Here is a 57,671-nt window from a genome sequence, read left to right as displayed (position 1 = left end):
AAAATTTATCAAAATTTCAGTCCCTGCTTGACCAGAATGAACAACAGGCAGGAAAATTATGTAAGTTGACTCAAATTCCTACAGAACTTAACAACTTTCTCGAAAAAGCTCTTAGGTATCTTATAGGAAGAAAGTATAACTTAACCATAGAAATTTTCTTGCCCTGCCATTTAATGTGTATGGAGATAGATCGTTGGAAAATTACTGACCCAATTGTAGATGACATTACTTTAGGAATTAAGTATCCAGTTCGACTGAGATTGCTAGAACGTCTCAACCTTAAGTATTTGTATTCTTATTTGTCTCAATGGTATCAATCTTGGGATAAGGTTAGGGAGATTTTACAGAATGAGCCTACCCAAGAAAATTTTGAACATCTTCAAGAAATAGAAAGTTTTAACTGCAAGTTATTGAGCAGGAAGTTAAAAGAAAAAATTGGACTGAAAGTTACTTGTACTCATTCTAAATCTATCAGAAAAGATTTATTTAATGCTATCTTAATAGCAACAACGCCTATTGCTATTTGGACAAGAGCTGATATTGCTAATTTGGATCAAGTAACAGCGATCAATGACATCTTAACTTTTAAACCATTATGTAATTTAAGTGAATCAGTTAGACATCATAGGGAAGAGGCTGATAATGCTCAAACAGATGAACATTTAGGGCATCATTTAGCTCTTCTTTGGGAAAATCCTTATCGTTTAACTCCTGATATAATGGTTGAGTTGAACTCGCCCGGACAATAACAATAGATTGGAAATTCAAACATATGACAGACTGGAAAATTTTAAAAGGCAATAACGAACCCCATGATGATATTAATCGTCTTCCTGAACCTCCTAATTGGCGTAATTTTGTCGGGGCAGATGATGCAATAGTTCAAGAAATTGAACAACGCTGGCAAGACTATTGTCAAGGTTTAGATGAAAATACCAGGAATAAGGAAAGAGGGCAAAGTTTTAGAATTCATACCGATAATAGCAACGATCGCAATAGTGTGATTAATATGGTCAATGCTGCCCTGTATTTAAGACGACCTTTGTTAGTGACAGGAAAGCCAGGAACGGGGAAAACTTCTTTAGCTTATGCAGTTGCTTACGAATTGAAGTTGGGGGCTGTATTGCCTTGGTATATTACCGCTCGTTCTACTTTACAGGAAGGATTGTATCGTTATGATGCGATCGCACGTCTGCAAGATGTGCAAATGAAGGATGAAAGTAAAGATATTGGTCGCTACATTCAGCTTAGGGCTTTGGGCACAGCCCTGCTTCCTTCCCGCCGTCCCCGTGTTTTGTTAATTGATGAAATAGATAAAAGTGATATTAATTTACCCAATGACTTACTCAATTTATTTGAAGAAGGGGAGTTTGAAATACCAGAATTATCTCGGATTGCTAAAGAAGTAAACCGGGTAGAAGTTCGCACCTATGATGGCATAGATGTTCCCATTATTAACGGGCGAGTGGGCTGTCAGAATTTTCCCTTGATTATCTTGACTAACAACGGTGAACGAGATTTTCCACCTGCTTTTCTCAGGCGTTGCCTGCGGTTGAATATGCCCTATGACCCTGATGCCAAGGCGTTGAAGGATATTGTCAAAGCACATTTGGGTAATGATGTGTTGACACAGGATGAGGGTAAAATAGAGAAATTAATCGAGAAATTTATACACTTGCGAGAGGGAGGTGATATTGCCACAGATCAACTGCTGAATGCGATTTATATGGTTACTCGTGAGTTTAAACCAGAAGAAGCAGATGAAAAAAACTTGGTTGATGTGTTGATGAAATATTTAACCAGTTCGGAGGACAGATGATTGATACTTTAATTACTGCACTTAGTAAGGAACTGGAATTGTCAGCCGAAGAGATTGCTGATACGATTTGGCTGGCACTGCAAATACAAGAATCTCAATCTGAGTCAACTGCTACCCAGAAGTTAAAAAACGATTTCTCCCAGCCCTCCTTAAAAAACGAGGAGTTAGAGGGGGAAACATTGCCAGAGACAAAAACTAAAACTTCAGACTCAGGGGAAACCGCATCAAAACAGTCACCAGACGAACAGAAAGCGGGGATTTATCCTCGAAATCAACAGGAAACTCTTTTCAAATCAGAATTGTCTTTTAAAGTCGGTGATGCCCGTTCTTTGCGCGAACCTCTAACTTTAGCACGGGCATTAAAACCTTTGATGCGTCGTATTCCCTCTGGCACAACCTTGGTGTTAGATGAATCTGCTACTACTCAACGAATTGCCAATGAAGGGCTTTGGCTACCTGTATTAAAGCCAACTCTAGAACCTTGGTTAGACCTGGAATTGGTGGTAGATGAAGGAATCTCGATGCAGATTTGGCGACATACCATCAGGGAATTGGAACGGTTACTGAAAAACTATGGAATTTTCCGAGATGTGCGGGTTTGGGGATTGATTGCGGATAATCTCGAACAAGTGCAGATTCGTCGAGGTATCGGGGCAACCGCTAAAAATCAATCGCCTCGTAGCCCAGCCGAATTAATTGACCCCAGTGGTCGTCGTTTAGTGTTGGTGGTGAGTGATTGTGTCTCATCCCTATGGCGCGATGGGAAGATGACAACTACGTTAGAAATCTGGGCAAAACAAGGTTCTATGGCAATTGTGCAGATGCTTCCTAACTGGTTGTGGAAGAGAACGGCTTTAGGACGGGCTTCAGAAGTACGGTTACAAGGGTTGAATCCTGGGGAGTTTAACCAGAAATTAATTGCTAAAGAAGTGTCATTGTGGGATGAATTGGAGGAGACGCGGGGGGTTAAAGTTCCTGTATTTACTTTAGAACCGGATAAGGTGGCGAATTGGGCGCAAATGTTGTCAGGAAAGGGCGGTATTTGGACATCGGGATATGTGTTTAAGTTAGATCCAATTCCTGTTAATAAAGGAAGAGAGTTATTTAATCTGAATTATGGTCAACAGAGTGCGGAACAGCGCGTTCAGGCGTTTCGGGTGACGGCTTCACCAATGGCGCGTAAATTGGCGGGATTGTTGGCTGCTGCACCTGCGATTAGTTTACCGATTGTGCGATTAATTCAGAGGACGTTGTTAAAAGAGTCTCAACAGGTTCATGTGGCTGAGGTGTTTTTAGGCGGATTGTTAAAGCCATTATCTGAGATTAATGCGGAGACGAATCCTGATTATGTCCAGTACGAGTTTATGGATGGGGTGCGGGAGTTATTGGTTGATTCTGTTCCTTCAGGATATGTGCTGAATGTGGTGGATGAGGTATCGAAAGATGTGGCGAAGAATTTGGGATTATCGTTGGAGGATTTTGCTGCTGTTTTGAGAAATCCGCAACAGGTTAGGGATAGTGAGATTGCTGGAAGTGTTGGCTATTTTGCAACTGTTACGGCTCAGGTTTTGAGGCGTTTGGGTGGCGAGTATGTGAAAGTTGCAGAGGAATTGGAGTTAAATGATTCTGTAAAGGCTAAAAATTTATCTACAAATATTTCAACAAGCGAAACTTTTCACCACGGTTATGCTTTATTAATTGGAGTCGGAGAATGTTCATATACGCCCTTCTCTCTTCCTGTTACAGTCAAAGATACTCAAGCAATTTATACTACTCTTGTTGATCCTGAGTTATGCTCTTATCCTGATAATCAAGAGCATATTCGAGTGCTAAATAATGAAAAAGCAACACGGTTCGATATTTTAGAGGGTTTGCTGTGGCTTAAACAAAGGGCTGAAGAAGATTCAGAAGCGACGGTATTTGTTTATTATTCTGGACATGGGTGGGTCGATAAAGCCGATGAGCGTTACTATCTCTTACCGCATGATATTGAACCGTTTAAATGGGCGGTTTCAGCATTATCAGCAGATGAGTTTACGGAAGGGATACGACAAATTGAATCTGAACGTTTGTTAGTAATAATCGACGCTGCTCATTCTGGAAATATGGCAACTTTCAGACATTCAGAAGAAGTCGGTGAAGAATTCTTAAATGACTTGGGTAATTCACCGAATTCTTCACCTTTTAAGACGTTTATTTCGTCATTAAAACAAGGGAAAGGAAGAATGATTTTTACTTCTTCTCAAGGCGATCAAAAATCTTGGCTTAAAGATGATTCCATTAGTCTTTATACATTTCATTTTCTAGAAGCTTTAAGGGGTGTAGCTAATCAACCAGGGGATACAGAGATCAAGATTTCTAATTTAGTAAGTTATTTGAGTGAGACAGTCCCCCAAACCGCAAAAAAATTACATAATGCCAATCAAACGCCTTGCTTTGATGTAGATGGTAGTGATTTTATTATTGCTAAGTTAAGAGGGGGTAACGGACTACCTAATGTACCACTACTGTCTGAAAAACAAATTGATTATACTAAACTTCGTAAATTGCTAATAGCCCAGAATTGGAAAGAAGCTGATAAAGAAACAGCAATGGTAATACTTCAACTATCTAGTCAAGAAAAGAGAGGCTGGCTTGATGAGGAGGATATGGAAAAAGTTCCCTCTACAGATTTACAAACTATTGACCAGCTTTGGTTAAAATATAGCAATGGGCGATTTGGATATAGTGTACAAAAGCAAGTATGGTTAAGCGTTGGTGGTCAACTTGAATACTATGATGATGAAATTTATAAGAGATTCGGTGAAACAGTTGGCTGGTATATAAAAAATCAAGATAAATGGAGGCTTTGGGATAAACATATTTTTACTTTAGATGCTCCTCAAGGACATCTACCAAGTCAACAAAAAGAGATATTGAGCGCTATCATAGATTGCCTTGCTACTGGTAAGGAGACTGAAGCCGATATTGCTTTCTTGCGTCAGGTGTTGAGTGTGGGCGATCCCCAAATTGCCACCCAACTAGGTAAATACAATGTCAATATTGGGGAAGGAAAGGATATTCATATAGGCGATCGCATCTACATGGAGCTGAATGACGAGGCATTCCAAGCATTGCTAGAATCCATCAAAAAGCAACAACTTCCTAAAGAACTTCCTCCAGACGAGTACATTCGTTTAAAATATTTGCTAGCAGCAGGAGAATGGCGACAAGCAAATGATACAACTAGAAGGATCGTTCTGAAGGCAGTCAATGCAGAAAAAGAAGGCTGGCTTAGCAATGAGCAAATCCAAAACTTCCCTTGCCAAGTTCTACAAATCATCGATAATTTATGGTTGCAGTACAGCGAGAGACGTTTTGGGTTCAGCGTTCAAAAGCGGATCTTCAACGAATGTGAAAAAAATCCGCAAGTATTTGGAGATCGTGTAGGGTGGTGCATCCAAAACACTTGGATTTCTGCTAGCCAAGTTATTCATACTCCTGCCAATGCACCAGACGGTCATCTTCCTTGGGGTATCGTGCAGGTTGTCACAATGGATAATGCAGCTTTAGATGCTTTTGTATTTGGTTTACGAACTGTCACTAAAACAACAGTACAACACGATTGGCAGAAACAACTTCTTGCAGATTTTATGGCATTTGGTGGCTCTTTTATTGGTGACAGAGTTGACAAGGAAGAGTTTAAGAGAAGTTTGGAGTATGAACTATCTCATGATGAGGCTTGGTGGAAAGGAAAAAGACTAGAAGAGTTGAAGGTTCGTAAGCTCTTTTCGTTACTGGCTGCTTGTCCAAACCTGAACGACAAACCAATAGAATCTCTCATCGGCGCTATCCAAATACCCCGTCAGTTTCAATCGCTGATTCAAGATAAAACAGAAGGCTTCGTTGGACGCGAATATGTGTTTGATGCCATCCAAACCTTCATACAAGAAAACAAAAAAGGCTACTTCACTATTATGGGCGACCCCGGACAGGGAAAAAGCGCAATTCTTGCTAAGTACGTGCAGGATACGGAGTGCATCGCTCATTTCAACGTCCAAATGCAAGGGCCAAATCGAGCAGACCAATTCTTGGAAAGCGTCTGCAACCAACTGATTGCCCGCTACCAAATGCCTTATGATTCCTTACCATCCAATGCGACGCAAGATGGAGAGTTTCTGGGGCATTTGTTGGATGAAGTAGCCCAAAGAAGGAATGGTCAACCTGTAGTCATAGCTGTTGATGCTTTGGATGAGGTAGACTCAGGCAGTTACAGGGATGCAAATATCTTATACCTGCCACCTCACTTACCTGATGGGGTGTATTTCATCATGACTAGGCGACGGGGTGTCGAAGTGCCATTGACAACCTACGCACCCGAACAAATTATGAATTTGTTGGACTATCAGATTGATAGTCAGCGTGATGTGCGCCTATACATCCAGAACCGGGTTAATGACAGTGAGAAGCTGTGGCAGCAGATTGATGAACACCCATACATCCAGAATCGAGTTGATGACAGCGAGAATCTGTCACAACAGATTGACGAACACCCATACATCCAGAATCGAGTTGATGACAGCGAGAATCTGTCACAGCAGATTGACGAACGCCAAGAAAAAATTAGTATATTCACTGACAAAATAGCCGATAAAAGTGAAAACAATTTCATGTACTTGCGCTACGTGCTGCTGGATATTGAAAATGGATTATATAAGGATTTGAGTCTTGAAAGATTCCCTCAAGGTCTGCAAGGTTACTATGATTTTCACTGGCGGCGCATGGGAATGACAGCGAATCCATTGCCTGATGCCAAAATTAAAATTATCTACATTCTAGGAGAGGTGAAGCAGCCTGTTTCTCGCCAGCAAATTTGTGATTTTTCTGGGGAAGATACTGTCATAGTGCAGACTGTATTGAATGAGTGGAAGCCGTTTTTACATGAAGTAATTATGAATGGGGAGAAACGCTATAGAATTTATAATAATAGCTTCCGGAATTTTCTCCATCGTAAGTACATTTTGGATCAAGACTGACAATTCCAGGGGTTCATCCACTTATTGCTAAAGACGAATTGAATAAGTGGAAGAATCGTCGCCGTCAGTGAATTTGATAATCGTTTATTGGTCATTGCTATTGGGTGCGGGCGGTCGGTCGGTCGCGATTACAATTGAGCATAACCCGCTTGTTACAATCAAGGGAATTCCCATACTCACATCAGCACCAATGCAAATTATCCCAGAAGTCCCAGATCGCCCCGGCGAAAAACTGCACGCATTGGGTGATCGCCTCCCCGAAGCCCTGGAACTCACCCCCGCAGAAACCATCTTCTATCAAGACGATCGCCAAATCGTCCAACTGCTTGCCAGTCAACCAAGTCCAGAAGCAATCCTCGCCATCCGCCCCACGCCTGTATTGCAAGCCCGCATGAACAAACTACTAGATCGCAACAAATCCCGCATCCTCTCCACAAGAGAGGAAGTCGAACTCGATCACCACTTACTCTTAGAACATTGGGTGCATTTAGCCCGCATCCCACGCCTACAAACGTTTACAGACAGCAGCATGAGTTATGTACCAGCCACTCTGCGTATCTTCCTCCAACGGTGAATCCAGAAAAATGTCGATCGCGATCGCTCTTTCGATATGCTGATTTCTTAATTTAGCGATCGCCGCGTTACTTATTCTCTACAATAAAGATAATTCCCAACCATCAACCCCCATCCCTATAACGAGAACACAGTTTCAGCTAACCCCTATCCCTATAGCACACAGTTTCAGCAGATTGCTTTCCTGTATGAAGAGGGCGAAGATGTAAGGTAATTTCTGTATCGAGTCAGTTTAAAAAAATGAGTAGTTTGCCCTGACTGAACCGTTATCGATTTGTCTATTGCTATGGAACAAGCACGGAGAGCCTGAAAGATGACCAACTCTGAAGAGCTAAGTAGCATTATCGACCGCATTGCTGGTGGTAAGCACACTGAAACAGATATTGCGGTTTTGCGTCAGGTATTGAGTGCGGGCGATAATCGTCAAGCTAGCACCCAACTCGGCAAGTATAACGTCAACATCGGACAGGGGCAAGGAATACAGATCGGCGATCGTACTTACCTAGAACTGAACGAAGAAGCAATACAAGCCCTCATCCGCGCCATCCAAAAACCATCAACCGTTCTCAGTCAATTTCAGTCGCTGATTCAAGATAAAACAGAAGGCTTCGTTGGACGCGAGTACGTGTTTGACGCCATCCAAACCTTCATACAAGAAAACAAAAAGGGCTACTTAACTATTATTGGCGACCCCGGACAAGGCAAAAGCGCAAGCCTAGCAAAGTACGTGCAGGATACGGAGTGCATCGCTCATTTCAACGTGCAATTGCAAGGCCCAAATCGGGCAGACCAATTCTTGGAAAGTGTCTGCAAGCAACTGATTGCCCGCTACCAAATGCCTTATGACCCTTTACCTTCCCATGCGACGCAAGATGGAGATTTTCTGGGGCATTTGTTGGATGAAGTAGCCCAAAGAAGAAATGGTCAACCTATAGTAATAGCTGTTGATGCTTTGGATGAGGTAGATTCAGGCAGTTACAGGGATGCAAATATCTTATACCTGCCGCCTTACTTACCTGACGGGGTGTATTTCATCATGACTAGGCGACGGGGTGTGGAAGTGCCTTTTACAACCTACGCATCCCAACAGATTATCAGTTTGCTGGACTATGAGATTGATAGCCAACGAGATGTGCGCCTGTATATCCAAAACCGAGTTGATGGCAGTAAGAATCTGCGGCAGCAGATTGACGAACGTCAAGAAACAACTATTGTATTCACTGATAAAATAGCAGATAAAAGTGAAAACAATTTCATGTACTTGCGCTACGTGCTGCTGGATATTGAAAAGGGATTATATAAGGATTTGAGCCTTGAAAGATTCCCTCAAGGTCTGCAAGGCTACTATGATTTTCACTGGCGGCGCATGGGAATGACAGCGAATCCCTTGCCCGATGCTAAAATTAAAATTGTTTACATTCTAGGAGTGCTGAAGCAGCCTGTTTCTCGCCAGCTAATTTGTGATTTTTCTGGAGAGGATACTCGAACAGTGCAGAGTGTATTGAATGAGTGGGAACAGTTTTTACACGAGTTGCTTAAGGATAATTCAAGACGCTATAGTGTCTACCATGCCAGTTTTCGAGATTTTCTCCATCGTAAGGATATTTTGGAGAAAACTGGGCTGACCATTCCAGGGATTCATCTACTAATTGCTAAAGACCAGTTGAATAAGTGGAAAAATCGTCGTCGCCATGAGTGAGTTTGATAATCGTTCGCCTGAAGATGCTGAATATGTTTTAAGTTTGGCTTATCACCTCGCAGCAGCGGGGATGGTAGATGAATTATATGAATTATTAACTGAATGCGATTTTCTTGAACATAAGGTTTCGTCTTTAACGGCACAGTCACTAATAGAAGATTACGAGTTAGCTATAGCAGCAGATATCCAGATTGATGAACACAAAAAGGAAACACTAAGATTAATTCAAGCGGCATTGCAGCTATCAGCAAATATTCTTGAAGAAAACAAAAGACAAATAATAACGCAACTATACGGTCGATTGATATCGTTTGAATTACCACAATTTAAATGTTTCGGAGAACAGATGGAACAGAGAAAAAACATCTGGTTACGACCTTTAAATTCTAGCTTGACTCAAGCTGGTGGTAGGTTAATACGCACTTTCAGTGGTCATAATGGTGCAGTAAATACCGTAGCAATAACGCCCGACGATCGACTAATTATTTCGGGTTCTGGTTCATCCGACAAAAATCTGATAGTTTGGGATTTAGCGACAGGTGCCATAATTCGTACTCTCGCCGGACATAACAGCGCAGTAAATGCTGTTGCAGTCACACCCGATGGTCAACGAATTATTTCTGGTTCATCCGACAAAAATCTTATAGTTTGGGATTTAGAAACAGGTGCCATAATTCATACACTCGTCGGACATAACAGCGCAGTAAATGCTGTCGCAGTCACACCCGATGGTAAATGGGCAATTTCTAGTTCCTCCGACAATAATGTCAAAATATGGAATTTAGAGACGGGAGAAGAAAATATTTTTGGAAGAGCGCTATTTAATTTATCGAGTCATAGTGACAGCATTAATGCTTTGGCAGTTACACCAAATTATGATAAACGAATGAAACAGGTAATTTCTGGTTCAGCAGATAACACTCTCAAAGTCTGGAATTTGGAGCCTACTGGAGACTTAAATTACGAGATTTTGACCCTCAGCGGTCATGCCAATGGAGTAAAATCTGTAGCTGTTACCCCAGAAGGCAATCAAATAATTTCTGGCTCAGATGACAAGACTATAAAAGTTTGGAATTTGGAAACAGGAGAAGAAAAATTTACCTTGACTGGTCATGAAAAAACTGTAAATGCTGTAGTAGTTACTCCAGATGGTAAACGAGTTATTTCTGGCTCATCTGATAAAAGTCTAAAAATCTGGAATTTAAAAACAAAAAAGGAAATGTTCTCCCTTAATGGTCATGCTAACGATGTAAAAGCTATTGCGGTAAAGCAACAGGGCGATCTAGCTGTTTCTGGTTCGGTTGACGGTACTCTGAAACTTTGGAATATAAAAACCGAAGTTAAAATCAGTAATTTATTTAGTAGTTTTAACAGAAAAAATCCAGCAGCTCTAGGCCATAATGATTCGATAGAAATTATATTTGTTACTCCTGATAGCCAAAAAGTAATTGCAGGTTCAGTTGACGGTACTCTCAAGGTTTGGCATTTGGAAAGTGGCGAAGAAATTTTCACTCTGAAAGGTCACGGCAACATAGTCACATATTTAGCCGTGACATCTGATAGCAAGCGATTAATTTCTAGTTCAGAAAATGAAGCTATAAAAGTCTGGGATTTAGAAACAGGCGAGGAGCTTTTTAGCATCATAAATCATAAAAATAGCAAGAACTGTTTAGATGTAACACTAGAGGGCGACTACCTCATTTCTATTTCACTAGATAATACTCTCAATGTTTGGAATTTAAGAAATGGAGAAATTGTTGCTACGTTCACCGGAGATAGTACGTTAAATAGCTGTGCATTTGCACCAGACGGAGTAACTATTGTAGCTGGTGAAGCATCGGGAAAAGTACATTTTATCCGCTTGGAAGGTAGGGAAAAAGTTAGGAGCAAGCACCACGAACGACCATATGAATAATTTCAACAATCTGTCGTCTGAAGACTCCGAATATGTCTTGAATTTACCCTACCACTTAGCTGAGGCTAAAATGACAGAAGACCTATGTGGATTATTAAGCGAATTTGATTTTATGGAATATAAAGTTTCTAACCAGGAACCACAGTTACTAATTGAAGATTATGACTTAGCTTTACAAGATGACATCCTGATTACTGATGAAAGAAAATACAGCTTAGGACTAATTCAAGGCGCAATACAACTGTCTGCAAATATTTTAACTGAAGATAAAACGCAACTAGCAGGGCAATTACTGGGGCGTTTATTAGGTTATGATACACCAGAAATTCACACGATAATTAACCAAGCTCAAAACTACAATACGTTCCCCTGGTTGCGTCCTTTAACTCCCACCCTTGCACAACCCGGAAAGTCGTTGCGACGAACTTTAAATGGTCATAGTGACACAGTTAATGCAGTTGCAATTACACCAAATGGGCAAAAGGTTATCTCAGCTTCAGATGATTGCACACTGAAAGTCTGGCAGCTAAACAATGGTACAGAGTTACTTATGCTACGGGGACATACTGAACCTGTTAATGCAGTGACAGTCACTTCTGATGGACAAAAGGCTATCTCGGCTTCAGATGACGGGACGCTGAAAGTCTGGGATTTGGAGCAGGGCATCGAAATAATTACCTTTGAAAATCATACTGACCGCGTTTTTAATGTAGCAATCACATCCAACGGCAGGCAGGCGATTTCAGCTTCTGCCGATCGCACAATTAAACTTTGGGATGTCGCTACTACCACAGAATTATACAGCTTTGAAGAAGGGCATACCAAAGGTGTCAGAACTTTAGCTATCACACCGGATGGTAAAAAATTTATCTCGGCTTCGACTCAAGGGTTTCTGAAGCTTTGGGATTTAGAAAACAAAAAGGAAATCTGTACCCTAGCAGATAACATCGGTTGGATTAGGTCAATTGCCATCACACCAGATGGAAGGTATGCTGTTTGTGCAGTAGCCAGCCAGTTTCTTATTAGGGTTTGGGATTTAAAGACTAAAACTGAATTGCCTACCCTAAAGGGCCATATGGGTTCAGTGTTAGCAGTGGCGATCACCCCGAACGGACTGATGATTTCTGGTTCAGCGGACTCCACTATCAAAATTTGGAATTTAGAGAGTAAAAAAGTTCTCCACACCCTTGAGGGACACACTGGCTCAGTGAATGCTGTAGCGATTACCCCAAATGGAAAACAAATTGTCTCAGCTTCCAGCGATGGCACAATAAAAATTTGGGATTTACAAAATTACGGGGAATTAACTAATCCACTAGGAAAGAAATCTAGCCCAGTCAATGCAGTGGCAATAACTCCAAACGGACAACAAACGATTTCGTCTGACTTCCGTAAGCTGAAAATTTGGAGCTTAGAAAATGCTACAGTTCTCAACATCTTGGAAGATAGCCATATCGATGCAATCAGTGCTTTGGCAATAACCCCAGACAAACGTTGGGTTATTTCAGCTTCAGCAGACTGCACGCTCAAAATCTGGGATATCCACACCGGAGCCATCGTCCGTACTATAGGTGACTATAATACTTCACCCGTTACTGCCCTAGCAGTCCTCCCTGACAGAGAACGTGTCATTTCTGGCTGCTATGACGGCACTTTAAAGTTTTGGGGGCTAAAGAATGGTAAAGAATTGCAGACAATACAAGGACATCAAGGTTTTGTCACCGCGGTGAAAATCACACCCAACGGTAAAGCTGTTATTTCGGCAGCAACAGACCATACTCTGAAGCTTTGGCATTTAGACAGTGGTATTAATTTACATACATTTAAGGGACATACGGATACAGTCTGGGCAGTGGAAATAACACCTGATGGGAAAAGAGCAGTTTCTGCGTCGGCTGACCGCACACTGAAATTATGGGATTTAGAAAGTGGTATCCATATTAACACCTTCAAAGGACATACGGATGAAGTTTGGGCAATAACAGTAACCCGAGACGCGAAGCAACTAATTTCCGCATCCGCAGACCACACCTTCAAACTTTGGGATTTAGAGAATGGAACTGAACTGGAGAGTTGGAAAGGTGATACAGAAAGTGTCCGCATGGTGTCACTAAGGCTAGATAAGGAGCAAACACTCTTCGCGGCTGAAGATGGCACGCTAAAAATTTGGGACAAAACAAGTAAAACTATAGTGAAAACCTTAACGGCTGGTCATACCCAACCTATTAATTCAGTAACTATAACACCTGACAATCAAACAGCTATTACCACTTCCCGAGACAATACGCTCAAACTTTGGAATTTAGAAACAGGAGCAGTTTTACAGACACTAATAGGGCATAGTTACGGTAAATTTAGTTCACCAATCCTAGATGAAAATGGTAGTGAAATACACCCTCAAGGAGTCAATGCAGCGATAATTACCCCAGACGGGCACAAAGCAATTTCTGCTGGAGTTGATAGCACCCTCAAAGTTTGGGATTTGAAAACAGGTGACATTGTTCGGACTTTAGTTGGACATACTGACGAAGTAACTGCTGTAGCAGTCACACCAGACGGTCAATGGGTTATCTCTGGTTCCCGTGATTGCACTGTAAAAGTGTGGAATCTGGAGCGTGAATGCGAACCTTACACCCTTGGCAGCCATACTGGCTGGATCAATGCAATAGTAATAACACCGGATGGTCAAGTTGCTATTTCTGCTTCAGATGATACAACGTTGAAACTCTGGCATCTCCATAAGAAAGTAGAACTGCAAACCTTGAGGGGTCATATTGACCAGATTACTAATGTAGCAATCACATCCAATGGAAAGTTAGCAATTTCTGTTGCACGCGATCGCAGTATGAAAGTTTGGGATTTGCATAGTGGTTCAACTATAGCTGGTTTTAGCGGAGATGCAGAATTGCTATCTTGTGCTGTTGCACCCGATGACATGACAGCTATAGTAGGCGAAGCATCAGGACAAGTGCATTTCCTGCGATTGGAGACTATGGATAAATTTAAAAAGAGTGATCGCACTTATGAATCATTTCAACAACCTTTCACCTGAAGATGCGGAATATGTGTTAAATTTGCCTTACCACTTAGCGAAAGCTGCTAAGGAAGAAACAGCTATAACTGATGATTTATCCGGCTTATTGACTGACTACGAATTTATCGAATATAAAAATTTTTCTCTCCTACCACAACCACTGATTGATGATTACGACTTAGCTTTGCATCCAGACATCCAAATTCATCAAGAAACAAAAGAAAGTCTGAAATTAATTCAAAGTGCTATTAGATTAGCTGCAAATGTCTTGGCTGATGATCCAGCACAACTGGCAGGGCAACTTTGGGGTCGTTTGCTGTTCTTTAAAAAGCCTGAAATTCAAGCTATGCTTGCCCAAACACAGGAGTTAAAGGGATATACATGGCTGCGTCCCTTGACATCTAATCTGACACCACCAGAAAGAGTATTGCTGCGTACTCTTCAAGGTCACACTGAGGGAGTCACAGATGTTGTCGTAACACCCGATAGTCAAAAGGCTGTTTCGGCTTCACAAGATTGCACCCTCAAAATTTGGGATTTGCAGCAAGGAGTAGAGTTACATACACTCAAGGGTCACACCGATGGGATTAGTGGGGTAGTAGTCACACCCGATGGGAAATGTTGTATTTCAAGCTCTTGGGACGGTACGCTCAGGTTATGGGACTTAGAGCTTGGGACTGCATTGCGTACTCTTGAAAGTCATACAAAAGGAATCAGCGCAGTGGCAATAACGCCAGACGGGCGACTGGCTATCTCTGCTTCACAAGATTACACACGTAAAGTATGGGAGCTTAGAAGCGGACAATTGCTTGCTAGTTATTCCATTGCTTACAGACAACCTAGTGAATTCCCAATACTGATTGACGGGCAACTACATAAATTACAAATTAAAAAGACCCCTGTAAGCGAAGAATTAGCGATAACACTAGATGGCCAAAAAGTTATCTCTGCATCAAACCACTGCGGACCCAACAACACTACTCTAACAGTTTGGCATCTGACAAATGGCGACGAGGTATTTTCTTTTTCGCATATGAGTGGCATCCATAAATTAGTGCTAATGCCTGATGGTAAACGGGTTATTTCTGCTTCAGACGATCACACTATCAAAGTGTGGGATTTAGAGAATGGAGCCGAAGTATTTACTTTTAACTCTAATATGTCTGTTGAATCACTTGCATTAACTCCCAATGGTCAATCTCTCCTCTCGACATCAGGCAATAAAATTACACTGTGGGATATAAATAGTCGGAAAGAAATTGGTACTTTAGGCAATCATAATCAAGTTCACGCAATCACCGTGACACCGAATGGAAAACAAGCTATCTCTGGTTCACTTGAGGGTTCTCTCAAGCTTTGGAACCTTGATAACAGGTTAGAGCAACTTCCTCAATCACCCCACAGCAACTCGGTAAAAGTGGTCTTAGTAGTGCCAGATGGTCAACGTGCTATTTCTGGTTCGCAAGATGGAACCCTCAAAATTTGGAATTTGCAGAATTGTGAAGAGCTACTGACCCTTAACTATCACCGAGCCATTCAAGCAGTAGCATTGATGCCAGATGGCCAACGTGCCATTTCTGGTTCACAGGATGGCACTTTAAAAATCTGGAACCTACAGAGTGGAACAGAGTTAGATAGTTTAGCTGGGGAAATAATGCCTCCGATCGAATGCTCTACCTCAAGGGGCATTACTATAGATATCCCAAGTAAAATCGCTACCCCTGTACAGGCGTTAGTAGTAACACCTGATGGACAACAGGTCATCGGCGGTTTAGGAGATGGCAACCTTCAAATTTGGAATCTAAAAAAGAAGCTCAAGCAGTTCAGATTAAACGGTCATACCCAACAAATTAGCGGATTGGCAATAACATCCGACGGACGACAAGTTATCTCTAGTTCATTTGACGGTACGCTTATAGTCTGGGATGTAGAGAGAAAAACCCAGTTATGTGTTATACATAGCCATAACGAGCCTATTAATTCAATTGCCCTAATGCCAGATAACCAACACGTTATTTCAGCGTCGCATGATGGGACTCTCAAGATGTGGCATTTACGAAGTAAAACAGAACAGTTTATGATTAAAGCTCATAACGATATTGTCTGGGCAGTAGCAGTTATACCAGACAAACAATTGGCTGTTTCAGTGTCAAAAGACTATACTCTCAAAGTTTGGAATATGATTAATCGAAAGCTCATTGCCACTTTTAGTGCAGAGAGTCCATTAAAGTGTTGTGCAGTAGATGCCTCTCCATTGACAATTGTTGCAGGTGAAGAGTTGGGCAAAGTGCATTTTTTGCGATTACAAGGTTTAGAAGAGTTTAAAGGGCGATCGCATCCATGAATAATTACGATAATCTATTACCTGGAGATGATGCGAAATACAGCAGATTTCATATAAATATAGCAAATAGGAACATACAGCAGATTGCAGGTTTATGAAGTACACCGTAGAAACTATGCTTCTTCAAGAAACCGGGTTTCTCTGTGCCTCACTTACCTAAAAACTGTTGTATGATTTCGTTTCATCACATATAAAACTTAAAATTACTCAGAGGTTCTCTATCAGCCGGAATTTCTCGCATAATATCTCCGACAAGCCGAGAAAATCGGATCGTGATGGGTAACAAACCACCTAAGCGCGATGAGTTCCAATTCATCTTAGTGAGAATGAGGATTTCTTTTAGTAATGTTTCTCGTGGAGTATCATAACCGATATGGTCGGCAATCTGAATGGGTGAGGGAACGTGCATTCCATGAAATTGGTTCAACTCTGCAATAAAGCCAGTTGTGTACAGATAATCTATATCTTCAACAGTGAAACGAGTCCCCCGTAAAGGCGGATATTTATTAGCTATAAGCAACCTTACTTTATTCTGAGGGATTAAGGCAAGTAGGTCATATTGACTCACATACTTTTGCAAAGCCTGTTCAAATCCACTTTTCTCAGCCGGCCAATAGCGCGATGTCTTGTGAACGACTACACGTTTCGGTCGCTGTCCCATTTCTTCTTGGTATCGAGCGAGAACCATATCTACAAGTCTAATTGCTTGCTCTTCAGTCAGATGGGGTGATTTTGTGCCTTCTTTTTTTGAATCCCAGGTAAACTCGTGTCCTCTGAGTACCAGTCCGTCACCATGTTCGTCGAAAGCCTGAACAAGACTTGTCTGCATCGTTGAGAAAGTAGAACCCAAAGGACGATAGAAACTGATACCAATATAACAACTTCCCGGTTGTAGACCAACAGGCCCCCAAGGGAAACCACCAGCCTTGAAATACAAACCTGTGAAAAAATTCCAGGCAATCTTTGATGGGTGATCCTTATCGCGACCATTTACTGTTTCCATGTTCAGGAGCTGCGTAGGTATGCGATATTTCATTGCCATAGACTTAAACGCTCGCCGTAAATCCATGTGGATATCTCCAAGCTCAGTGTCCTTGTAATCAGCTACCCGGCATTTTTTACTTAGTTGCTCAGGCAGTGCGACAACAACATATTCAGGTGGTTGGTCTTTTCTTGATAAAAGATTTAACTTGCTTTCCAGAAGCTTAACAGCAGCTTCAAAGCGCTCGCGTTCCGATTTAATTTTCAATACATCTTCAATTTCCGAGCGATTAAGTTGCCCAATCCAAGCATCATCAAACACTAATTCTGAGAAAAAACCGCGTTCTTTTTGGAAACCAGGGAAAGCCGGATGCTTGTCATCTCCTAAAACTCCTTGTGCGGTCTTTTCCATCCACTGCTTGGCAATTTCTATTGTCTCAGCAGAACCAATGAATCCAACCCGCACAAGAGATGGGTGTCGCTTTATTGGACTGTACGACTTGGGGCCAAAATTTAAGACGCCAAATTTGGGATCGATATGTTGCTTGCCATCGGCAAAGCATAGCAGAGGCTCCCCTAGATACTGACAACTTATTTTGGGAATGTCATGCTCATCATTCATCTGCGTTCCTCCTGCTATTCGTCCTCGTAACTATCCCAATCATCCCAGCTATCGCTCTCTTCATTAGGCTCATTTTCAATGCCTGCTAATGCAGCCCAACTAAAGAGGTTTTCTGGATACTCTATGTTTGTGAAGGACTTCGCATACTCTTCAGGAATGCCTGGCCATTCAATTTCTGCTTGCATCATGGTAGTGGAGACTATAATACTTTGACCTTTTTGACCAAAAGGGAGGATAATGCGAGGCTGCCCGTCACTAAGAAAATCTCTCCAAAAGTTGACATCTCCCAATAAGTCATAGTTAAATTGTCGGGACTTTTTATGTGTAACCCTGCTGCCAATATTCTTGGAATTGATAGATAGCAGACCATCCTTCGTTACTCGCATTTCGGGGCGAATACTGAGACACCAATGTTCATTACTCACTTGATGAAACTTTAAAGCGACTGCTAAATGATACCAATAGGGTTTGAGTTCCTTAGTTTTTTTAGTGATGGGTTGCCATACCACTTTTCTACTTGCTGTTGATTGATTGAGAGGTCGATACCTAACCTCTAAAGTTTTTCCCGCTTCTTGGGAATGAAAGTAGTATCGGTGGTGGATTTTATCCAGATGAAGACCTTTGCGACCTGTAAGCTTATTTAAAGAGTGGTTCAGTAAAGTAATAAACCATTTCCGATGCTCTGGTTCGTCACACCACTCGCTTACCTCATAACGCTCAACCTTTTGATTGCCCACGAATTGGCGAAAAGGGCCATTAGGGTCTTTGAGATTCTGAAAACAGAAAAGCATTCCCCCCCGGAGAAGAAAAGGGTATATCTCAGTTTTATCGACCGGGGGAATAATTTCTTGAGATGCTTCCTTAGCTTGCAAATCGTTGTATTTGCAAGGAACGCCGTAGATGTAGCGAGGCATTGCTAAAACTGGAAATAGTGTACTGTAAACTGTTTCCGAAACGTAGCTACTTTCTTTATTTTTTATCTCTGAATTTTTACTGCCGATGTACTCCTCTAGTAGCTTGCGTATAATAGCTTGTATTGCTTCTGCATCGGGGCCGTGGTAATGGCGATCGCCTACCTGAATATCTCGACCCTGGTTAATGTTGAGGTTGTATTTTCCTAATTGCACCACATTGCGATCGCTGCTGACGATTAGTGCCTGCCGTAAGGTGGTCATATCGCTCTCGGTATCGATACCGGCTGCAATGCGATCTAAAATAGCGTTCAAGTCATCAGGGTCTGTCATACTTTAACGAGCGTCTTTGTCTGCATCCTTGGCTGGAACGTTATTTCCCATCGACACATCTCTAGCCTTTCCTATATTGGCGTTGTATGGCCCCAATTATCGTGCGGATCGTCGCTCGCTTTGCCCTTGAGATTCATGTTGCGATTCTTCATTTTCCCCTTCAGGACTAATCCTGTGAGCGCTACCTTGTTGGTGTTCAGTTTTGTACGATGAAGCGGCCTTAGTCAATAAATACGCCACCAGAGAACTCAGGGAACGCTGCTCGCTCGCTCGCCCATACTTCCAACACTTGCTTGACTTCTTTGTCGAGGTAGGCAGTAATTACGTCTGCCTTTCTTCGGCTTGGCACTTTTATATCAATCTCTACTACTCCTGTCATCTTACCGCTTGCAAAGCTAAAAACAGTCCATTACAGTATATAGCAGTAACTTACTGTAACAGACGGCTCACAATCAAAGCCAGCATTACAGGCTCACAATTAGCTCCACTGGCGAGCGCCCTCCTTTGTCGGCAGTTGAGGGATACGGAGTGCCACCTGAAGAACAACTGTGGCAAGAAAACACATCTCTCAAAGCAAACTCGACCGCCTAACTGGACTAAAGGAGAAATTTTGGATGGTATCTTTTATCAACTCAAAAATGGTTGTAATTGGGAAGACTTACCTAAAGATTTACCCCCCTACTCAACCGTATAGTTGATACTTCGCTGACGCTGTAGACTTCGATCCTTTAGCCTTCCTTACGACTAACCGGTCGTGGCAACCTCGCAAACACACGAGTCCGTTCCCAGACGGTGAGGACGAACGAGAGAGGAGCCAAATTGATCGATATTTTGCGCCGTTAAAGGCGTAAGATTTAGTATTTATAATTGAAGTTATAAAGAGTCAATGCTCAACAGAATTGAAGAGCAACAGCCGGAAACCTTGAAGCTGGCGTCACCGATGCCGCTGGCGCTTCATCCCGCTGCGGTGTACGTTGACAGTTTGGGGAGCGATCGCTCGAAGGCAACGATGGTGGCAGGACTCGATATCATGGCGAAGCTGCTCACTAATGGGGAGTGTGGTGCGATGACTTTGAATTGGGCAGCATTGCGCTACAGGCACACGGCAGCGCTGCGCTCGGCTCTGGAGAAAAAGTACGCGCCAGCTTCGGTCAATCAAATGCTGTGCGCCCTCCGGCGGGTCTTGAAGGAGGCTCTGCGGTTAGATTTAATCGACCCCCTGGATTACAGCAAGGCGGTAGACGTGAGAAGCGTCAAGCAATCGGGAAAACCAAGGGGGCGGGCGCTATCCCCGGATGAAATTGCAGCGCTGGTGCAAAGCTGCTCTGGCGAGAGTACCGTTGATGTTCGAGATGCAGCCTTGATTGCTATCTTGCGGGGGGGAGGCATCCGCCGCGCTGAAGCAGTCAACCTAGATTTGGCAGATTTCAATCGCTCCACGGGAGCATTGGAAATTCGATTCGGGAAAGGGAAGAAAAACAGGATGGTTTATCTCCCAGAGGCAGCGATGGCGTTGGTGGAACAGTGGCTCAAGTTGAGGGGAGAAGCGCCAGGGCCGCTGCTTTTTCCCATCCGTAAGGGAGGAGAAATTCAATTTCGGCAGATGACGGACGATGGTGTCTTAAAGATTTTGCAGCGACGGGCGTTCCTCGCTGGAGTGGATTCTTTCTCTCCTCACGATTTCAGGCGCACGTTTTGCTCAGACCTCCTTGATGCTGGAGTCGATATCGTGACAGTGCAGAAGTTGGCAGGTCACGCTTCCCCTGTGACGACAGCTAAGTACGATCGCCGGGGCGAAGAAACGAAGCGACGGGCTGTGCAGCACTTAGGGTTTTGATTTTGAGGGTGGAGAACTCATCGCAGATTTTCTTGAGCTTCGCTTAGCCGTGCCTTCTATTTTTATCTCAAGCGCGATAAAGTCTACGTCTGAGAGTCTGGCATACTTACTGCATTGCTGCATCGGTCGGGGGGATTTCTTAATGCGACGGTTGGTAAGGGGCGGTTGGGAAAAGGAAGGAGTCTACAGATTTGGGGAGGCGAGACAGGGCGAACACTTGGGTCTGTTCAATTAATCGTTCATAATTAATAATGATGAGGCAGATCAGTCAACCTCAACAGCACTTCATCTATTGTAGAAAGATCGCCAAGGTCTCGACAAATCTTCAGCGCTGTCTGTAAAGCATCACGAGCTTCTGAGTAACGCTTCAACTCTGTCAGTGTCGATCCCATATTACAGAGGATGGTTGCTTCTATCTGGAGAGCTTCGATTTCTCTGCAAATTGCGAGACTTTGCTGTTGGTAATCGAGTGCGTTAGTGTTGTCCCCCAGAGCGTAGTATGCAGCCCCCAAGTTTCCCAAAGCGAGCGCTTCACCTTGAATATCTTGAAGTTTTTGCTTCAATACCAGGCTCTGTTGGTAGCATTCAACGGCTTTGGTATAGTTTTCTGAAGCGTAGTTAGCATCACCCAGATTTGAGAGCGCATTGCCTTCGAGCGAGGAATCGTCATTTTCCTGGGCTATGGCTAAACTCTCTTCGTAACAATCGATTGCCTGAGTGTATTGCTCCATCGCTTCGTAAGCTAGACCCAAGTTACATAAAACTTCTGCTTGTCCTTGGCGATCGCTAATTTCCCGCCTAATTGCCAAGCTCTGTTTAAAGTAATTAATAGCAGCAGCATAGTCTTCCAGCACATAGTAAGCTTCACCTAAATCTTCTAGATACTCTCCTTGTGCCTGAAGGTCATTGAGTTCCCGTGAAATCGCCAAACTCTGCTGAAAACACTCGATCGCCTTAACCGAGTCATCTAACTTAGCATACAGGGTTCCTAAATATGCTAGAGTGCTTTCTTCCCCAGGGCAGTCTCCGATTTGCTGCGTGATTTCCCAGCTCTGTTGATAGGCTGCGATCGCGCTATCATAATTTTCTGAAATTGAGTAAAGATTCCCCAGGCTTCTGAGCGCCTTGCTCTCCCAAAAGCGATCTTGAATTTGGCGTGCTATTTTTAGACTTTCTTGGTAGTATGCGATCGCTTGTTCGTAGTCTCCTTGGAGATGATAAGCACTCCCCAGAGCCTCCAGATTGCTTTCCTGACCCCGACGAGAGCCGATTTCCTTAGCAATCGTTAGGCTTTCTTCTAAATACTGAACTGCGCGGTGATGATTTCCTAAAAGTATATAAGTATTGCCTAAACTTCCCAAAGCTGCTTGTTCATCTTGACGAGCGCCGATTTGCCGTGCGATTGCTAAACTTTTTTGATAGCAATCGCTCGCTCGTTCTGGGTTGCCTAGAACTAAATAGAGCCGTCCTAAATTTCCTAAAGTTTGACCTTCTTCTTGGAGATTGTTAACTTCCTGGGCCAGATTTAGAGCTTGTTCAAGACAGCTACCAGCTTGCTTATAGTTCATCAAATCAAGGTAAGCCTCTCCTAAACTTCTCAAGCATCCAGCTTCTTGTTGGCGATTTTCTATTTGTTGAGCGATGTCTAGGCTGCGTTGGTAATAATCTATTGCTTTACCTGAGTCACCAATACCTCTATGAGCTAATCCTAAATTTCCTAAACACTGACTTTCTAGCAAGTAATCCCCAATCTGCTGGGCTATGGTTAAACTCTGATGATAGTATTCAATTGCTTTGCTCAAGTCACCAAAAGTAAGATAAGAATTACCGCTATTGTTGAAAATGATAGCATCTAGTCGAGAATCGAACTTGTGAAGAATTCGGTTATATAAGTCAAGCGGTTCTCGATAGTAGCCCCAAGTATATAGTTGATTGTGTAGCTTTTCCTTTGTGGGTGTATTAAGATGAACCAACAGAATTTCACTAGCTTTTCCCCAAACTTCTATTTCGCAAAGATGGTGAAATGCTTCTAAATAGCAGCGGAGTTTTTCGATATTGGAGTCATTCCTGGGTTGATAGTTTTTAGTTAGCCAGTTAATAACGGCTCTGTACTGAGTACGTTTAGTAAGTGGTTTGATAGACTTAACAGTGGCTCGATCAATACCAAGATAGGACAGGATTAAATCACCAGGAGGAGTGATGTTAACTTCATTGGTAATTTTTAATTCTTTAGCTTCTGGTTCAGTAAGGTAGCTCATTGTTTTTCAATTAATTTTCAAAAAGTAATTGTCTTAACCCTGCTACTGCTTGTTCGCCGCTTTCTTCTTGCTCAATGACGTGTAATTGCTCCTCTATTAATTCAGCATATTCGTCTATACCAATTTCCAGCGCTATTTTACTGAGAGTCATCATGGCTGTTTCTACTTCAGGGGATTGTATACAGGCAAATATATACAAACTTCGCATCCCTAATAATGCTGCTAGATCGAACTGTTTGAGCAAGCGGTAGGCATCGCTTAAATTATGTATTGCTGATCCTGCTGCCCATTGATCGCCAATCCCAGCGGCAATTCCTAAGCTTTGTTTATGGTATTCAATGGCTGTTTCGTATTGTTCTAAATAAGTATAAGTATTGCCTAAATTACTGAGTGCATATGACTCACCTTGTTTATCACCTATGTTACGGGCGATCGCTAATCCTTGCGTGTAATATTTAATAGCTTTCTCGTATTGTTTTGTGGAATTACAAACTACCCCTAAATTACCTAACGCTGTTTTTTCTCCTTCCAGATATCCTATTTCACGGGAAAGTTCTAGCTGCTGTTGATATAAATCCCAGGCTAATGAGTTGTCCAGCAAAGCAAAACAGACATTACCCAAACTGCCTAGCGCAATGGCTTCATTTCTTTTATTCCCCAATTTCATAGTAATTGATAAGCTAGCCTGCATATTTTCGGCAGCCTTATGGTAGTCTTTTAAGAAGTAGTAGACAATACCCAAATTTCCAAGGGCATTAGCTATTCCTTTGCGATCGCCAATCTTGTGGGCGATTTCCCAATGTTGTCGATGATACTCAATAGCTTGCTCGTAATTTCCCTGTAGTCGGTAGATAACACCAAGGTTTCCTAGTAGTTTTCCTTGATTTTGTTCATGAGATATAGTATTGGAAATTGCTAAGGCTTCTTGGTAAAGCTCGATAGCTACTTGGTATTGACCTAACAAACCATAAATATTGCCCAGATTAGTCAGCGCAGTTTTTTGAAATTCGGGTTCGGGGGCAATCGCTAACTGTTGTTGATGGCACTCAATAGCTTTCTGATAGTTGCCTAGATCGCAATGTGCTAGACCTAAACTATTTAAGCAAATATTATCAATTTGATGATTAAGCTTTCCTAGAATTTTGTTGCACAAATCTATTTGTTCTCGGTAGTAGCCAAAATTACCGAGTTGACTGTGTAATGGTTCATCTAAATAAATATCTTCAGAATTATTGATAGGAGCAGTCCAAGTCGTAACAGCTACTCCTATCTTAATTAAGTTGGCAGCTTTTTCCCAAGCATCAACTGCACACAAGTGGTAGAATGCTTCTAGATAACCACGTAATTGTTCTAATTTAGGTGAATCTGGCTGAGGTTGGTATTTGGTCATCCAGTTAATGACGGCTCTGTATTGACTACGTTTCCATTTGGGAGTAATAAGTTTTAACGTAGCTGGTTCAATACCAACTTCTGCTAAAAATGTTTTGCTGTAAGGTGTAATACTAACTTCTTGTGGAGCCAGTTTTTCCTCGATATTTAACTCAGGTTGTTTATTCATAATTTTACATAATTATTGCGTTCATTATTCTGTGATAACATCCTAAAATAAGAAATTAATTAAGATAATTATAGCGCTTTCTTATACAACATGAAACAATATCAGATTCTTGTGGAAATGACCAACTGGGTTGACTAACTAGCATCAATTACCTCCGAATCTGTTTCAGCTAAGCAGGTTGCTATTTGTTCTGCAACGGAGTCGCCATCTAACTCTGCAATCTCAGCTAATGCTGCTTCAATATCCTGGACATCCAATTCTGTAGTTTGGATCAGCCTCCAGACTATGTTCACAGCATCTTGAGCATCGGGCAGTTGAAGGCGATCGAAAATAGCAAGGCTTCGTAAAATATGCAGGAGTGCTTGTTGCCAGTCTTGAATGTGAGCATAACTCATCGCGAGGTTGTAGAGAGCATAGCCTACCGAGTCTTCGGCACCAATTTCTTGGGAATGGATAAAACTTTGGTGAAAATAATCAATACCTTTATACACATCACCCAAAGCAGTGTAAGCACTTCCGAGACTGATGAGAGCTTCGTTTTCGTTTTCAACATCTCCTGCTTTGCGGGCTAAATTGACACTGGCGTGGAAGTAGCCAATGGCTCGTGCAAACTGCTTTAGGCGAATGTAGCAGTTACCAATTGTGCCGAGGGCGGCAACCTGGTTACGCAAATCGCCGATTCGACGAGCGATTTTCAAACCCTGTTTCAAACGCTGAATCGCAGTTTTATAGTGCTTTTTGTGAAAAGCAATGCTGCCTAGTCCAAGAATTGCTGTGGCTTCTGAACCAGAGTCGCCGATTTCTCGTCCCAGTTCTAATGCTGTTTGATAAAATTGCTCAGATTGCTCAATTTCTTGTAGGGCAATATGTGCTTTTCCCAGAGCTGCCAGTGCAGTCGTTTCAGTGCTCACGTCTCCCAGACTTCGAGCGAGGTTGAGAGCCTTGTGGTGAAATGAGATTGCTTGATGATGTTCACCGATGCCGTAATAAACATTGCCAATGCTGCCTAAAATAGTTCCTTCATTCACTCGATCGCCCAATTTTTTCGCAATATCGAGTGCTTCCTGCTGTTGATGCAGAGATTCTTCAGGATTTCCCTGCATGAGCAAAGCATCTCCTAAACCGCTCAGCGCACGCATTTGTTCTCTTGGGTAAGAAAATTTTATTGCGAGTGTTAAAGCCTGCTGGTAATAGTCGATGGCTGTTTCATGGTTCCAGAGATAGTTATTGACATCGCCTAGATTGTTGAGAGAGGTAATTTTGCCCTTGGTATCTCCAATGCGATCGACAATTGACCAATCCTGTTGATAATAATCAAGTGCCCGATCGTACTCACCGATTCCTAGATAAACGTCACCTAAATTGCTGAGTACAAGACTCTGAATGTAGTCATCTTCCTGGCTGCGAGCAATTTCTAATGCTCGATCCAGAACAGAAGTGGCAGTCTGGTAATCCCCAAGGCTACTGTAGGTACTACCGAGATTGGAAAGGGTTATGCTTTCCTGTTTGATTTGACCGATTTTTTGTGATTCTTCCAGAGCTGTGTGATAGTAATCAATAGCTGTTTGAAATTGCCCAATCGTGTCGCAAGCGTTTCCTAAACCATTTAGTAGGGAGATATTTCTTGTGTGGTTTAGTTTACCTAGCAGCTTCTGATACAAATTGATTTGTTCAGAGTATGCACCCCAGGTTCCTAGAGCATCGTCTAGATCTTCATCTGTTAAACCAGCAACACGAATCATCAATACTCGATCGGCTTTTTCCCAGTCTTCTAGTTGGAAAAAGTGATAGCAGGTTTCGAGATATCCTCGCACCATCTCCAAATTGGAGCCGGAGGACGGAGGCTGGTATTTGGTTAGCCAATTGACGATCGCTCTGTATTGGGTGCGTTTCCAATGGGGTTTGATAGATTTTAGTTCGCTTGGAGCGATGCCAAGTTCTGCTAAAACTGAATCACTATAAGGTGTCATAATAACTTGTTGTGAACCCAGTTTGTCTTGATTATCTAATTCATTGTTGGTACTCATAGCATCGGTCTATTTTTTGTGATAAAACAACAGAGATTTAATATTTATTTATTTATGAACATTAATGCTTTTGGATTGAATCAAGTACATAGGGTTGAGATAACACATGACTTACAAGGTTAGCCGCTGCTGCTGCTGCCAATGGCTGGTGTTTTTTGTCTTTTTTTCCGTCTCCCCAGTCGCAAATGGCTTTTACTAAAATCCAATCTGTTTTCCATGCTCTTGCTGCCGAACAAAGCCCATGTCCTTACATCTCCCCTCCAATGGCTTCGGGAAACCGTTCAAATAAGGTGGCTTTGAAATCAGAATTATCGACTAATTTTTCCCCTGAAAGAATCGAGCCGACAATAGGCTGACGCTGAGAGTTATCGGGATATGTAAAATTCCATCCGTGAGCATTTTCAAAGCGATCCAATAATGTTCTGCTACTTGGTGGGATAGGACTGCGACTGACATTTTCATTTGGTCCAACGCGCTCCTTTTCATAAAATATAATCTCCGACGCTACTAGCACATCTCCTATTTTCTGCTTAGTTGCATCTTTACCAAAGGCTATACCTACCATAATAATTGCTCTAGGTTTCCGATTCAGAGCTTCATAGGTAGCTATGGTCGCCGCTCCTTCACCAATTGCGCCCATTCTACACTTTGTTACTACAGTATTGTATAATCCACATTTTCCAATATAGTAAATATTCTCTCCAAAATAGCGTAAAATTGCCTTCCTTCTAGGATAAGGTGTGAGCAAGTGCAATATTGCTGTAAGTTCAATCCCAGTTGCCGTCATAATTACAACATCTATGCTATCTTGTATTGCCTGTAATTGTTTTTGATCAATCACTTGGCTTTGAGGAAAATCTGGTTTGTACCAATGTTGAGCCTCTAGCTTATATTCATAATCTTCTTGCTGAGTGTTATATTTATTTATTAAATCTTGGCATTCTATTAATAAGGGAAGCTTTAACTCGGTAGCAAATTTTATTGCTTTTTCGCAGTAATTTTTAGCTAGTTCCATTTCTCCTATCAGTTCATAAGTTTTTGCAAATTCTTTAAATATCTTTGCTTCTAAAACAGGATTTCCTATATTTTGGCAAACAAATAAGGCTTTGTACAGTCTCTGGAAAACATTCTCTATGTTTACTCTAGTTAAAGTTTCTAAATATTGAGATGATTTAGTTAACTCTCTTTCAGCCATTCCTAAGCTAGCTAGAGCTTCTGCTTCTTCATGCTGCAATCCCATATCACTATAAATTGCAAGAGATTTATTGTAATACTCAATTGCTTCGGTGTATTGTCCTAATTCATGATATATAATTCCAAGATAACTAGACGCTTTCGCTTGAATTTCTTTACTTTCTATTTCACTGGCTATTTTTAAACTCGTTTTTTGATACTCAATTGCTGCATCATAATTTTTCAGTAAATGGTCAGTATAGCCCAAATTACATAGTGCATCTGCTTCCCATGATTTATGATTAATATTTTTGGCTGTCTTTAACTGAGAGTGGTAATATTCAATAGCAAGCTCGTATTGTTGACAGCAGATCATAATACTACCCAAGCCTGCTACAGCAAGAATTTTGGTTGGTTCATTTCCAATTTGAAAAGCAATTTCTAAAATTTGTAGATAGTATTTAGTAGCCTCTTGATATTTTCCAACTAATTTGGTATCACTGGCTAGTTTAATTAGTCTATTAATTTCTTCATCGGGTTGTCCTTGAACCTGTAACTTATCCACGTTACTCATGCTCTTCACCCAGTTTTCTTAAGTGTTCAAGAGACAAACTCCGAATTAAATTGTTCTGCCTGATTAACAATCGATCACCTTCAACGAATTCTTCCACTAAATAGCGATCGCGCAACGCATCCAACGCTACCTGCTGTTCATCTTCATCCCGATCCCAATCCTCCAAATGTGACAGCCAAAAATCCTCCGGTACTGGACAGCGATACACCGAAGCTTCGCACAGCAATATATAGCCATAGCAAACATCTTTTTGCAACCGATTAAAAGTTTTTTCTAGTCTAACTCGCACATTCCTTCGTAAGTTGTGCGTGTATCGATGCAGGTTGAACTTATCATCGGCTGATGCTGTTATTCCCTTAGTTTTTGCTTCGTCGATCGCGTTTTCAACCTCTTCTACTTCACGTCCGTACTTATTCCAGTAAGCCAGAACATTACCATCAAAAGGCTGATTTCTAATTTCTCCAGCAATCACCCGCAACGCTAAAGGATGTCCCTCATAAGCACGCCCAATTCGTTCTAAATATGGTTTACCTGTTGACTCGGTACCAACATCTAACCCTGTTTTATCGAACAATCGCAACTGTTCTGGTTCTTCCAGACCGCTCAGAGGTTGGCAATACCAAAAGTTTTGATACCTCGCTCCTATTGTTGTTATCTGTACTGGCAAATAATCTGAAGTCAAAATGATACAGCTTTCACAAGAATCTGCTGCTAGCAAACTTTCAAAAAATCGCACCCACCACTCATCTTTAAAATCATTCCATCCCTCTTCTTCATTCCCCTGTAAAATGTTCTCTAAAGAATCAAGTTGAACCAAATAGCGATTCTCTTTTAGATGTCTCACCAACCGATATAGCAGGCGCTGAGTATCTTTGCGGTCTTCCGGTGTAATCAGTTCGCCCCATTTCTCCAGCCATCTCGCCGCGACGCTGGCAAAATCATTAGATTGCTGTTCGTCCTCAAAATTCTCTTCGTGAAATTTCGTCCAATCTCCCTCAAACCAGTCTGATAACTCGACTGCCAATCTTTCCCCTAAAGCCGTTTTCCCAATACCTGTAATTCGCACAAGTATTAATAATCGACAAGACGATCGAATTCGAGGAGTTAAATCCTGAATCAGATTTTCCCGACCAACCCAAGTATCATCAAGTGCAAAGAAGTTGGGAGATATAGGCTGTGTTTTCGGCTTACGGCTGGAACTTAGACTGCTGGCTTCATTTATCTCAAGCTTTGCCAGAATCTCAAAAGCAAACGCACTGGCATTGCGAGCGGCAATTTCCTGAGAATTAGCCAGATCGGCTTCACTATTACTATCAATTAAGTCAGAAATCCCACGGATAACCAGTGCCGATACTTCGTAATTGGCGTGAGCTGCTTGTAGCAAGCGCCACCCCTCCATCTCCACGGCTACCGCATCACCATAGTTCAACTGCATAAACTTAAAAACATCAGACTTGCTTGAAGCAATCACTTTTTCTCCAGCGGCAATCGGCGCAACGAATACGCGGGGGGTAGACTCCGGTGCAGATGTCAGCCTTTGCAGCCAGTCTGATTTGTTGGACTCAGCCCTCGATCGCTGGATTAAGCTGTATGTAGATAGCCCGACATCGGGTCTGGGTTGAAATTTCTGTTTTGCCTTGCCAGACTCGTAACCATAGACCTTCGTCGCGGCTACCACATCACCGATCGCCACATCTTTGATGCCTCCAGCAACTCCCACAAAGAATATGACACTGGGATTGAAATAGGCGATAGCCCTTTCCGCTTCCACCCCGGCACTCGCATTACCAGCACCAACTTCCACAATCCCGACTTCCCATGACGTAGCGTTAGCAACAAATTTTCCGCGTTCGTAAATTGTGCCTTGGGGGTGCATTTCTTCTCGGAGGTCGGCTATATGGGTGCGAACAGCCATATACTCGACCGGGAGAGCGGTCAATATTACTGCGCGAGGCATGGGTTAATCCTTGAAATAATCTGAATATCCACTATTTTGGCTATTTAATCAGGATTTGCCTAGAGAAAGAGAGAATTTCTTTAGCTTGCTGGTAAATATTTGTTAATCAGTCACAATAAATATAGGATTTGAGAAACTGGGAGTCAGCCATGAGTGATAAAGACCAAATTATTGAAATTTTCTTTAAGGAATACGACAAACTGAAATCTGAGCAGGCTCAAAGGATTGGTTTTCGGGATAATCTGCTTTATGTAACGCTAGGTCTGTTCGTAACAGTTGTGTCATTCGCTGTTTCTAACCCATCCAACTATTACGCTTTACTGGTAGTTCCCTGGGTGTGCCTGATTCTGGGCTGGACTTATGTGGTCAATGATGAAAAGATTTCAGCGATAGGGAGGTACATCCGCTACAAGCTGGTTGATAAAGTGAAGGAATACACGGGCTATACGGATTTGGAAACCCTCTTTGGTTGGGAGATTGCTCACCGTGACGACAAACATCGCAAGCGCCGTAAGATTCAGCAATTAATTGTGGATCAAATTACGTTTGTCTTTTCGGGAGCGATCGCTTTGGCAGCATTCTGGTTCCTGGTTCCCAACCCGCCTCTGGGTGTGACAATTATTTCCTGGGTGGAAATTATACTTCTAATCGTATTGGGAGTAGAAATATTTATTTATGCTGATTTGGCAAAAGGACGCTAGCGTTTAATGCTAAAAAAGTGGACAACTAAGTTTTCGCAACTGACAACCTAAGCGATAAATTTGGTTTATCAAGAACCAGCGATTCGTCGGCATAATTCCAGAGCAATTTCATCCTGTTGGTCTGTGAGTAAACGCAACAAATGGCAGAAAGCCTCAAAGACAGACTTATTTTGCCGGAGTCGATTTTGGTCTCGCACCCAGACAGTATTTAGGAGGCAGGCAAGGGCTTCAGTTATCGACTTTTCCTTGAGAATATAATCCAATTTTTCCTGTTTTAGCATCTCTTCAAGCCAAAGGATTGCTTTAAGGCGAATTGGATCTGCAACGGGTTTTTTCAACCATTTGGCGAACAAAGCAATGCGATGCTTGGATATGGGTATGCGCCTAAACCAATCTTCAAAAAGACACCTCATTTCTTTTATAAGAGAACTGTGACGTTCATCCCATTTATCAATTGAAAATCGACCGATACCAATAAGTTCCTCCCAAACCTCCGCATGGTAAGACCACTTAAAATCAGCCGATTCTGGAGGCAATACATAATTAAGAATAGCACGTGTAGTCGCAACATAGTTGAGTGGAACAGAAGTTTGTTGCAATCCATATTGATGGAATGTCTGCATAAGAATTTCAGACCAGTAATGTGCTTCTTGGGGAAGGTCTAAAATGGGTTGCCACAGTTTCTCTGGTTGTTCATTTAAATCCATATATAAAATAGCTATACCAACACGCTCTAATACCCACTGTTCTAGCTCATTTGGGTAAAAATTTTCACTGTGCCATTGATTCCGTTCTCCAGATACTGATACTCGTCGCATCACATAAGATAGTGCTTCGCTCCAAAACTCTATTATATTACAACGCTCTTCTGCATTAGTGACTTTATCAAGAGTAGGAAGCCAAGCATGAGCTGCTTGTATAAGCTGAAAATCTAGGTCGTATTGTCGTCTTGGTATAGTTTCGTCAATAGCACGAAAGCGATCGGATTCATCCATTAACCTCCACGTATCGATTGTGGATGGAGTAACCGCTTCAACAAACGCTTCTAATTGTTCTTCTACCCATTTATTTACTTCTTCTGAAAACTGTTGAATTAATTCTCGCTCTATTTGAAAACCTTCGACGAAGGCAATACGATTCCGAACAAAAGCCCATGCAAATAGAAGTCGTCGCAGGCGAGTGAAGTCTTCAAGAAGAATTGAGCGTAGTTCTGCACAACGGCAAAATAAAATATTTACTGCCTTGTAATGCCGAGCAAACACTATCCGTGCTATGAGGTAGCGAGCTTCTTCATTATCTTTATCCTCAGCCCAGATTAGAGGGAGTGCTTCAGCAACAAAACCATCCCAAGTAGAATCTGCTGGACTTTCAGGAAGATCAAACCGCTCTGATGGAGGAGGGTCAAGAACAATATCTCGAAGATAATCTAGGCACCATTGTTTACGTTCAGGATATTGAGCTAGCCAGTTGCGATAAAAATGGAAAAGTACAGCAATCCCCCCACAGACACAAGCTGCTATTTCGCTGGGAGCGTATTGATTCTTTTGGTAACTATCATCACCATCACCTATGGAAATGATTTGTTGAACTTGTTCCCAAAACTGCTCAATGTCATTTTCTGTTAGTGTCTCCTGCCGATTGAGGTACCTACGACAGCGCATTGGGAAAATTAGGATTAGTAAATTAAATTCTTTGTTACGAAGTTCGTCAGCACGCTCTGCTTGTAAGTCATTAACTTTTGTATTAATAATGATATTACCGTATTCTGGATCTTGCTGAATCTGATAATTATTTATGTCGAAAGTCAAAATCAACTGTTGCAGAAAATCGCGAATCTCATCTTCAGAGTTAACCAAAAATCTAGTTTCCCATCTTTGCCGGGCCTGTTCAAAAAATGCTCTCATAGCAGGGGTCTTGAAAAATAACTCAAGGGCGATTTGGCGCAAATATTTTTGTCGATGTTCCAGATTGTTGAATTGTTGTGCTAATTGAAAAAAGAGTTTTCCTTTTAGAAAAGCACCCATCATTAAGTGATTCCGCCCCTCCACAAGTACCCTGGTTTCCCAAAAGTATATTTCTGGTATGCTAAGAATTGGTTGGAGAGAATTTTCAAACAGAGCCGGCAGTCGCTTACCCACGTCGCAGAGAACCTTCAAGAAAGCGACACTTTTGACTCGCCTTAATACAGTTAGGATATCTTCCTCAATAGGTTGTTTTTGATCAATACGAAGATAAAAATATTTCTCCAGGGCCATCAGTGCAACTTCAACAGTGTGAGGAATATTTCCTAACCCGGCTGACCAACCATAGACTCTAGAATCCCCAATAAACTCCCGTTCCACATTATCTATTAAAAGAACAATAATTCCAGGATGACGACAACTTTCTTTCACAAACTGAGCTAAAAATTCATTCGTATCCCGCTCCTCTTGTTCTTCTACATATTCGTTAGCTTTTATTTCGGTACGGTGCTTCCACCTATCTGTAGTGAAGTCTACCAACCGGGCAATTAATTCCAATCCTTCAAGAAAGTTGATTTGCAGAAATGCTAAAAATGGGCCATGAGTGTATAGTGATGGAGACCAGTTTATGATATCTTCCAATTCAAGCCAATCTCTGGCACTCAAGTAGCTAGCCCACTCATATCTTCGGCGATGACAAATAAGAACGGCGAGAGTAACTTCACGAGCTACAGCAGGATTAACGTGAATTAGTGGCCAAAGTGTTTTTCCCTCAAGAATTACCTTACGGAAGTCATCATCTACATCTCTTCTAGGTCCATCTGGATATGGTTCAGGTAAAGGCTCATTAGGATCGAAGCGCGGATCTGAACTGGTCATTATCGATACAGGAATAGAACCTTGCCCCTCATTATCTTCGCTACTAATTTCTCCCGTTCTCTGACTAGCTCTTAGGGCAAAATCGCTGACAAGATCAGGAAGCTCTCTTGCTCCAGCTAAAGCTACATAATAAAACTGCTTACGGTCTTTGTAGATAGAAGAACTGTAATCTTTTTGTGCAAGGAGTGCTTTTTTTCCCAACAGAAGTCCGATTTCAGCCGCCTCCTGTCGCAGTATCGTTCCGTGAGGCGCATAGTCAAGCCATAGTTTCACAATTTGCCCAACTTCAACAGGCGCTTTAACAATAAATTCTTCGTGATGTTCATAAATAAAACGAAGCATTGCCGGCCAGAATGGCCCGTGAGGGTAACGAATAGTTGCTGAAAATTTAGTCTCGTCAAACCCTTGGGCACGAGCTATTTCAAGGTATTGTGGATCTGGTAGGGTCGCAGATACTAAAAATCTAGTGAGCAGACGCTTAAGCAATAGGCCCTCATTTTCTATCAAATTGGAGCGAATGAGTTCTAGCAGTGGGAGGGGATTTGCAGCAAATACTGGAGCTTCAAGTAAAATATCTTGTGCTAATAAATTAGCTTCATCGGCAAAAGTATCTAAGGTTTGATGCCATTGGGAAATGTCGCCAATATGTTCGAGTAGATAAAGTCCATAGAGACGGAGAGCCCTGTGCCACATTGGGAAGGTCAGGCGTTCTCTGAGATAATTTACAAGGTCGTCATTATGGGATACAAGAAGTCGAAACCTAGACCACTCGCCATACAAATCGTGCTGGAAAACAATACTATTATCTGGGGTTTTACTACAGATATTTTCGCTAAAAAGATTCCCAATCAATTGCAGTTGACTTCCTTCAAAAGTATCGATTGGAATAGCTTGCTTTAGTGTTTCTGCTTGACGTTCAGCTAATAGTTGGACAAAGCGCACTCTTGCTGGGCCTTCATTACCGCGTGCTATTTCTGAATCGCAGAACCATGTAGCAACGCTTGATTCACCAACCCATGTTCCTACTTGAACATCATCTCCGAGACTTAGCCTGATAGTTACTAGGTCTAAAATTTTGAGATTTCCAAATATCTCTCTTAGATGGGTTTGATATTTAAGCCTGTTAGCACTAGGAAATTCTTGCCAAATAGGTTCGAGTTGATCAATAGATAATGGATTACACCGAAATATCTGCCATTCGTTAGTGAGAATGCTTTCTCGCATTAGGTTTTCACACAAACGTGACCACTCTTGTGTTTGGGAAGTTACTAATAATATCCAGGACGATGATTCTTCCTGAAAATTAAATAATCTCAAAAATGTTGAAAGTAGTTTAAAAGAATTAGGATCGTATAGTCTATCGATTCCATCAAGAATAAGTATAGCAGGTTCATTAGATAGGGTTTTAATCATGCTTTCTAATGAATTGGTAAGCTGTAAGTCCGCCTCAAATGCGGCAAAATCAATTTTCTCAAAAGATCTAGCTTCAAACCAAAGAACAGATTGGTTTTCACCAATCAGCTTTTCAGCATAATCTCTAGCTAAAGAAGATTTTCCAACTCCAGAGATTCCAAGAAGAACAGTTACACGGCTTTCAGTACAAGCTTTTTCAAGTTCCTCTAGCTGATTAGCTCGCTTTAAATATACTTTGCCCCCAATTTTGTTCGAGACTTGTTCCATTACTTGTTGGCTTTTTCTAAGCAATTTTACTCGATCCAAATCGATAGAATTAGGGGCTGGATCTTTTTTTGGTAAGTTAGATTTTAGAAAATCAATGAGAAAAGCAGCCGAGGCTTTAGCAGCAAATTCGCGAAAGGAGTCGTCTTTAAATTCGTCAGCATAATCACAAACACCTTTAGCAAAAATCATGTAGTCAAGTTCTTGAATTTCTGAAACTATCCCAATAGCTTCGCCTTCCATTTCTAGTCCAATAATTTCTCTCTGAAATTTACTAATAATGTCAAATATTGAGGCATCTTGTTGAACCTTTGTACCTGTGCCAATCGGACCTAAGTGAATGCTAAAATTGGGATCTGGTTCAGGTGAATCAGGAAAGCAAAATTGAGATTCATTAAGCCATTGTCTTCCTTTGAGAGTGAGTTTAAAATCTTGTCTCTCTATCCAATCCCTTTTCCTAAGTCTTGCAATCGCCTCCTTGCGGTTTGGGCAATACAGATCGAGATCAGGATGTTGACTTGGCTGTAGCTTTCCATTTTGTTCGCAATGCGCTAATATACGCAGTAGCCAATTAGACTGATAATCTATAGAGAGCGATCGCTCATTGATGAATGACGGTTGCCATCCATTTTTCATTTCTTCTACGGCTATTTTCCACTTCGGTTTCAGATTAAATGTAGTGATATCTGGTTGAAAAACTTTATCTTCTCTTTGAACCTTAAGCTTTCCTTCGTCGTACCGAAAGACCCTATCAGCGACCAGAACATCTCCCAGAAAAACATCATTGCGTTTACCAGCACAAATTCCACACATTGCCAAGCATCGGGGGCTAAGTTCCCTAGTTAACTCCGTCGCCAGTGCTGCTGCTGCTGTGGCTCCCATTTTATGCGCCCACATGGCAGCTACGCGAAACGAGAAACCTTGCTCGCTTTCAAAATCACGGAAATAATATTTTGTGAAGTTCTGGTTGCTAAATTTTTCCCAGGCCTCTTCGCCACCAGTAACTTCAAGTAGAGCATCAAACTCTTCCTTGAGGGCTGCAATGACTAAGACATCTACATTTTGACTTTCACTTAGCATTTTTTTGCCAATTAGTTTCTGGTTGGTTGCCTATAGATTAGACTGAAATAGCTACTGTCTGCCTTGGCCTTTGTTTGTTTGTGTCAACTGTCAATAAATCCCCTAAGCCAGATGTTTCCTTCACAATTTTGAACAGAAGAAGCTATGATCTTTCTAAGCGCCTGCTGCAATGATTAGGAAAATTCAACAAGGACATTGTAACAAAAATTAAACCAGTAAGCAAATTTGGAATAGCAGAAAGATATCATTAAGAATATTTACAGCAAAAACGATCGCAAGTACAGTAGCAAAATGCAACTAAAAACTGGGCAAATTGTCAAAGTGCGATCGCGCCAATACCTCGTCGAAGAAGTCGCACCCAAATTCTCGGAGGATACAGACACCTTAGTGCGACTGTCGTGCTTAGAAGATGATGCCTTGGGAGAAAGCCTCGAAGTCCTGTGGGAGCGAGAAGTTGACGCCGTAGCGATCGGCAATAACTCTTGGGATTCCGTCGCGAAGCGGGGCTTCGACAATCCTAAACTCTTCTCAGCTTACCTGCACACCCTGCGCTGGAACTGCGTTACTTCAACCGAACCCAAGCTATTTCAATCCCCCTACCGAGCAGGCATCGAAGTCAAAGCTTACCAGTTAGAACCTCTCCGCAAAGCCTTACTCATGCCGAGAGTTGGGTTATTTATTGCCGACGACGTAGGCTTGGGCAAAACGATCGAGGCGGGACTGATTTTGCGGGAAATGCTGATCCGTCAGAAAGTGCGACGGGTGGTGATTTCTTGCCCCCCTACTGTCGTGCGGCAGTGGCAAGAAGAAATGGAAAGCCGCTTCGGGCTCAGTTTCATAATTTGCGATCGCTCCTTTGTGGCCACCTGCAGGCGCGATCGCGGGTACGGCATCAACCCCTGGACAACTCACACCCGCTTCATCATCTCCCATGCTTTGCTCAGAGATGAAACCTACACCGGCCCACTGCGAGATTGGCTGGGCGAATTTGCAGCCGCATCGATGCTGATTTTAGATGAAGCGCACAATGCCGCCCCTGCCAGCGGTGCTAAATATGCCGTTGATTCTCAGCTAACTCGCACTGTGCGAGATTTAGCGCCTCGTTTTGAACATAAGTTATTTCTCTCAGCAACGCCTCACAACGGCCATTCTAATAGTTTTGCAGCGTTGTTAGAAATTTTAGATCCGCAGCGGTTTTGCCGGGGTGTCCCCGTGCGCGATCGCAAATTACTCGACTCGGTAATGGTGCGCCGTCTCAAGCGAGACTTGCGGGAAATTGGCGATGATTTTCCTAAACGGGAAGTGATTGCGATCTCGATCGACAACCTGCCTGAAACTGCACCTGAACTCCAACTTTCGCGCTTGCTGCAACACTATCGAGAATTGCGAGAAGAGCGATTGCAAGGTGAATCTCGCAGCAACCAAGCAGCGGCGATGTTAGTAATTACCAATTTGCAAAAGCGCTTGCTGTCATCTATTGAAGCCTTTACTCGCACGTTGAAAGTTCACCGAGTAGCTTTAGAAAAGCAAGTTTCTAAACAGCCAATTTTGCGGTTAGAACGCTTACAACTGCTGTCAGAATCGGCGGGAGGTGATGATGAGCGGGCGGAACTGCCAGAGGAAGAAGTGCAGGCAGAAGAAGACGCGCAAATGGCAGCGGCAACTGCTAATAGTTTATCACAAATTACCCAGCGAGAACAAGAAATTTTGTCAGAAATGGCGGAAATTGCCAATGCTGCTCGTTATCAACCTGACCCGAGAATTATTAAGTTAATTGAGTGGATTAGACAAAATCTGTGTCCTGATTTAGGGCAGCCGAATGCTCAATGGTTAGAGCGGCGCGTCCTGATTTTCACAGAATATACGGATACCAAACGTTACTTAGAAGAACAATTGCGATCTGCCTTTGCCAATTCTCACTTAGAACACCAACGAATCGGCGTTTTTCATGGTGGCATTGGCGAGGAACGGCGCGAGGCTATTAAACAGGCATTTAACAGCGACCCAGCCAGCAATCCCCTTCGCATTTTGATTGCCACAGATGCAGCACGAGAAGGGATAAACTTACAAAATTATTGTGCTGATTTATTCCATTTTGACATACCTTGGAATCCCAGCCGCATGGAACAACGCAACGGTCGCATCGATCGCAAACTTCAGCGTTCGCCTGTTGTTAATTGCCATTATTTTGTATTGCCGCAGCGAATTGAAGATCGAGTTTTAGAGGTTTTAATTCAGAAGACAAAAACCATTCAAGCAGAGTTGGGAACTTTGACACCTGTTGTTGAAAAAAGTATGTCTCGTTTGCTGCACAATGGGATTATTCATAAAGAACTGGGGAAAATTACTCAATCCCTTGAACAAATATCTGTAAGCTGCGTCAGTCCTAATTCAAGTAAGCAGTTAGAAACATTTAATACAGACGCACCCTACCCAATCAACTCAGAAACAATTAATCCTAACACATCCACCGCCATTGGGGAAGAATTAGAAGAAATTCGCCTTCGCAAACAAGACCTCACTAAACAGATTTCCGAACTCCAAGAAATGCTCAAGAAATCGCGGGATTGGTTAGGTTTAGATGACCGCCATTTCCGGGATGCAATCTCCGCTTCTTTGGAAATTTTAGGTGCACAGCAACTCAAACCCATTGACGTAATCGCAGCAAACCACAATCCAGAAACAGCGAAATGGGAAATCCCTGCACTTAACCAACGAGTCGGGGCAGATCCAACTTGGACAGTGACGCTGGATACCTTGAGAAAACCTCGCCAAAGAAGTCAACAACTGTGGGATTGGCGTAGGGAATCTCCCATCCGACCAGTAGTTTTTCGTGACCCAGGTTCTCTGGATGGCGAAGTGGTACACTTGCATTTAGAACACAAAATTGTGCAGCGATTATTGGGACGATTTTTAGCCCAAGGATTTCTGCATGATGAATTAACTCGCGCTTGTATTTGTCTCACCGATGACCCGGTTCCTAAAGTTATTGCCTTGGGGAGATTGTCACTTTATGGAGAAGGTGCTACCCGACTTCATGATGAAGTAATTGCCGTTGCTGCGGAGTGGATAGATCCGGCAAATAGGGGGCGGAAAAAACTGAAGCCTTTGGGAGAGGGAGAGAAAGAAAATGTATTGGAATTGCTAGAAAATTCTTTGGCAAATCCGCGATTGCGAGAGGTTTCTGAAGGGGTAAAGATTCGCCTAAAGGAAAGTGCGTCTCAGGATGTTGAGGAGTTAATTCCGAACCTGGAAAGTCGGGCCGAAGTGTTAGCCCAAAGGGCAAAGCGGAAGTTAAATGAGCGCGGTTTGAAAGAAGCAACTGAGATGAAGAAAATTTTAGAACAGCAGCAACAGCGCATTTTAGCACGGCAACAAGAAACTCAAGCGATTCAGTTATCTCTTTTTCCAGAAGAGGAACAGCGACAAGTGGATGCTGATAGGCGTTATTGGCAGAAACGTCTGCAAGGTTTGTCTGAGGAATTAGTGAAAGAACCGGCTCGAATTGAAGCGATTTATCAGGTAAAAGCGGTGCGAATTGAACCAGTGGGGTTAATGTATTTATATCCGGTGTCGGGTTGAGTCTGGGTTGGGTGCGTCAGGCGGTTATTCATAGTTATAGTTGGGTCTTTTAAAGCTGACGCACCTTACAATATATACAATTTATGGAAAAGCTAAAGTCAAGGCAGGAGGAACAATGGCACAAGATCCAGAATTAATCAGACATAAAGAATGGTTGGGATTCCTGCAACCAGTGTGACTTGTTGTGTCGCCTCCCGCCTTAGTAAAATTTCAGTGCGTGCCGAATCGCAATATCGTTGAATTGCAGCAAGCTTTCCAAGAAATTATTACCACAAATAGCGAGGAAAGTCAAGCATTAATTTCAGATTTTCCGGCGTTTGTTGCCGAGGTTTTGGGGTGGGAACCCTATGATTTAGTGGCAGAAATTAATCCAGAATTCACGGTGCCACTTCCTGACTACGGCGAGACTTTAAAACCAACTTATACAGTTCTAGATCCAGAAGCAGTTCGCCCCTGTATATTAGTCCAAATTATAGAAAATAATCGCTCTTTTGATGAATTAGATTTAGACTCAGAAAAAGCAGGTCACTGGAACGCTTCGCCACAAGCAAAATTTGAACGCTTATTGCGCGAAACGAGCGTTAACGTGGGGTTATTGTGCAACGGTTCGCTATTGCGCTTGGTTTATGCGCCGCGTGGCGAATCGTCGGGGTATTTGACGTTTCCGGTGGCGGCGATGTGCGAAGTTGCCGGCCGCCCAATTTTAAGTGCGATGGTAATGCTGTTAGGTTCGGATCGCATTTTTGTTGCGCCGCCGGAACGCCGTTTGCCAGCTTTGTTGCAGGAAAGCCGCAAATATCAAAGTGAAGTTTCGACAAAATTAGCCGAACAGGTTTTAGATGCCCTCTGGGAATTGTTGCGGGGATTTCAGACAGCGGATGAGGCGAGTAATGGTAAATTATTGAGTGAAATTGCTCAAACAGAACCGCAGCATATTTATGGGGGATTGATTACAACTTTAATGCGGTTGGTGTTTTTGTTGTACGCCGAAGATGAGGGGTTGATGCCGCAAGATTCGGTGTATGCGCGGAATTATGCGGTAACGGGACTGTATGAACGGTTGCAAATTGATGCGGGAAATTATCCCGATACGATGGATCAGCGGTATGGCGCTTGGGCGTGGTTGTTAAGTTTGTTTGGGTTGGTTTATGAGGGCGGCGGTCATTTACCTCAGTATTTACCAGCCCGTCACGGTCAGTTATTTGACCCGGATGAATACCCGTTTTTACTAGGTAAAAAAGTAGGGCGCGTCGCCGCCGAAAATCTCGGTGAAATGTCAAAAACTGAACAAGCGACGCACCAAACAAACTCAGTAGGGTGTGTCGCCGCCGAAAATCTCGGTGAAATGTCAAAAACTGAACAAGCGACGCACCAAACAACTCAAACAGCGACGCACGAAACAAACTTAGAAACAGCAACGCATCTTACAGAAGTGCCGCGTATTTCCGATGGGGTGATTTTTCGCGTATTAAATCGGTTGTTGATTTTGGACGGAGACAGACTTTCTTACCGTGCTCTCGATGTCGAACAAATTGGTTCGGTTTACGAAGCGGTGATGGGTTACGAAGTCGAACGGGCCCAGAGTTTATCTATAGGAGTGTGGAGTAAACCTAAAAGTTCAAAAGTCTCAGTTACGGTTGTGGTTAGCGTCGAGGAAATTCTCAAAACTAAGGCAAATGACCGCGCTAAATTTTTAAAAGAAGTGGCGGGATGCGAAATTACTGGTAATTCCCTCAAAGAGTTAAAGGAAGGGAAAACCGCTGATGATATAGTCGCGGCGTTAGGCCGGAAAGTATCAGCGCAAACTCGCACTTTAATGCCTGTGGGTTCTCTTTATTTGCAACCAGGCGAAGAACGGCGGCGCAGCGGTTCCCACTATACCCCGCGCGCGATGACGGAACCAATTGTTAAGGAAACTCTCAGACCGATTTTAGCAGCATTGGGAGAAAATGCCACGCCAGAAGAAATTTTAGAGTTAAAAGTTTGCGATTTGGCGATGGGTTCGGGGGCGTTTTTGGTGGAAACTTGCCGCCAGTTAGCAGAAAGGTTAGTGGAAGCTTGGAACAAACACAATTCTTTGCCGGAAATTCCCCTTGATGAATATCCTTTGTTGTATGCGCGGCGGTTGGTAGCGCAACGGTGTTTGTATGGGGTGGATAAAAATCCCTTTGCAACTAATTTGGCGAAGCTGTCGCTATGGTTGGTGACTTTGGCGAAAGAACATTCGTTTACTTTTTTAGATCATGCGTTGAAATGTGGCGATTCTTTGGTGGGGTTGACTCGTGCAGAAATTGGGGAATTTGTTAAAGCAACTGATATTTATAATGCGCCTTTGTTATCGTTGCTGAAAAATCGGGTAGATCAAGCTAAGATTTATCGAAATGAAATTGGTAAGTTAGCTGATGATAAAGATGAGGAAAAACGGGAACGTTTCCAAAAAGCCGAACAGGAATTAGAGGAAGCTAGGTTAACGGGAAATATTGCTGTCGCGGCTTTCTTTTCTGGGGAGAAAGATAAGGAACGCAAGGAAAAAAGAATCGAGTTTTCGCAAAAAATTAATGATTGGCTTTCAGGGGTTGTTAATCTCAAGCAAATAGAAGGTATTGCTGAAAATTTGCAGAGGTTAGAAAAGCCGATTCAGCCGTTTAATTGGGAGATAGAATTTCCCGAGGTGTTTGACAGGAAAAATCCTGGTTTTGATGCGATTATTGGAAATCCGCCTTTTTTGGGAGGAAAAAAAGTCAGTACAAACTTTGGCAATGAATATTTAGAGTGGCTAAAAGTAGCTAACCCTGAATCGCACGGAAATGCTGACATAGTAGCGCAATTTTTTAGACGAGGTTTTACAATTCTGCGAAAAGGCGGTTGTTTGGGTCTAATTGCTACAAATACCATTGCCCAAGGTGACACGCGCAGCACTGGTTTAAGATATATCTGTCAGAATGGTGGCACAATTTACAATGCAACAAAGCGGTTTAAGTGGATTGGTTCGGCCGCAGTTGTAGTCAGTATTGTGAACGTCCAAAAAGTAGATACAGTAAGGTGCGTCGCTACAGATATTCTCGATTCATCTCGAATATCTCCCGCAACGACGCACCCTACGCAACTCGCAGCGACGCACCCTATACTCGACGGGCGACAAGTTCCGCTAATTTCTGCATTTTTGTTTCATGCGGGGGGTAATGAAAATCCTCAAACTTTATTAGCAAATGCTGAGAAAAGTTTTCAAGGTAGCATTGTGCTAGGTATGGGGTTTACATTTGATGATACTAACCCGGAGGCGACACCCATTGCAGAAATGCACCGTTTAATCGAACAAAATCCTAAAAATGCCGAGCGAATTTTTCCTTATATCGGCGGTGAGGAGGTTAATTCTAGTTCAACTCATGCCCATAATCGCTATGTGATTAATTTTGGTGAGATGAGTGAAGCTGAAGCGTGGGAATATCCTGATTTGATGCAAATTGTAGAAGAAAAAGTTAAGCCTCAGCGCGATTCATTAAAACGTGATGTTTATCGGACTCGTTGGTGGCAATTTGCTGAAAAACAACTTGCTCTTTATAAAGCGATCGCCAAGTGTGATCGTGTGTTAGTTACAAATTGCGGTGCCTCCAAATATATCTCATTTAGCTTTCAGCCATCTCAGATGGTTTTTGCTAATACTCTTGATATTTTTGCTTTTGAAACTTATCCAGCATTTTGTACATTGCAATCTCGCATACATGAAATTTGGGCAAGGTTTTTTGGTTCATCCTTAGAAGATCGATTTCGCTACACTCCCTCAGATTGCTTTGAAACCTTCCCCTTCCCCGAAAATTGGGAAACCAACCCCACCCTAGAAGAAATAGGCAAAACCTACTACGAATACCGCGCCGCCTTAATGATACGCAACAACCAGGGACTCACCGAAACCTACAACCGGTTCCACAACCCGGACGATCGCCACCCGGATATAATAAAACTGCGACAATTACATCAAGAATGCGATCAAGCTGTATTAAAAGCCTATGGGTGGACAGACATCGCCACCGACTGCGAATTCATCCTTGACTACGAAGAAGAGGAAGAAAGCGAAGGAATTAGCAAACGCCAGAATAAAAAACCTTGGCGGTATCGATGGCCCGAAGAAATACACGATGAAGTGTTAGCGAGGTTGCTTGACTTGAATCTGAAACGCCATCAAGAGGAAATTCTGGGAGGGAAAGCGGCCGAGGGGAAAGCGAAAGGAGGTAAAAAGACAGCTTCTAAATCTCGCAAAAAAGTTTCAGATAAGCCGCCTAGTATTCCCGGTTTTCCTGATAGTCTGTAGGGTGCGTCAGGGGAAGATTTATCGCTAATAGCAAAGAATTGATGAGTGACGCATCCTACTCACACCATTGCAACTAACTTATCAATAGTCTGAGATGCCCAAGGTTGTACTTCATTTTCTTGCAACACTTCCGCCCCCAACTCCCTGTAAGTTGAGATAGTTGTTTGATACACTTTGTTTAGTTTTTCATAACCCTGCCACTCTTGTTTTGGGGGAAGTGCAACAATTCCTATAGGCAATTTACTGTCAGATTCTTTAACATCTAAAATCATCCAAGAAATAGAATCTTGCAAAATTTCAGGCGGATAAACTTCAAAGGATATCCCATGCGCGACTAAGTAAGGTTGACCGTTAGCAACAACCGCATCAAACGTGTGTTCTTTATGACTTCCTTTTACAGGAAAATTATTTTTTAGCATTTCTTTTAAAGCAGGTTTATCATCATAGGATCTAAGAGTTTTTCTAATTATAGAAGTTATAATTCTCGCAGCATCTTGGCGAGTTCGCTTAGTTTTTGCAGAAACTACATTAACCAGGTAAGTCTGCGCGATATCTTCTAATAAACTCTCGACATCCTCCAGAGAGCCCCGAGGTTCGGTGAATTGAATACTATTCATCCAACCCTGTGCAATCTTTTTTAATCGTTCATGTCTAGGCGTATCATTTGGATGATCTCCCGGGAAAAGCAAACCTTCCCCCGCAGCTTTGTTCATTCGTTTTGCAAAATTTCTGAGAAAATTAATATCTTCGCCACCAAAAGCCTGAACTCGGCCCCAATTATTTACAAATTGTACGCGCACATCATTATCATCAAAAGCAACAACGCCAATATTAATCCGTTCATCAGCGATGGGATTGGGGACGTATTGAACTATACTATATCTGCTTGCCATTGCTTTTGCCTCCCTCTATAAGAAAGTGCTTACAAAAAAGTTAATAATTGTTGTTGCTGTCTAGTTAAGTATTCTACTAGAGTAACACGCTCGTCAAGAGTTAGCCCCCACTTGCTAGGCGGAGTCGCCACTGCTTGAATGATTGTTTTTTCACTGACGCTTGAAAGAGCCCGGAGTGCCGAGCTAATCTCATCTGAGGTAAAGTTGCAATTTTCACGCAAATATGAGTTTAGTTCAGCTTGGGGTGCTTGTATCAGATCACGCTCTGTCCAATTGGGGCCACCGGGAAAGAAATGACCATGATCCACCGAGTAAACTAATCGCGGTGGATTCTTCTGGAAAATAAACTGGATGTCGTTAGCATAGACCCATCCGTACAACACAGCAAGCAAAACAAACCTGGATCTATTTTCAGGTTCGCTAGTTGCAATCACCTCCCAACTATCAAAGCAATTTGGTATAAAGAGAGTAGCGTGTGCTGTGCCTGAAGGAATATGAGAGAGACGAGGTTCAGTCGCAATAAGTTTAGCCGACACTTCAACAATCTTAGGTTCGCCAACGGGTGCGCCTATTGCAAAGCCAAGCCTTGCAGTAATCTGGTCATTTACAATTTGTCGCCCTGCTTGTTGACCTTTAACCACATACTCTCTACCATCCTGACACTTGAGCAAAACTGGTTCTGCTTTCGTTTTCCACCCTTTGCGGAAAGTTGTTGCCATGATGGGTATTTCAGGTTGTGAAAGCGCATCGTTTAGCTTGTGCTTCCAGTGTTCCCTCGCGTTTTCTGTATTTTCGCTTTTGCCCACAAAAACAAGTATAAAATTTAGGTATATCCTCCCAAATTATCCTATTGCTATCTGCTTTGTCAATTTATTTAACGAAAAAACTTGACGTAATACCCAGAGTTTAAGATAATAAAGAGGAACCTGCGTTATACAAACGATTGGCAAGGAAAGTGAGACTTTATAAATCCCCAGATTTTCGAGATGCTATCTGGGAGGGGGCTGAGAACATTTTGCCAATCTCGGTAAATTAATTAAACTTCGATGAGGTATTACATAATGTTTGATGCTTTTAAATGGTGGCTATCATCTTTAACGCCGACTCAGCTCCAACTATACACAGTGGTTATTACTACTTTAGTTTTCGTTATTACTTTAAGTAGATTTATTTATGATGTAAATAAAGATTGGACAAAAATAACTATCAAAATCAAGCGTGATAGTGATAGTTTGCTAGCGATACAAAAGCCTGTGAGAAATTATTTATTAATTCAAGTTATTAATAAAGGCTCTAACCCTGTAATAATCAATGAAATAGGAATTGTTGTTCACAAGAGAAAGTATATTAATTTTGTAGATATGCAGGAAGCATTTTCTCTATTAAAAGACTACGAGAATGAAATAATGGGAAGTCTTGAATGGGTAGCCATTCCCGGTACAGTAAACCCACGAGCTATAGGGATAGCTCAAATTTTATTTTCTAACTTAGAACAATAGTCCGGACACTTTTTATATGGCCCAATGGCTTATCCTCTAAGACTTTGAGCCACTGTGGATAATTAAATCAATGTCAGCTCCACCCCTGACTTACATTTAATTAGACTTTTTTATGATCCTTGCCCTGTAAAGCTTGTAGTCTCGTTCCAAAAACTGTCCGGAGTATTGTTAGAAGAAGCTTATAAAAATATAAAAAAAGAAAAACAACTGTCGCTTGAAGAGCCAGGATACCTGCGAACACTTAATCTTGTCACTGCTTATGAAGAATTGATGAAGTCGTATAACACTAGCACTCAAGTGCTGACGGTCAAACCTTATACAGTGACTACTACAGGTCAGCGTTTTATTGGAAAAAAAACAAAGATTCAATTAGGAAACCTTCATACAGCCGTGCAAGCTACGACTCAAAAAAAAAGATTCCTTTGATACAAGTAAGGAATCATTTAGGGATTAAAGTTTGGACTAATTATTAAACAATTTAATTAAAGGTAAAGACATATTAATGAATATCAATGCAACCCCGACAACCCCCGCCCAAGTCCGCCAACACCTAATCGACGCCTTACAACTCGACCTGATCGGCCCCATCCCCGACGACGAAGCCCACGCCACAGAAATCATCAACCAACCCCCTTCCCGCTGGTATCTCAGCGGTTTTCTCGTACCCTACGGGGCCGGTCTCGAACAGCGTAGCGACGACACCAGCAACGACGAACTCGACGAACACAGGGGCGTCAGTCCCGGCGACGACGAAAACCCCCCGGAAAAATCCTCCGCCCGCAGAGCATTTTTTCCCTCTTCAATGGGGCTGAGTTTCCTGGTTCCCAAAGAAGCAACTCACTTCCGGGCGATCGCATCTTGGGGCGACTACTCGCCCATTCCCACAGAAGAGGAAAAAGCAGAAACCAAACTGCAAAGTCTCGTCTCCGGTGATTGGCTGCGGAAACCTCAACAGGTAGAACTAGATGTTCCCATCAAAAGCAGCACCGCGCCCTACACTTTGGACATTCCCGACAGCGGCGGCTTAAAACTCGTCATTTCCGTTCGCCCCGTGTTGTCTCAGATTAAGTTACCCCCCGGTACCCGTTCCGTCTCCGCTTTCCTTGTCAACTACCGCACCCCCACCACCGACGACTCCTTGCGAGATACCACTTACATCTTCCAAGCAACTTTAACTATTCACACCCCCTACCCCCTCGTCCCCCGCCCGAATTTGCGGGGACAAACCGATGATGATTGGGATGAAAAGGTGGCCGACTTGCAGTATCGGGAAGACTGCGAATTTGCTGTTGGCCACAACATTTCGGCGATCGCCCTCGTCCACTCGGACTCGATTTGCAAGGAAATTCGCACCGCCTGGATACCCACCGCTGACGTAGAAAAAGTCATCGCGGCCGTTGTACCCGGAACTGAACTGGAAATGGAAGCGATCGCGGAGGCACCCAGTCCCGCAGCTTTGCGGTCAATGTTAGAGCCAATGGTAACAGCTTACGGCGATTGGATTGCAGACCAGCGGCACAAATTCCCCCTCGATCTCAACCGAGCTCAAATTGCCCAAAAGTTGCTCAACCGCGCCCAAGTCGCGCGCGATCGCATCGCTGCGGGCCTCGACGCTATGAATGACCCCGAAGTGTTCGAGGCCTTTAGAATTGCCAATTTCGCGATCGCCAGATCCATCCGTCAACGGGCCACCCATGACAGTGAGAAAACGCCCGCAGAAATCCACGCCCCCAAATGGCGGCCGTTTCAGCTAGCCTTCCTGCTGATGAACTTAACTGGAATTGCCGATCCAGAAATGGGCGATCGGGAAATCGTAGATTTGCTCTTTTTCCCCACCGGCGGCGGCAAAACCGAAGCATATTTAGGGTTAGCCGCATTTACTTTAGTTCTGCGACGGTTACGAAATCCAGGGCTTAGCGGGGCCGGGGTTAGTGTCTTAATGCGCTACACTTTACGCCTGTTAACCTTAGACCAACTGAGTCGGGCCGCCACTCTGATCTGCGCTTTAGAATTAGAACGGCAAAACGATGTTCAAAAACTAGGCACTTGGCCTTTTGAAATCGGGTTGTGGGTCGGACAAGCAGCCACGCCAAACCGCATGGGACGCAAAGGGGATAACAACCCAGAAAGCGCCCGTGCCCGCACCATTGCCTATCAAAACGACGATCGTAATAAACCCTCACCCATTCCCTTAGAAAACTGCCCTTGGTGCGGTGAAAAATTTACCCGCAACTCCTTTACATTATTCCCCAACGCAGAAAATCCCACGGATTTAAGAATTCTCTGCACCAACCGTAAACGCCTTGCCAATAACCAACCGCAATGTACTTTTAAAGGAAATAATCCCTTGCCCATTGTTGCGGTTGATGACCCCATCTATCGCCGCGTCCCCTGCTTTATCATCGCCACAGTCGATAAATTTGCCAACCTACCTTGGGTCGGAGAAACTGGGGCTTTATTCGGAAAAGTCGATCGCTATGATGACAACGGATTTTACGGCCCGGCTACTATTGGCATCGGTCGGACACTAGAAAAACCTCTCCTACCACCAGATTTAATTATACAAGATGAATTGCACCTAATTTCCGGGCCTTTAGGCACGATGGTCGGACTTTATGAAACGGCTATTGACGCCTTATCAGCTTTTGACAAAAATGGCAAAAAAATCTATCCTAAAATAGTTGCTTCAACTGCAACCGTGCGGCGAGCAACAAAACAAATTCGCGCCTTATTTGGTCGCACCGAAGTCGATGTTTTTCCGCCTCCTGGCCCAGACCGCCGCGATTCATTCTTTGCCAAAACAGTCCCCGCCACAGAACAAAACCCCCGCACTTATATCGGCATTGCCGCTCAAGGTCGCAGCTTAAAAGTCATCTTGCTGCGGACTTATTTAGCTGTATTAGGGGCGGCTCAAAAACATTGGGATGCCAACGGCGGCGCGAGGAATAAAAATAATCCTGCTGACTCTTACATGACCTTATTGGGTTATTTTAACTCCCTGCGAGAACTGGGGGGAAGTCGGCGCATCGTTGAAGATGAAGTCAAATCTAGATTGTTAGGGTATAGCCAGAGAAAACGGGAAAATGAGCAGTCAGGATGTTTCGCTAACCGCCAAATTAACGATGAACCTTTAGAATTAACTTCTCGCGTTAGCACTAGCCAAGTTTCGGAAGCAAAGCGCTGTTTAGCCTTAGCTTTTTCAGACGCACACCGGGTGGACGCTGCACTAGCAACTAATATGATTTCTGTGGGTTTAGATATCACTCGCCTCGGATTAATGGTCGTATTAGGACAGCCAAAAACAGCGGCCGAGTACATTCAAGCAACCTCGCGAGTAGGGCGAGACGAACAGCGACCGGGATTAGTGGTAACATTATTAAATGTACACAGACCGCGAGATCGCTCTCACTACGAACGTTTCGGCGCGTGGCACAACACTTTTTACCGGGCAGTCGAAGCAACCAGCGTCACGCCTTTTTCTCCCCGTGCCATTGACCGGGGGATTGCTGCTATTACCGTTGCTTTAGCGCGTCTAGGTAATCCAGAAATGACCGCACCTTTAAATGCAATTAAAATTACAGAACAGCGCTCTAACTTAGATTTTGTTGCTGATATCATTGCCCAGCGTTCTGAAATCCACGACCAAGACCGAGACGGCGAAGAAACAGAAGAGTTGCGTCTGAAACTAAAAGAGCGAGTCAAAGATTTGCTGGACACTTGGCAACAGATTGCTGCGGGAAAAGACAGTTTGCAATATCAGCAAGAAGTAGGACGTGCATCCCCTTTATTATTTGACCCCCTTGACCCCGACTTGCAGAGGCAACCGCAACCGGCTAAAAAATTTAAAGCGCAGCGCAGTTTGAGAGATGTGGAACCTGTTGTCAATTTGTGGGTGAAAAATCCAGATGGGTTCGAGATTGATGAGGATTAATTCGCGCACGGTGCGTCAGATTGAGCATCAAGATTAACTCACTTAGGGTGCGTCAGAAAAAAAATATTTGCCGAGCCGAAGATTTATCACTGACGCACCCTACTAACTGCAAGCAAATTTCCTGCTGACGCACCCTACTAACTACAAACTACAAACTAACTAAAATCAATATGAAAATCCCATCAGGACAAATTCGCCAAAGTCAAATTTTAACCACCTTCGGGCCGGGGGCAATGGTCGATTTGCCCAACTATTCGATTATTATCGGCGGGTTAAACCACTGGCGGGGCGAGCGCTCGCGCATCCACGAAGAGCGCCTGGAAGAGCGAGTTGCCGAAATTCTCGGCCTGGGCCGCGTTTCCCTGTACGCTCCCCCTGTAGATGAACAAAACCCCAGCGGTCCTCGCACAGGCATCACCGCCTTCACATTTCCCACTTGGTTTGTAGCGCAAGATGATAGCACTTGGAAAGCTTCCAACGGCAAAGAATACCGCACCAGACCTTTAATTCGTTGGGGGAGTTTAGTTAAGGGAAAATATCTGAATGCTGAGAGGAAGAAAAGGCCTGTTGTTCCGGTGCGCTTCGTGCAAGCTTGCGCCAACGGACATATCAGCGATATCAATTGGTATGCTTTCGCCCACAATAATTTGGACGCTCCATGCCGAGGACAATTGTGGCTTGATGAAAGCGGTTCTGGCAATGATTTTGCTGAAATCTTCGTCCGCTGCGAAGCTTGCAAAGCCCGTCGCCCCCTTTCTGATGCTACTGTCCCGTATTCTAAAGTGCTCGGCAGGTGCTTGGGAGAGCGCCCTTGGCTCGGCCCTGTTGCAAAAGAACCCTGCCTTTCTAGAGAGGGCGATCGCCCGTTGTATAATCGACTGTTAGTGCGATCGGCGAGTAATGCTTATTTTGCTCAAGTGCTTAGCGTGATTTCTCTGCCGGACACCGACGCAAAACTCAGGGAAGCTGTCAATCAAGTTTATGAAGATTTCCTGCAATATGCTGAAGATTTAAATGATATCAGAAAAGAGCGAAAAAAACAAAAAGTTCTTAATGCTTTAGAAGGTTTAAGCAACGAAGCGGTTTGGGAAGAAATACAGCGAAGAAAGGCAGGATTTTCTAATACAAAAAAGAGCATTAAGCAAGTGGAAATTGAAACTTTACTTGCTAGTCCTGATGAAGTTGGGGAAGATGTGTCCGAAGGAGATTTTTACGCCCGCGCTCGCAAGTTAGAGGGGCTAAATCCTCTCGCAACAGCTCGCATTGAACGCATTATTCTAGTGCATCGGCTCCGAGAAGTCGTGGCGCAAGTCGGATTTACTCGTTTTGAAGCAGCTATGCCGGATATTGAGGGTGAATTAGATATTAACGTGCGACGAGCAGCTCTTGACATCGATCCGACGTGGGTACCGGCGATTGAAAATAGGGGTGAAGGAGTATTTATCGCCTTTAAAAAAGAGGCAATTGACCAATGGCTGAAGCAAAAAGCTGTTCGAGAAAGAGGAGAAGAGTTGCATAGGGGTTTCCAGAAATGGTGTAACACTAGAGGGATTCCGCAGGACAAAGCCAAGTTTCCGGGATTGCCTTATATTATGTTGCACTCCCTCTCTCACTTATTAATTACTGCTGTTTCTCTGGAATGTGGCTACGCGGCTAGTGCCATCCGGGAACGCATTTATGCTGGAGATTCAGGCTACGGTATTTTGCTCTATACTGGCACCTCTGGTAATGATGGAACTTTGGGGGGACTGGTGCAAATTGGCAAGCGCATTGAATTACTGTTAATCAGCGCATTGGAGTTAGGAAGGCTTTGCTCTAACGACCCAGTGTGTGCTCAACACGAACCGGAAAGTGATGCCGAAGACCGTTTCTTACATGGGGCTGCTTGTCATGGGTGTTTGCTGATTGCTGAGACTTCTTGCGAAAGGCGCAACGATTTTCTTGATCGGGCTTTGGTCGTAAACACAGTTAATAGTAACAGTGCTGCGTTTTTCCCCGATGAATTGTGATCTATCTCTAAGGAATACAGGCAACGGAAATTTCCCCCGTGGGGAATTCCGTTTAATATTACCGAAGTTTATAGATATTCCGAAACCGACAGCATTCAGCATCAAACAGCAGCTTAACCGTTCCCGTTCCGCTATTGCGCCCTTTCAATCCAATAATTTCAGCGATTCCCAGATCGGGAAAATCAGGATTGTAATAATCGTCCCTGTAAACTCCAAGCACAACATCCGCATCCTGTTCAATCCCACCAGAGCCACGCAAATCCGATAAACTTGGACGCTTGTTTGCGCGAGTCTCTACCCCCCGATTGAGCTGGGAAAGCAGCACAACCGGCGCGTCAACCTCGCGAGCCAAAATCTTCATCTGCCGCGTAATTTCGCTGATTTTATTGACAAAATTTTCATCGGCTGAATTCACCATCAATTGCAGGTAATCAACAATTACCAAACCCAATGGGCCGCCAGCACAAAGAACAAGAGCGTGCTGGCAGGCGCTCGCAAGCAATCAAAACAGGAATGGAGCGTACTAAAAACTGGAATCAGCACGTTGAGCGACCTTCTGTTAGTGAGTCGGCAGAAGAGTTTTTAGCAAATCCTTCCTCTCAAAAAGTCATTGAGGCTTTGGAGTGGAGCAAGGACTGTCATTAACAAAAGCGTCTGAAAAGGCACGGATTGTGGTTAATGCAGTACGTAAAGTTCAAAAGTAATTGGTTCAAACAAACGTACATATCACACACATAGGCAGCCAGAAAACACATCGGAGCATTAAAATTCAAGTTAGCGTTGGAGTCGAGGCTAGTCAAAGGTTATAGGATTGAAGTCCAAAAATGAAGCTAACAAAAAAGCCCCAAGCATCACTTGGGGCTAAGAGATTAGTCTTCTTCGTCATCCTCCTCATCAAGATCAATCATCCCTTCAACCAGTTTGCTTCGGTCAAAGCTCCTGAGTTCTTTCTCAACAATGCGCTGGTTAAAATCGAGAGCTGGTTGCATGATTTTAATCTTTTCGCGTAAGTCGTAGTGTTTCCTTTTAGTTTCAAGGCTGTGTCCCATTGCTAAAACTGAAGCTTGTTTTTCGGCGTCTGATAGACCAATTTCTTGACTGTAGGTTTCAAACGAGTGACGCAACTTGTGAGGAGACATAGCAATTTCGGCAAAGCGCCAAAAAACTTGTTTAACTTTTTTTCCAAAACTTGATGAATTCAGAAGTTTTCCATTTTTGTACTGGAGAAAAAGAAAATTATGTTTCTGCTCTTTAACCAAAATCTTACGCCACTTATTAATCCACATTTCAAGGTAGTGATAAAATCGGGTGCCATCGAGGAAAGTGAAATTGTTGAGAGGAATTCCCACTTCTCCGTAGGTTTTCATGGTTTTGTAGTCTTCAGGCCACAGATAATACTGAGCCTCACTAGGGTTTTTGGATTGGGACAGGGACGGCGAACTAATTTTTTGTGGGGATATATTAGCGATCCCTCTTTACGCCTAGAGATTGCTGCCTGTATTAATAAGGTGATGAATTATAACCGCCATTAATAGGTGGAAGTCGAGCGACTACTGTAAACCGAGTCAGGCGGTAAATTTTTATCCGACTGTCAAGCTCGCTCGGGCAATAACAGTTTAGCCGATTGCAAAGCGCGGGCCCGACAATAATATTTCACCCGACTGTCAAGGCTGGCATAACGGCTGCTGTGTTGCCAATTTTATCACACTTGCTTAACTTGATTTTTAATTCAACTTCCCATACTGTAACTTGATTATTAAATCAATCCACTTTTTGTTAAAAACGCTAAAAAATTAGCTAATTGTTGCGTCAGCTAAAATCAGGCATTTGCAGTATAAAGTCAGGCAAGTGCAGTATAAAGTCAGGAGTTTGCAGGTATTTGCAGGAACTGCACTTTACCTGTATTTACCGGAAAATATCCTGCAAATGCCTGACTTTTTCGGTCAAATTACTGCTTTTTTGTGCAGAGACTGCCTTTGCTTGTTGAGGCTGGTTTTGGCTGTTCTCTCTCGGTAGCAAGCAATGGTTTTGCGATCGCAAACCCTGACTAATCTATGCAGACAAAAAATAATGCACCCTGATGAATGGGGAATCCTAGGTGTTAAGTAGCTTGATTTTTACCCGATATTCGACTGTGCCGATTGCTCACATTGCTCCTGTTGTTGTGGCGGCTTTTGTGGCAGCACTGGCATCAATTGCCGCAATTTTTCCATCGCGCCTGGGTAGCGATCGCTCAAAAGCTCGCTCTCTTGTAAACTAAATTTTATGCAAGATAGGAAGCTAGGGAAAAAAGTTAGGAGCAGTGGTAGCAATAGCAATGTTGGGAGATATATTTATACCGATAGCGGTAAAGGAAAGTTCCGGCTAAGCTTTCTGAAACTTATAGTGCGATCGCTCCTACCTACAACGGCTTCAAGCGGCCGGGGCGAGCGCTGTATTGGCCACATGGCGATTGCCCTTCAACGAGCGCCGAGCAGTAAATTAAAGTCGCCACACCTTGGTTATTCGCTATTCGCGAATATAGAATAAAGGAAACAATGCGCTCGCTCATCCGCTATGCTAAAACCCCAAGATATCCTTGCAATACTCAAAGTCCACAGTTGGGATTCAACGAACTGGACGTACAGTTCTCTCGCTCAAAGCTTGGGCATGAGCGCATCAGAAGTTCATGCTGCCCTTGAGCGTTCTGAAGCTGCGGGTCTGTATTATGGCTCCGAGCGGAAAATTTTGAAGCAAGCGGTGTTGGAATTCTTGGTTCACGGGTTGCGCTATGTATTCTACGCCCAGCCAGGCCCCCTCTCGCGGGGATTGCCAACTGCACATTCTGCTGAGCCGTTGAAAAGCAAGCTGGTTGCCTCACCGTCTGAGGTTTACGTCTGGCCTGACCCTCAAGGTGTCGTGAGAGGGCAGGCAATCGCGCCTCTGTACCGCTCAGTCCCCCAAGCTGCCAGTAACGCGATCCAGAACTCTACGCCTTGCTCAGCTTGATTGACGCTATTCGAGTTGGTCGGGTGCGGGAGCAACGTTTGGCAGTCGGCGAACTTGAAAAAAGGATCGTCGCTGCTCTATGAACCCGCAGATACTCATGCTGGAAATAGTTGCCAGGGTTCTCTCTCAAGTACGCACTACCATGTAAGCCTTACACTCGCAAACAGCCTCAACGGAACGCAAAAACCAGATAGTCCAGCCTCAACTTTATTGCTGGCATAGTGGGTACTACGCTACAAAATCGCTTCATAAATTTTAGCTACCTGCCAATTTTCTCACACTTGCTCAACTTGATTTTTAATTCAATTCCGATGCCGGAACTTGACTATTAAGTCAATCCACTTGTTGTTAAAAACGCTAAAAAATTAGCTAATTGTTGCGTCAGCTAAAGTCAGGGATTTGCAGTATAAAGTCAGGGATTTGCAGTATAAAGTCAGGCGGAAAGCAGGTATTTGCAGGGGGTACACTTTACCTGCATTTACCTGAAAATATCCTGCAAATGCCTGAATTTTTCGGTTAAATTGCTGCTTTTTTGTGCAAGGACTGGCTTGACCTGTTGAGGCTGATTATAGTTGTTCTCTCTCGGTAGCAAGCAATGTTTTTGTGATCACAAACCGCACTTTTACGTGCAGGAAGAGAAATAATGCACCCTCCTTTTACGGAAGCCTAACCGTAAGGTCGGGTTTAATACTTTCTTTAGCTTTAATGACAATTGTAACTATTTGTACTACGATTTAAGCTGAATATTCTATAGCTCTAAGAAATTAGAGGGAGAAAATGCTTCAAAAGCAATTCAACAAGCTCATCACTTATTCAAGTGCGATCGCACCTAAATCCACTATTCTATACAAATAAAGAAAATTATAGTCAGTCTCTACCTTAATAAACTGTCTAAACAGCCCTCTCCAATTGGGGGGGATAAAATCACCTGAATAGCGCTTGTCGATTACAGTTGTTAACTTGTATCTTGGGAAAAGGTTTTTACTGATTAAAAACTATGAAGACTTTACCGGAAGCCAAACCTAGAGAGCTGCTATCCAACCATATTCACATTCGCCTCACTGACTCTGACTACAATCAAATTAAAGCAAGAGCAGAGCAAGTCAATTTGAGCATGAGCGACTTCATGCGCCGCGCCGCATTGAGCAGAACCATGCCGCGCCCTCTAGCTGCATTTGACTTGAAAGCCTATCAAGTTTTATGCAAGATTGATGCCCAATTGAGAATTGCAGGAAACAACCTCAATCAAATTGCTAAAGCTTGCAATAGTGCTGTGGTATTGGGAGAACCCGTTATTGTCAATAGAGGACTCTTAGAAAGCGTACAGCACCTCATTCAACAAAACCAAACTGCTATTAAAACAATAGTTGCAAACCTTACCAATTCTACAGTCCGCTAATTTTTAACAAGCCTGAGAAATTGATGTAATAAACCTACTGCGAAACGGTTATGATTGGCAAACAAATCAAAGGTACAGGCTTTCGGGGCTGTTTGAACTACGTGCTAGGTAAAAAAGACGCCACTCTAATTGG

34 protein-coding genes (1 of these 34 running past the window's edge) are annotated in these 57,671 nt (G+C 43.1%); 21 read left to right on the top strand and 13 right to left on the bottom strand.

Features of this window, described 5'->3' with window-relative positions; genetic code table 11:
* The 8 genes from QUA53_RS18595 to QUA53_RS18560 all read left to right on the top strand — a co-directional run.
* A protein-coding gene (locus tag QUA53_RS18595; protein ID WP_333099081.1) for a VMAP-C domain-containing protein crosses the window boundary here: on the top strand, positions 1–749 show its final stretch. The gene continues 793 nt to the left of window position 1, outside the view; the window shows 749 of its 1,542 coding nt (coding positions 794–1,542); its start codon lies off the left edge, out of view; the stop codon is at positions 747–749.
* 23 nt (positions 750–772) lie between these two features.
* Positions 773–1,819 (top strand): MoxR family ATPase, encoded by a 1,047-nt coding sequence (locus tag QUA53_RS18590; protein ID WP_333099080.1) that lies wholly within the window; start codon positions 773–775, stop codon positions 1,817–1,819.
* Positions 1,816–6,834: an SAV_2336 N-terminal domain-related protein gene (locus tag QUA53_RS18585; protein ID WP_333099079.1), complete on the top strand. Its 5,019-nt coding sequence runs from the start codon at positions 1,816–1,818 to the stop codon at positions 6,832–6,834. Before QUA53_RS18590 ends, QUA53_RS18585 begins: the two co-directional genes overlap by 4 nt.
* A 190-nt stretch (positions 6,835–7,024) precedes the next feature.
* Entirely contained in the window at positions 7,025–7,408 is a 384-nt protein-coding gene (locus tag QUA53_RS18580) for a hypothetical protein (RefSeq protein WP_333099078.1), read from the top strand.
* A 312-nt stretch (positions 7,409–7,720) separates the two neighbouring features.
* Entirely contained in the window at positions 7,721–9,106 is a 1,386-nt protein-coding gene (locus tag QUA53_RS18575; RefSeq protein ID WP_333099077.1) for an AAA family ATPase, read from the top strand.
* Complete coding sequence (locus QUA53_RS18570; protein WP_333099076.1) at positions 9,099–11,021, top strand: hypothetical protein; 1,923 nt, start codon at positions 9,099–9,101, stop codon at positions 11,019–11,021. The genes QUA53_RS18575 and QUA53_RS18570 overlap by 8 nt, the downstream gene beginning before the upstream one ends.
* Entirely contained in the window at positions 11,014–14,073 is a 3,060-nt protein-coding gene (locus QUA53_RS18565) for a hypothetical protein (RefSeq protein ID WP_333099075.1), read from the top strand. The genes QUA53_RS18570 and QUA53_RS18565 overlap by 8 nt, the downstream gene beginning before the upstream one ends.
* Positions 14,045–16,399: a WD40 repeat domain-containing protein gene (locus QUA53_RS18560; protein ID WP_333099074.1), complete on the top strand. Its 2,355-nt coding sequence runs from the start codon at positions 14,045–14,047 to the stop codon at positions 16,397–16,399. The genes QUA53_RS18565 and QUA53_RS18560 overlap by 29 nt, the downstream gene beginning before the upstream one ends.
* A 184-nt stretch (positions 16,400–16,583) precedes the next feature.
* Here the strand turns inward: QUA53_RS18560 and QUA53_RS18555 are convergent, their stop codons facing one another.
* From QUA53_RS18555 to QUA53_RS18545, 3 genes are all read right to left on the bottom strand, one after another.
* Positions 16,584–18,002 (bottom strand): hypothetical protein, encoded by a 1,419-nt coding sequence (locus tag QUA53_RS18555; RefSeq protein WP_333099073.1) that lies wholly within the window; start codon positions 18,000–18,002, stop codon positions 16,584–16,586.
* A gap of 14 nt (positions 18,003–18,016) precedes the next feature.
* Positions 18,017–19,246: a hypothetical protein gene (locus tag QUA53_RS18550; protein ID WP_333099072.1), complete on the bottom strand. Its 1,230-nt coding sequence runs from the start codon at positions 19,244–19,246 to the stop codon at positions 18,017–18,019.
* 220 nt (positions 19,247–19,466) lie between these two features.
* On the bottom strand, positions 19,467–19,595 hold the full coding sequence (locus QUA53_RS18545) for a hypothetical protein (protein ID WP_333099089.1): 129 nt from the start codon (positions 19,593–19,595) through the stop codon (positions 19,467–19,469).
* Here QUA53_RS18545 and QUA53_RS29275 point away from each other — a divergent pair.
* Entirely contained in the window at positions 19,536–19,940 is a 405-nt protein-coding gene (locus tag QUA53_RS29275) for a transposase (RefSeq protein ID WP_445304963.1), read from the top strand. The two genes, QUA53_RS18545 and QUA53_RS29275, sit on opposite strands and share 60 nt — an antisense overlap.
* A gap of 192 nt (positions 19,941–20,132) precedes the next feature.
* Entirely contained in the window at positions 20,133–21,083 is a 951-nt protein-coding gene (locus QUA53_RS18535) for a tyrosine-type recombinase/integrase (RefSeq protein ID WP_333099071.1), read from the top strand.
* A 245-nt stretch (positions 21,084–21,328) separates the two neighbouring features.
* Here QUA53_RS18535 and QUA53_RS18530 read toward each other — a convergent pair whose 3' ends face one another.
* The 5 genes from QUA53_RS18530 to QUA53_RS18510 form a co-directional block, all read right to left on the bottom strand.
* Entirely contained in the window at positions 21,329–23,341 is a 2,013-nt protein-coding gene (locus tag QUA53_RS18530; RefSeq protein WP_333099070.1) for a tetratricopeptide repeat protein, read from the bottom strand.
* Between the two features lie 10 nt (positions 23,342–23,351).
* Positions 23,352–24,899 carry a tetratricopeptide repeat protein gene (locus tag QUA53_RS18525; RefSeq protein WP_333099069.1) on the bottom strand — a complete coding sequence of 516 codons (1,548 nt, stop codon included), beginning with the start codon at positions 24,897–24,899 and terminating at the stop codon, positions 23,352–23,354.
* A 134-nt stretch (positions 24,900–25,033) separates the two neighbouring features.
* Positions 25,034–26,926, bottom strand: a complete 1,893-nt coding sequence (locus tag QUA53_RS18520) for a tetratricopeptide repeat protein (RefSeq protein ID WP_333099068.1) — start codon at positions 26,924–26,926, stop codon at positions 25,034–25,036.
* Positions 26,927–27,173: 247 nt separating this feature from the next.
* Positions 27,174–28,673 (bottom strand): tetratricopeptide repeat protein, encoded by a 1,500-nt coding sequence (locus tag QUA53_RS18515; RefSeq protein WP_333099067.1) that lies wholly within the window; start codon positions 28,671–28,673, stop codon positions 27,174–27,176.
* Positions 28,666–30,630, bottom strand: coding sequence for a 5'-methylthioadenosine/S-adenosylhomocysteine nucleosidase (locus QUA53_RS18510; RefSeq protein ID WP_333099066.1), 1,965 nt, complete (start codon positions 30,628–30,630; stop codon positions 28,666–28,668). The genes QUA53_RS18515 and QUA53_RS18510 overlap by 8 nt, the downstream gene beginning before the upstream one ends.
* Before the next feature lie 149 nt (positions 30,631–30,779).
* On the opposite strand from QUA53_RS18510, the gene QUA53_RS18505 reads away from it, so the two are divergent.
* Positions 30,780–31,331 carry a hypothetical protein gene (locus tag QUA53_RS18505; protein WP_333099065.1) on the top strand — a complete coding sequence of 184 codons (552 nt, stop codon included), beginning with the start codon at positions 30,780–30,782 and terminating at the stop codon, positions 31,329–31,331.
* Positions 31,332–31,399: 68 nt separating this feature from the next.
* On the opposite strand, the gene QUA53_RS18500 is transcribed toward QUA53_RS18505, so the two are convergent.
* On the bottom strand, positions 31,400–36,928 hold the full coding sequence (locus QUA53_RS18500; protein ID WP_333099063.1) for a phosphorylase family protein: 5,529 nt from the start codon (positions 36,926–36,928) through the stop codon (positions 31,400–31,402).
* A gap of 291 nt (positions 36,929–37,219) precedes the next feature.
* Between QUA53_RS18500 and drmD the strand changes: the two genes are divergently transcribed.
* Both drmD and QUA53_RS18490 read left to right on the top strand, forming a co-directional pair.
* Positions 37,220–40,510 carry a DISARM system SNF2-like helicase DrmD gene (gene drmD / locus QUA53_RS18495; protein WP_333099062.1) on the top strand — a complete coding sequence of 1,097 codons (3,291 nt, stop codon included), beginning with the start codon at positions 37,220–37,222 and terminating at the stop codon, positions 40,508–40,510.
* Positions 40,511–40,727: 217 nt separating this feature from the next.
* Positions 40,728–44,819, top strand: a complete 4,092-nt coding sequence (locus QUA53_RS18490) for an Eco57I restriction-modification methylase domain-containing protein (RefSeq protein ID WP_333249002.1) — start codon at positions 40,728–40,730, stop codon at positions 44,817–44,819.
* Between the two features lie 59 nt (positions 44,820–44,878).
* Here QUA53_RS18490 and QUA53_RS18485 read toward each other — a convergent pair whose 3' ends face one another.
* Together QUA53_RS18485 and QUA53_RS18480 are read right to left on the bottom strand one after the other, a co-directional pair.
* Positions 44,879–45,712, bottom strand: coding sequence for a DUF3037 domain-containing protein (locus QUA53_RS18485; RefSeq protein WP_333099058.1), 834 nt, complete (start codon positions 45,710–45,712; stop codon positions 44,879–44,881).
* Positions 45,713–45,741: 29 nt separating this feature from the next.
* The gene (locus QUA53_RS18480; RefSeq protein ID WP_333249000.1) at positions 45,742–46,431 is read right to left on the bottom strand and encodes a HipA family kinase; all 690 of its coding nucleotides are present in this window, start codon (positions 46,429–46,431) and stop codon (positions 45,742–45,744) included.
* A 342-nt stretch (positions 46,432–46,773) separates the two neighbouring features.
* On the opposite strand from QUA53_RS18480, the gene QUA53_RS18475 reads away from it, so the two are divergent.
* From QUA53_RS18475 to QUA53_RS18460, 4 genes are all read left to right on the top strand, one after another.
* Complete coding sequence (locus QUA53_RS18475) at positions 46,774–47,211, top strand: hypothetical protein (protein ID WP_333099055.1); 438 nt, start codon at positions 46,774–46,776, stop codon at positions 47,209–47,211.
* Between the two features lie 165 nt (positions 47,212–47,376).
* Positions 47,377–47,637 (top strand): hypothetical protein, encoded by a 261-nt coding sequence (locus QUA53_RS18470; protein WP_333099053.1) that lies wholly within the window; start codon positions 47,377–47,379, stop codon positions 47,635–47,637.
* Positions 47,638–47,713: 76 nt separating this feature from the next.
* On the top strand, positions 47,714–51,142 hold the full coding sequence (gene drmA / locus QUA53_RS18465; protein WP_333099052.1) for a DISARM system helicase DrmA: 3,429 nt from the start codon (positions 47,714–47,716) through the stop codon (positions 51,140–51,142).
* 170 nt (positions 51,143–51,312) lie between these two features.
* Positions 51,313–53,151, top strand: a complete 1,839-nt coding sequence (locus QUA53_RS18460) for a DUF1998 domain-containing protein (protein ID WP_333099049.1) — start codon at positions 51,313–51,315, stop codon at positions 53,149–53,151.
* A 58-nt stretch (positions 53,152–53,209) separates the two neighbouring features.
* On the opposite strand, the gene QUA53_RS18455 is transcribed toward QUA53_RS18460, so the two are convergent.
* On the bottom strand, positions 53,210–53,596 hold the full coding sequence (locus QUA53_RS18455) for a DnaB-like helicase C-terminal domain-containing protein (protein ID WP_333099047.1): 387 nt from the start codon (positions 53,594–53,596) through the stop codon (positions 53,210–53,212).
* Between the two features lie 5 nt (positions 53,597–53,601).
* Between QUA53_RS18455 and QUA53_RS18450 the strand changes: the two genes are divergently transcribed.
* Positions 53,602–53,796 carry a hypothetical protein gene (locus QUA53_RS18450; RefSeq protein WP_333099046.1) on the top strand — a complete coding sequence of 65 codons (195 nt, stop codon included), beginning with the start codon at positions 53,602–53,604 and terminating at the stop codon, positions 53,794–53,796.
* Positions 53,797–54,020: 224 nt separating this feature from the next.
* Here QUA53_RS18450 and QUA53_RS18445 read toward each other — a convergent pair whose 3' ends face one another.
* Positions 54,021–54,518, bottom strand: coding sequence for a hypothetical protein (locus QUA53_RS18445; protein ID WP_333099045.1), 498 nt, complete (start codon positions 54,516–54,518; stop codon positions 54,021–54,023).
* 731 nt (positions 54,519–55,249) lie between these two features.
* On the opposite strand from QUA53_RS18445, the gene QUA53_RS18440 reads away from it, so the two are divergent.
* The 3 genes from QUA53_RS18440 (at position 55,250) to QUA53_RS18430 (ending at position 57,538) form a co-directional block, all read left to right on the top strand.
* On the top strand, positions 55,250–55,411 hold the full coding sequence (locus QUA53_RS18440) for a hypothetical protein (RefSeq protein ID WP_333099039.1): 162 nt from the start codon (positions 55,250–55,252) through the stop codon (positions 55,409–55,411).
* A 296-nt stretch (positions 55,412–55,707) separates the two neighbouring features.
* Positions 55,708–56,139, top strand: a complete 432-nt coding sequence (locus tag QUA53_RS18435; protein ID WP_333099038.1) for a hypothetical protein — start codon at positions 55,708–55,710, stop codon at positions 56,137–56,139.
* A gap of 997 nt (positions 56,140–57,136) precedes the next feature.
* Positions 57,137–57,538: a plasmid mobilization protein gene (locus QUA53_RS18430; RefSeq protein WP_333099036.1), complete on the top strand. Its 402-nt coding sequence runs from the start codon at positions 57,137–57,139 to the stop codon at positions 57,536–57,538.
* Positions 57,539–57,671: the final 133 nt, after the last annotated feature.

Origin of the sequence: Microcoleus sp. Pol12B3, assembly GCF_036701355.1 — a bacterium.
Lineage (GTDB): Bacteria > Cyanobacteriota > Cyanobacteriia > Cyanobacteriales > Microcoleaceae > Microcoleus.
Note: the sequence above shows the minus strand (reverse complement) of the source record. Positions and strands in the feature narration are given on the sequence as shown.

Bases quoted from the DNA above. Each gene is read 5' to 3' on its own strand.
- QUA53_RS18520 (WP_333099068.1), bottom strand. From the start codon at position 26,926: ATGAGTACCAACAATGAATTAGATAATCAAGACAAACTGGGTTCACAA.
- QUA53_RS18480 (WP_333249000.1), bottom strand. From the start codon at position 46,431: ATGGCAACAACTTTCCGCAAAGGGTGGAAAACGAAAGCAGAACCAGTT.
- QUA53_RS18585 (WP_333099079.1), top strand. From the start codon at position 1,816: ATGATTGATACTTTAATTACTGCACTTAGTAAGGAACTGGAATTGTCA.
- QUA53_RS18530 (WP_333099070.1), bottom strand. From the start codon at position 23,341: ATGAGCTACCTTACTGAACCAGAAGCTAAAGAATTAAAAATTACCAAT.
- QUA53_RS18555 (WP_333099073.1), bottom strand. From the start codon at position 18,002: ATGAATGATGAGCATGACATTCCCAAAATAAGTTGTCAGTATCTAGGG.
- QUA53_RS18535 (WP_333099071.1), top strand. From the start codon at position 20,133: ATGCTCAACAGAATTGAAGAGCAACAGCCGGAAACCTTGAAGCTGGCG.
- QUA53_RS18500 (WP_333099063.1), bottom strand. From the start codon at position 36,928: ATGCTAAGTGAAAGTCAAAATGTAGATGTCTTAGTCATTGCAGCCCTC.
- QUA53_RS18430 (WP_333099036.1), top strand. From the start codon at position 57,137: ATGAAGACTTTACCGGAAGCCAAACCTAGAGAGCTGCTATCCAACCAT.
- QUA53_RS18475 (WP_333099055.1), top strand. From the start codon at position 46,774: ATGTTTGATGCTTTTAAATGGTGGCTATCATCTTTAACGCCGACTCAG.
- QUA53_RS18450 (WP_333099046.1), top strand. From the start codon at position 53,602: ATGGGCCGCCAGCACAAAGAACAAGAGCGTGCTGGCAGGCGCTCGCAA.
- QUA53_RS18485 (WP_333099058.1), bottom strand. From the start codon at position 45,712: ATGGCAAGCAGATATAGTATAGTTCAATACGTCCCCAATCCCATCGCT.
- drmD (WP_333099062.1), top strand. From the start codon at position 37,220: ATGCAACTAAAAACTGGGCAAATTGTCAAAGTGCGATCGCGCCAATAC.
- drmA (WP_333099052.1), top strand. From the start codon at position 47,714: ATGAATATCAATGCAACCCCGACAACCCCCGCCCAAGTCCGCCAACAC.
- QUA53_RS18550 (WP_333099072.1), bottom strand. From the start codon at position 19,246: ATGACAGACCCTGATGACTTGAACGCTATTTTAGATCGCATTGCAGCC.
- QUA53_RS18445 (WP_333099045.1), bottom strand. From the start codon at position 54,518: ATGAAAACCTACGGAGAAGTGGGAATTCCTCTCAACAATTTCACTTTC.
- QUA53_RS18460 (WP_333099049.1), top strand. From the start codon at position 51,313: ATGAAAATCCCATCAGGACAAATTCGCCAAAGTCAAATTTTAACCACC.
- QUA53_RS18435 (WP_333099038.1), top strand. From the start codon at position 55,708: ATGCTAAAACCCCAAGATATCCTTGCAATACTCAAAGTCCACAGTTGG.
- QUA53_RS18560 (WP_333099074.1), top strand. From the start codon at position 14,045: ATGAATCATTTCAACAACCTTTCACCTGAAGATGCGGAATATGTGTTA.
- QUA53_RS18570 (WP_333099076.1), top strand. From the start codon at position 9,099: ATGAGTGAGTTTGATAATCGTTCGCCTGAAGATGCTGAATATGTTTTA.
- QUA53_RS18580 (WP_333099078.1), top strand. From the start codon at position 7,025: ATGCAAATTATCCCAGAAGTCCCAGATCGCCCCGGCGAAAAACTGCAC.
- QUA53_RS18515 (WP_333099067.1), bottom strand. From the start codon at position 28,673: ATGAGTAACGTGGATAAGTTACAGGTTCAAGGACAACCCGATGAAGAA.
- QUA53_RS18590 (WP_333099080.1), top strand. From the start codon at position 773: ATGACAGACTGGAAAATTTTAAAAGGCAATAACGAACCCCATGATGAT.
- QUA53_RS18525 (WP_333099069.1), bottom strand. From the start codon at position 24,899: ATGAATAAACAACCTGAGTTAAATATCGAGGAAAAACTGGCTCCACAA.
- QUA53_RS18510 (WP_333099066.1), bottom strand. From the start codon at position 30,630: ATGCCTCGCGCAGTAATATTGACCGCTCTCCCGGTCGAGTATATGGCT.
- QUA53_RS18575 (WP_333099077.1), top strand. From the start codon at position 7,721: ATGACCAACTCTGAAGAGCTAAGTAGCATTATCGACCGCATTGCTGGT.
- QUA53_RS18505 (WP_333099065.1), top strand. From the start codon at position 30,780: ATGAGTGATAAAGACCAAATTATTGAAATTTTCTTTAAGGAATACGAC.
- QUA53_RS18565 (WP_333099075.1), top strand. From the start codon at position 11,014: ATGAATAATTTCAACAATCTGTCGTCTGAAGACTCCGAATATGTCTTG.